Source organism: Streptomyces sp. NPDC030296, from assembly GCF_055572815.1.
On record NZ_JBVICQ010000004.1, the window covers coordinates 677730 to 734796 of the forward strand.

Sequence of the window (57067 nt, forward strand, 5' to 3'; positions counted from 1 at the left end):
CCGCCCGTGTACCCCGCGACCCCTGGGAGACCCATGTCCGCCCTGTCCGTCCACGCCCTGAACGCCGTTCCGACGCAGCGGCCGCAGCCCGTCTTCCGGGGGCGGATCGGCTGTGACGCCCGCAGCGGTCACTACGCCGTCCCGCGCCGGTACCGGCTGCATCTGTCGCTGTCCTGTCCGGGCGCCCTGCGCATCGCCGTCGTGCACGGCCTCCTCGGGCTCGCGGACGTCTGCCCCGTCACCCTCCTGCCCGCCGTCCCCGACGGACCCGACGGCGAACACTCCGAGCTGCGCCCCCTGTACGAGGCCAGCGCCCACCGCTACTCCGGGGCGGCCACCGCGCCGGTCCTCAGCGACGACTGGTCCGGACGCATCGTCAGCACCCACGCCCCGGACATCATGCGCGACCTCGCCCGCCGCTTCGGCGGCGGCCGCCCCGAGCTGTACCCGCGGGACACGGAGGCGGAATTCGAGGGCGTCACCCGGCTCTGCGCACAGGGCATCGACGCCACCGCGCAACGCGCCGGACAGGCCGACACCGACGACGCGGTACGCCGGGACGCGCTCGGCTCCCTGCTGCGCACCCTGCGCTCGCTCGACGCCCGCCTCGCCCGGCAGGAGTACGTCCTCGGCGACCGACTCACCGCCGCCGACATCGAGTTGTGGACCAGCCTGGTGCGCCTCGACACCGTGCACCGCTGGCACCTGGACGCCTCCGCCGTGCACCGCGTCGCCGACCACCCGCACCTGTGGGCGTACGCGCGCCGGCTGACCGCCCACCCCGCCTTCGGCCCCCGTCTCGACCTCGACGGCATCGCCCGCAGGCACCACGCCCAGTGCCAGGGCCTGGAGGCCGCCGGAGCCGCCGTACAGATCCTGGACTGGGCCTCGCACGTCCCCGACCAGCCCGTATCGAGTGACGGACAAGCGTCCCAGGACGTGGACGGACATTGACAGAGCCGTACCGGGCCTGCGTTACTTACGGCCACCCGAAGAGCGCGAGGCCCACCGGGGCCGGAAGAACGATGGTGACGAACATGCACGCAACCCCGAGGCCGGCCGCTTGGCGGCGCCACGGTTGCGTGCCGCTCTGCGCCGACCGCGCCGTCGATCTGCTCCGGGTCAACAGCGCACTGTGTAGCGCACGTCGTACGGCCTAGAGCCGTACCTCCGTCGAGGCTGACGGTTCGTTGAACCCCTGAGGCGCCGCTCCCGCGGTCCGCCTCGCCCTTCCGCCAGCCCCGGTGCCGTGCGCATCCGTGCGTCTTCCTCCTGTTCCCCGCCGAGCGGCTCCCGTCCGTCGCACGGCCCGAAGACGCCTGCGTCGCCCGGGGTTTCCCACACTCCTCCGGAGCTGACGATGAGTGAACCCCCAGGCGCAGCCGTGTCCGTCGCCGAGGCGCCACCGCCCGCCGACACCCCGTCAAAGGGCCTGGCGGCGCAGCGAGTTCTGCCGCTGCGCCGTCCCGGCCGCTGGATCGCGACCGCGGTCGTCCTGGTCCTCGCGGCCCAGTTCGTCCACGGACTGGTGTCCAACCCCTTCTACCAGTGGGACCGCTTCGGCTACTGGTTCTTCCGGCCCACGATCCTCGACGGACTGCTCGTCACCCTCGAAGTCACCGTCTACAGCGCGGTGCTGGGCCTGGTCGGCGGCATCCTGCTCGCCCTCGCCCGCCTCTCGGCGAGCCCCGTCCTGCGCGCCGTCAGCTGGGTCTACATCTGGGCGTTGCGTTCCATCCCGCTGATCGTGGTCCTGCTGTTCCTGTACAACTTCAGCGCCCTCTACAAGACGCTCAGCCTCGGTGTCCCCTTCGGGCCGGCCCTCTTCACCTTCGACGAGTCACGGCTCGCCACCGACATGGTCGTCGCCGTGATCGGCCTGAGCCTCAACGAGGCGGCGTACGCCGCCGAAGTGGTCCGCGGCGGCATCCTCTCCGTCGACCAGGGCCAGCACGAGGCGGCCTCCGCCCTCGGCCTGCCGAAGCGCTACCAGTTCCGCAGGATCGTCTTCCCGCAGGCCCTGCGCTCCATCACCCCCAACTACGTCAACCAGCTGATCAGCCTGGTCAAGAGCACCTCGCTCGTCTTCTACGTCTCCCTGCTCGACCTGTTCGGCACCGCGCAGACCATGGGCGCCACCTACCCCGGCGACATCGTGCCGCTGCTGCTCGTCGTCACCGCCTGGTACCTGATCCTGACCAGCGTCGTCTCCGTCATCCAGTTCTACGTCGAGCGGTACTACGCCCGGGGCGCCACCCGCACCCTGCCGCCGACGCCGTTGCAGAAACTGCGGGCCGGCCTCACCGAGCTGCGCGCCCGCATCCGCAGGGAGGCCGCCGTATGACCGCCGGGTCCACCGAACTCGCCCACGGGACCACCGAACCGGCTCCGGGGGACGCCGAACTCGCCCGGCCCGCGCCCGCCGCCGTGGAGGTGCGCGACGTGCACAAGTGGTACGGCACCCAGCGGGTCCTCAACGGCGTGGACCTGACCGTGCGGCCCGGCGAGGTCACCGTGGTCCTCGGCCCGTCCGGCTCCGGCAAGTCGACGCTGCTGCGGGTCATCAACCACCTGGAGAAGCCGGAGATCGGCCATGTCAGCGTCAACGGCGAACTGATGGGCGTCCGCAGGCACGGCGACCGGCTCAAGGAGCTGAACGAGCGGACCATCCTCGCCCAGCGCAGCCGTATCGGCTTCGTCTTCCAGAACTTCAACCTCTTCCCGCACCTGACCGTCCTCGACAACGTGGCCGCCGCCCCCGTCGCGACCGGGAGGCTCGGCGGGGAACAGGCCAGGGAACTCGCCCGCGAACTGCTGGACCGGGTCGGCCTCGCCGACAAGTCCGGTGCCTACCCCCGGCAGTTGTCCGGCGGTCAGCAGCAGCGTGTGGCCATCGCCCGCGCCCTCGCGCTGCGGCCCGGCGTCATCCTCTTCGACGAACCCACCTCCGCCCTCGACCCCGAACTCGTCGGTGAGGTCCTCGCCGTGATCAAGGACCTGGCGAGGACCGGCACCACACTGGTGATCGTCACCCACGAGATCGGCTTCGCCCGGGAGATCGCCGACCGGGTCGTCTTCATCGACGGCGGGCGCATCGTCGAACAGGGCCCGCCCTCCGAGGTCCTCGACCGGCCGCGCCACGAACGCACCCGGGACTTCCTCGCCAAGGTCCTCTGAGCCGGGCATCGGCACCCGGAGCCCGCGTCCGGACACCACAGCTTCCCCCCACCCGAGTCCCCCACGCCCCGCACCACCCCACACCATCCCTTCCACTCGCGTGGAACCGAACGAAGAGGACAGCCATGCCCACCCAGCTCTCCCGGCGCAGCCTGCTGCGCGGCATCACCGCGACGACCGCCGCCGTCACCCTCGCCGCCGGACTCAGCGCCTGCGGAGGAGACAGTGACGCCGTCGCGAAGACAGGGAAGGACAGCGCTGGCACGCTCACCGTGGGCCGGCTCTCCAACGGCGCCGCCACCGAGACCACCCTGAAGGTCTCCGAGGTGAAATCCATCAGCGACCGCCTGCCCGCCGCCGTCAAGAAGCGCGGCAAGCTCGTCATAGGCTCCGGCACCCTGCCCTCCGGCAGCCCGCCGCTCGGCTTCATCGGCGACGACCAGAAGACGCTCACCGGCTCCGAACCCGACTTCGGCAGACTGGTCGCCGCCGTCCTCGGCCTCGAACCCGAGGTGCGCCAGTCCACCTGGGAGAACCTCTTCATCGGCCTCGACAGCGGCAAGGTCGACGTGGCCTTCTCCAACGTCACCGACACCGAGGAGCGCAAGAAGAAGTACGAGTTCGCCTCCTACCGCAAGGACGACCTCGCCTTCGAGGTGAGGAAGGACAGCGACTGGAACTTCGGCGGCGACTACCGCAAACTCGCCGGGAAGACGGTCTCCGTCGGCAACGGCACCAACCAGGAGAAGATCCTCCTGGAGTGGAAGGCGAAGCTGGCGAAGGAGGGCGCCAAGCCCCTCACCGTCAAGTACTTCCAGGAGAACAACAGCCTCTACCTGGCCCTCGACAGCGGCAAGATCGACGCATACTTCGGCCCCAGCCCGAACCTCTCCTACCACGCCGCCAAGACGGCGAACACACCGCAGGCGACCCGGATCGCGGGCCAGTTCTCCGGCGCCGGGGAGACCCTCCAGGGCCTGATCGCCGCGACCGCCAAGAAGGACAGCGGCCTCGCCGAGCCCCTCGCCGCGGCCATCAACCACCTCATCGAGAACGGCCAGTACGCCAAGTGGCTGAAGGCCTGGAGCCTCTCCAACGAGGCGGTCGAGAAGTCCGAGATCAACCCGCCCGGCCTGCCCCTCACCAATTCCTGACCCTCCGTCACCGACCGACGTTCAGCCGGCCCTGCGAAGGGACTCCGCCCCCGTGGCCCACCACACCGACACCCACGGAGGCGGAGCCCTGCCCACCCTCGCCGGGCCCCGGACCGACGTCCTCGACAACGCTGTCCGGTCCGCTCTCACCGGCCCCCACACCGCCTTCGCCGAACGCGTCGGCGGCGCGGCCCGCTACCCCGAAACCAGGCCCCTTCCTGAAGCGGACCGTCGAACTGGGCACCTATCTCGGCATCCGGGACGGCGGCCGGCTGATCGCCATGGCGGGGGAGAGGATCCGTCCGCCCGGCCGGACCGAGATCAGCGCCGTCTGCACCGACCCGGCGTACCGGGGCCTTGGTCTGGCCACCCGCCTGGTCCGCGCGGTCGCCGTGGGCATCCGCGACCGGGGCGACACCCCGTTCCCGCACGCAGCCGCCGACAACATCTCCGCCGTCCGGCTCTACGAGTCGCTCGGCTTCTCCGTGCGCCGCCGCTCCACGATCCTCAGGGTCCGCAGTCCGGGAACAGCCCCCGAGGCGGCGGTGTTGTGAGGGGAGAGGCGATCCGCGCGGCGCCCTCGCGCGCCCGGACGAAGGAGGTGACGGCCGTGCCCCGTGCGCCGCACGCCGTTCACCTCCACTCCCGGCCGCACATCGACCTCCAGCGCGTGGCCGGCGCGCTCTGTCGCTCCTGACCCGTCGCCCCAGCTCCGCCCTGCCCCGCCGTCCCGCGGGCCGGCGCTCTCCAACGGACCTCCAGGAAGGCACTTCCGTGTCCCCTTCTTCTCCTCTGCACCTCGCCGTCGCCCTGGACGGCGCCGGCTGGCACCCGGCGGCCTGGCGCGAGCCGGTGGCCCGGCCCCGTGACCTGTTCTCCGCGAGCTACTGGGCGGACCTGGTCACCGAGGCCGAGCGCGGACTGCTCGACCTCGTCACGATCGAGGACGGGCTCGGCCCGCAGTCCTCGCACCCCACCGAGCCCGACGACCGCACCGACCAGGTGCGCGGCCGCCTGGACGCCGTCCTCGTCGCCGCCCGCGTCGCCCCGCTCACCCGGCGCATCGGGATCGTCCCGACGGTGGTGGCCACCCACACCGAGCCGTTCCACATCTCCAAGGCCGTCGCCACCCTCGACTACGTGAGCACCGGACGCGCCGGCCTGCGCGTCCAGGTGACGGCCCGTCGGAACGAGGCCGCCCACTTCGGCCGCCGCACCTTCCCCCCGCTGAACCCCGACGACGTCAGGAACCCCACCGACCCGGCCGTCCGGCAGCTCCTCAGCGACCTCTTCGACGAGGCCGCGGACCACGTCGAGGTCGTACGCCGCCTCTGGGACAGCTGGGAGGACGACGCCGAGATCCGGGACGTCGCCACCGGCCGGTTCATCGACCGCGACAAGCTGCACTACATCGACTTCGAGGGCGCCCACTTCAAGGTCAAGGGCCCCTCGATCACACCCCGCCCGCCGCAGGGTCAGCCGATCGTCAGCGCCCTCGCCCACCGCCACCCCACCGGCGCCCCCTTCCGGCTCCTGGCCCGCTCCGCCGACCTCGGCTACCTCACCCCCGAGGACGCCGACGACGCCCGCGCCCAGGTCACCGAGGTCCGCGACGCCCAGGCCGAGGCGGGCCGGGCCGACGAGACCCTGCACCTCTTCGGCGACCTCGTCGTCTTCCTCGACGACACCCCGGAGGCCGCCCGGGCCCGCCGCGCACGCCTCGACGACCTGGACGGCGGCCCCTATGCGAGCGACGCCCGCGTCTTCACCGGAACCCCCGAACAACTCGCCGAGCTCCTCCTGGCGTTGGGGGAGTCCGGGCTCACCGGCTTCCGGCTGCGGCCCGCCGTCGCGGGCCACGACCTCCCCGCCATCACCCGGGGCCTGGTTCCCGAACTCCAGCGCCGGGACGCCTTCCGGCGCGCCTACGAGGCCGACACCCTGCGCGGACTGCTGGGCCTGCCCCGCCCCGCCAACCGCTACTCCCCCCAGCTCTCGACTTCGCGCGAGCCCGGGGCGACCCCCATCGCGACCGCCTGAGCCGGAGGGACCGTACGACATGAGCAAGCCGCTGAAGCAGATCCATCTGGCCGCGCACTTCCCCGGCGTCAACAACACCACCGTGTGGAGCGACCCCGAGGCCGGCAGCCACATCGAGTTCAGCTCCTTCGCGCACTTCGCGCGGACCGCCGAACGCGCCAAGTTCGACTTCCTGTTCCTCGCGGAAGGGCTGCGCCTGCGCGAACAGGGCGGGAAGATCTACGACCTGGACGTCGTCGGCCGCCCCGACACCTTCACCGTCCTCGCCGCGCTCGCCGCGGTCACCGAACGCCTGGGCCTCACCGGCACCATCAACTCCACCTTCAACGAACCGTACGAGGTGGCCCGCCAGTTCGCGAGCCTCGACCACCTCTCCGCCGGGCGCGCCGCCTGGAACGTCGTCACCTCCTGGGACGCCTTCACCGGCGAGAACTTCCGCCGGGGCGGCTTCCTGCCGCAGGAGGAGCGCTACTCACGGGCCAAGGAGTTCCTCGCCACCGCGAACGAACTCTTCGACTCCTGGCAGGGGGACGAGATCGTCGCCGACCAGGAGACCGGGACCTTCCTGAGTGACGCCAAGGCCGGGGCCTTCGTCCACACCGGGCAGCACTTCGACATCGAGGGCCGCTTCAACGTGCCGCGCTCCCCGCAGGGCCGCCCGGTGATCTTCCAGGCCGGCGACTCCGACGAGGGCCGCGAGTTCGCCGCGGCCGGCGCCGACGCCATCTTCAGCCGGCACGCCACCCTCGACGCCGGCCAGGCGTTCTACACCGACGTCAAGAGCCGCCTCGCCGCGTACGGCCGCCGCCCCGACCAGCTGCTCATCCTGCCCGCCGCGAGCTTCGTCCTCGGCGACACCGACGCCGAGGCCGAGGAACTCGCCAAGGAGGTGCGCCGGCAGCAGGTCAGCGGCGCCACCGCCCTCAAGCACCTGGAGTTCGTCTGGAACCGGGACCTGTCCGCCTACGACCCGGAGGGCCCGCTGCCCGACATCGACCCGGACGTCGACGCCACCCACATCTCCCAGGGCCGCGCCCAGGTCCGCATGTACCGCGACCCGCTCGCCACGGCCCGCGCCTGGCGCGAGCTGGCCGCCGCGAACAACTGGTCCATCCGCGATCTCGTCATCGAGACCGGCAACCGCCAGAACTTCGTCGGCTCCCCGGCCACGGTCGCCAGGACCATCAACGACTACGTCCAGTCCGACGCCGCCGACGGCTTCATCCTCGTCCCCCACATCACCCCGACCGGCCTCGACGCCTTCGCCGACCGGGTCGTCCCCCTCCTCCAGGAGCAGGGCGTCTTCCGCGCCGACTACGAGGGCACGACCCTCCGGGACCACCTGGGCCTGGACACCCCCGGGCGCACCGGCCCCTGACCCCGGGCACGCCGAGGCGGCGCCCGCGCTCTCGCGGGCGCCGCCGGTGGGGGACGGGGACGGACGGGGCAGGGACAGCAGCTACGCCCTGAGCGGGTCGTGTCCCAACGTCATCAGCCGGTGGCGGCGGTGCGTCCCGTCCGCGCCCGGCTCGCGCTCCCGTTGCGCGTTCACCGAGTCCACGACCCCGTACATCACCTGGAAGTCGTCCTCGGTGAGGTCCACGCGCCGCTTCTGCAGGATCTCCAGCACCCGCCGGCCGCTGGGGGACCCGGGCTGCTCGGGCAGCGCCTCGCTCTCCTCGTCGGCGTACCGGGTGCGGAGCCAGACCTCCAGCTCCTGCGAGGTCATGTTCACCACGCGGTGGAACTCGTCCCACAGCGCGTCCCGTTCCAGGGCGTCGGTCATCGCAGCCCCCTTAGCTGCTCGTGCTCGCGTACGGCCGCGGGGCGCGTGCTCAGGCGTTCTCGCGCGGCCAGTTCTCCGCCTCGAACATCCAGCGCTGCTTCTCCAGCTCGGCGGTGAGGGAGATCAGCAGATCCTGCGACACCTTGTCCGCCTCCTCGGTCGCCTCGATACGCTCCCGCAGGCGGCCGATCGCGGTCGAAAGCGCCTCCACCAGGAGCCGCACGACGTCGTTGTCCCGGAGCCAGCCCTCCTTGGTGCCCGGCAGGGCGAACCGGGCCGCGACCGTCTCGGGGCGGCCGTCGGGCGCGATACCGAGCGCCGCCGCGCGTTCGGCGACCTGGTCGGAGTACGACCGCGCGGTGGAGACCACCTCGTCGAGCTGGAGGTGGATCGAACGGAACCTCGGGCCCACGATGTTCCAATGGGCCTGCTTGCCGATCAGAGACAGCCCCAGCAGGTCGACCAGGGTCTCCTGCAGCGCGTCCCCGGTCACCCGGAGAGCGGACTCGGGCAGGGTGCTCCTCACTATCGTCATCAGGTGAAACTCCTCATCGCATCAATGGCGCGTCATCGCTTCATGGCGCGTCGCCCCGTGCCGCGCCAACGCTTCGTGCCGGGCCGCCTCGACGCTCCCGGCCGTGCGGAGCAGTTCGGTGCGTTCCGCCTCGCACATGCCGCCCCACACGCCGGACGTCTGCCCGCTGCCGAGCGCCCAAAGCAGACACTCGCGCAGCACGGGGCACCGGGCACAGACGCGCTTGGCGGCCTCGATGTCGTCCAGCGCTGGTCCTGTCGTGCCCACGGGGAAGAACAACTCGGGGTCCTCGCCCACGCAGGCCGCTTGCCGCAACCACTCCATGCGGGGCCGGGTGCCCAGGACGCATGGGGGAAAACGCGGCATGCCACAGCGGTGGACGCGGGCCTTCCACATCCCCCGCGCACCCGCCCACCGGGCCCCGCGCGGGCCTCAGCCGGCGAGTACGCCGTCCACGAACTCCTTGACGTCCGCGAGGACTTCGTCCCGGTTCGTCTCGTTGAACACCTCGTGCCGGGCACCCGGGTACACCCGCTCCACCCACACGGCGCCGCGCAACTCCTCGACGCCGGTGCGGCTGCCGGCCAGCGGCACGATCCGGTCGTCGTCGCCGTGCACCCACAGCAGCGGTAGCGCCCCGACGCTCCCGTTCGCGGAGATGGTCTCCAGGGTGCGCGCGAAGGCCTCCAACGTGGGCCGCTTGAAGGGGCCGTGCCACACCTGCGGATCGTTCGCGTACGCGGCGCCGACCGCCGGATCCCGCGACAACTGCTTCGGGTCGAGCGGCACCTCGGGCACCTCGGGCGGCGCGAGGAGCGCCCACACCGCCTTCCAGTCACCGATCACCGGGCCGGACAGCACGAGCGCGGCCAGCCCGGCGCCGTACCGTTGCGCGTACCGGGCGGCGATCAGACCGCCCATCGAATGGCCGATCAGCACCACCGGCAGTCCCGGGTACGCGGCCCGGGCCAGCTCCTCCACCGCGCGCACATCGGTGACGACGTCCTCGAAGTCCTCGATCAGCACCCGCTCGCCCGCCGACCTGCCGTGTCCCATGTGGTCCGGGCCGAACACGGCCGCGCCATGGGCGACGAGGGCGTCCGCCACATGCTCGTACCGGCCGATGTGCTCGCCGTAGCCGTGGACCAGCAGCGCCACGTACCGCGCCCCCTCGCGCGGCCACTCGCGTACGGTGACACCACCCCGGGTACCGGCGAAGGCGTGCTCCCGCGAGTCGGCCATGACTCCTCCAGCTGCGTCGGTGAAGGTAACCCGGTGGATCTTGCCACCCCACCCGCCACGGGTCCATGGGCCACCCAGCACCCCACCCCCAGCCGGCCGCCCCCAGGCCGACCCGGACGCCCCCTCACCGCCGCAGCCCCGCAACCCTCCACCGGTCTCATCCCGCCCGGCCCGCTCGCCCCCTGCCTCGCACGCCCCTGACCGGCCTGACCGGCTCATCTCGCCCCACCCGCCCGGCCCGTCCCCGTGCCCTGCCGCCTCGTCCCGCCCGGCCCGTACGTCCCCGCCCGGCCGATCTCGCCCCACCCGCCCGCGTCCCGCTCAACTGGGCCCGCGCCCCTCTCCGCTCGCCGCCCGGCCCGCCCCGGCCCCGCTCAGTGCCGACAGGCGAGACGGTCCTGTCCGGGGACCGTTAGGTGCGCATAGCATCGGTCTCCGCATGAACACGATGACTCTCTGGCACCTGGCCCCGGCCGAGTTCGCCGCCCTCGCCTTCGCCGCCCTCCTCGTCGGCTTCTCCAAGACTGCCGTGAGTGGCGCCAACACCGTCAGCCTCGCGATCTTCGCGGCCGTGCTGCCGGCCCGCGCCTCGACCGGTGTCCTTCTGCCGATCCTCATCGTCGGGGACGTCCTCGCCGTGCTGACCTACCGCCGACACGCCCACTGGCCCACCCTGTGGCGGCTCTTCCCCGCGGTCGGCGCGGGCGTCGTGTTCGGCACGCTGTTCCTGATGTGGGCCGACGACCAGGTCGTACGGACCTCGATCGGCGCGATCCTCCTGCTGATGACGGCGGTCACGGTGTGGCGCCGCCGCACCGCCGACCAGGACGACGAACCCGACTCCGTCACTACCCGCGCCGGCCGCGTCAAGGCCCGCTCCTACGGCGTCCTCGGCGGCTTCACCACCATGGTCGCCAACGCCGGCGGCCCCGTGATGTCGATGTACCTGCTCTCGGCCGGCTTCCGCAAGCTCGGCTTCCTGGGCACGTCGGCGTTCTTCTTCCTGATCGTCAACGTCTCCAAGGTCCCCTTCAGCGTGGGCCTCGGCCTCATCGACGGCCCCTCCCTGCTGCTGGACGCGGCGCTCGCCCTGTTCGTCGTGCCGGGCGCCCTGCTCGGCAAGTGGGCGGTGCACCGCATCAACCAGCGGCTGTTCGAGCAACTGGTGATCGCGGCGACGGTACTCGGCGGCCTCCAGCTACTGCTGCGCTGACGGCGTCCCCTTGCCGAGCCCCAGCAGCGCGGGCAGATCCGCGAACGAGTCCACCACGTGGTCGGGGCTCCCGCTCGCGGCGCGATGGGTCTCCGGCAGATACTTCCCGGTCCTGACGAGCACACCGGTGATACCCGCCCGCTGCGCCGCCAGGACGTCCGACTCGATGTCGTCCCCGACCATCAGCGCGTCCCCGGCCGCGACGCCGAGGTGTGCCAGCGCCGCCTCGAAGAACGCGGCGGACGGCTTGCCCGTGATCTCGGCCTCCCTGCGCGCCGCCCGCTCCAGCCCGACGAGGAACGCACCCGAGTCCAGTTGGAGCCCCTCGTCCGTCCGCCAGTACAGATTGCGGTGCATCGCGACCAGCCGGGCCCCGCGCTGGAGCCGACCGAAGGCCCGGTTGAGCGCCACGTAGTCGAAACCGGGCCCCGCCCCGCCGACGATCACCACGTCAACGTCAACGTCAATGTCACATTCCGCCGCCATGTCCACGTCCGTGTCGTCGTCGCCGGTCAGCCGCACCCCGGTGAGGTCCTCCCGGATGTCGTCGCCGCTGTTCAGCAGCGCGCAGCGCGCCCCTGGACAGTGCCGGGCGAGATACGCGGCGGTCACGGTCGGCGCGGTCAGGATGTCGTCGGCGGTCACGGGGAACCCGGCGCCGGTCAGGACCCCGGCGATCGACGCCCGCGTCCGGGACGTCGTGTTGGTCACCAGCGCGACCCCCAGCCCGGCCCCGCGGATCTCCCGCAACGCCCCGACCGCACCCGGCAGCGGCTTCCACGAGACGGTGAGCACACCGTCGATGTCGACCAGAACAGCACGTTTCTCTGACATACCGGGACGATACGCCGGAGGTGGTCGACCGGCAGTCGGCCGGCAGTCCGCCGGTGGCCAGCCGGTGGTCGACCGGAAGTCGGCCGGCCGTCAGCCGGTGGTCGCCGTAGCGCCGGACGGGACCGGCTCGCGTTCCCGGGCCGGCAGACCGTGCGTGAGGTCCTCCCTCAACAGCCGCTTGGCGATGGTGTGACGGCGGCGCGCAGATCCCCGTCGACGGGACGGCCGTAGTCCTCCTCCAGCCGCTGCCGGAGCCAGTCGCCCCCAGGCCGCGCTGCCCACGATGGTCTGGCCGAGGGCCGCGAGCAGCATGGCCGGCATGATCGTCACGAAGACGACGTTGCGCCGGCGCGTGCTCAGCTCGGGCGCCTGCGCGGCGGACGGGGCGGCGGCGTCCTGAGTGGTCGTCACAGGTGCACGATCACACTCTCGCCGTGCCTGCGCGGCAGATACATGTCGATGACCCAGCTCTTGCGCTCCCTGGCCTCGACCCGCAGCCGCTCGATCCGGGGCGCGGCCTCGACGAGCGGACCGGGGACGAGGAGGCCGTTACCGGGGCCCGTCCCCTCCCAGGCGCGGCGCCCAGCTTCCCGCGTCCACCGGACGTGCCTCACCCTCCACGACGCCGGCCAGCTCGCGGGCCCAGGTCGCGACATGCGCCAGGTCGATGCCGTACGGCCGCGCCCGGCCCTCGGTCGCCGCCCACTCCTCGACCGCGCCGGCCCCCCGCCGCAGCAGCCGGGCGCCGCCCGTCGCGTTGCCGCGCGCCGAGTGCGTGAGCCCGACGGCGAGCTGGGCCAGCCCCCGCCACAGGGCGCGTTCCTCCTCCGGCCCCGACTTCCACGCGTCCTCGAAGACCTCGTGCGCGTGGAACGGCTTCCCCGCGTCCAGCAGCGCCTGCGCCTCCGCGACGGTCTCCTCCGGCCGCCGTACGACTCCCTCCGGCTGCCGCTCCACACCGTCCGCCCCGTACGGCAACGGCCGCCCCAGCCCGTCGCGCGGCCGAGCGTTCCGCGCGCGCCCCTCCGTGTCCCGGTCCCTCAGCCGTGCCGTCCCGCCGTCCGATGTCGCGTCCATGCCTTGATTGTCCCTCGCCCCTCACCGGCCGCGGAGCACCGGCCGACGTACGGTAAAGTTCTCTCTGCGCGATCACGCGGTTCCACCGCGGACAGCGCACCGGGACGTGGCGCAGCTTGGTAGCGCACTTGACTGGGGGTCAAGGGGTCGCAGGTTCAAATCCTGTCGTCCCGACTTTACGAAGTCGTGGGTCAGGGGCCGTTTCAGAGGGGATCTGAGACGGCCCCTTGATCATTCCTGGGGACCGCTTGGGGACACATGGGGTCAGCGGCCCCAGCGCAGCGCGGCGGTCTGCACGGGCGCGTCCCACAGCCGCAGCATCTCCGCGTCGGCCCGGCACAGTGTCACCGAGCAGCCCGCCATGTCCAGCGACGTGACGTAGTTGCCCACGAGCGTTCGCGCCACCGGCACGCCCCGGGCCTCCAGCAGCCGGGCCACCTCGGCGTGGAAACCGTACAGCTCCAGCAGCGGCGTCGCTCCCATCCCGTTCACGAGGGCCAGTACCGGCCCGTCGGCCGGAGCCACCTCCACCAGCTCCTCGAGTACGGCGTCCACCGCGACCTCCGCGATCGCTCGGGCCGGCATCATCGCGCGCCGCTCTCGGCCCGGCTCGCCGTGGATCCCGACCCCGAGCTCCATCTCCCCGTCCGGCAGCTGGAAGGTCGGGCCGCCTTTCGCGGGAGTGGTGCAGGCGCTGAGCGCCACGCCGAAGCTGCGCGAGGACTCGTTGACGCGCCGGGCGACCGCGGCCACCTGCTCCAGCGGTGCGCCCTCCTCGGCGGCCGCCCCGGCGATCTTCTCCACGAACAGGGTCGCCCCGGTGCCCCGCCGCCCGGCCGTGTACAGGCTGTCGGTGACGGCGACGTCGTCGTTGACCAGGACCTGCTCGACCCGGACGCCGTCCTCCTCGGCGAGCTCGGCGGCCATCTGGAAGTTCAGCACGTCCCCCGTGTAGTTCTTGACGACGAACAGCACGCCCTGCCCGGCCTCGACGGCGCTCGCCGCGCGCAGCATCTGCTCCGGGACGGGCGAGGTGAACACCTCCCCGGGACACGCGGCCGACAGCATCCCGTACCCGACGAACCCGGCATGCAGCGGCTCGTGCCCGGAGCCGCCGCCGGACACCAGCCCGACCCGCCCGCCCTCCCGCGCGTCTCGCCGTACGACCACCCGCCGCTCCACGTCCACGTCCAGCTCCGGGTGGGCGGCAGCCACCCCCCGCAGGGCATCGGCGACCACGCTCTCCGGACTGTTGATCAGCATCTTCATGGCACCTCCCGGGTGGGACCGGCGGCCGAGCCTCTGCCCCGTGCCCTCACGGGGCAGAGGCTCGCCCGTGACAGGCGGGCGCATTCGGGATCGCACGCCACACGAACAGTGTGCCGCCACGTCGTGGACATTCGCGATGGATGCTCGCTTCGCCCGCCTCCCCGGGCGGGCTTCCGCTCCCTGGCCGGGCCGCGGGCGGCTTCACCTCGCGCGCATGGCTCTGGCCGGTTCTACACTGATCTGCGGAGTACTCGGGGCAGTCGACGGCCGGTCTTTCGACCGGCGGGAAGCGGGCACCCATGGCTGAGCGGCTCAAGAGATCAGGGCTGGTCGGCGAGCTTTCGGCAGAATTCGCCGGCACCATGATCCTCATCCTCTTCGGGTGCGGTGTGGTGGCTCAGGTAGTCGCCGGCGGGGCTCTCACGGACCCGGCGGGCGGCCTGGGAGACCACGACAGCATCGCCTGGGCCTGGGGTCTCGGCGTCACCCTGGGCGTATACGTCGCGGCGAGGCTGAGCGGTGCTCACCTCAATCCCGCGGTGACCGTCGCGTTGGCGGCGTTCAAGGGCTTTCCGTGGAGCAAAGTGGCTCCCTACGCGCTGGCCCAGACGGCCGGAGCCTTCGTGGCAGCCCTGATCGTCCGGTGGAACTACACCGAGGCGCTGGCAAAGGCGGATCCCACCCACACGATCAAGACGCAGGGCGTCTTCTCCACGCTGCCCGCCAACGGCAACCCGAACCTGCCGGTCAGCGACTGGGGCGCATTCCGCGACCAGATCATCGGCACCGCGATCCTGCTGCTGCTGATCCTCGCGGTCACGGACCTGCTCAACACGCCCCCCGGCGCCAACCTGGCGCCGTTCATCGTCGGCCTGATCGTCGTGGCCATCGGCATGGCCTGGGGCACCAACGCGGGTTACGCGATCAACCCGGCACGTGACTTCGGACCCAGGCTGGCCAGTTTCTTCACCGGGTACGGCGGAGCGTGGCGAGATCAGTACGGGCACCTCTACTTCTGGGTGCCGATCCTCGGTCCGCTGATCGGAGGTCTGCTGGGAGCGGGCCTGTACAAGTTCTTCATCGGCCGGTTCCTGCCGACCGCCGAGCCGGAGCCCCCCGGACGGGTGCCGGCTCCGGACGAAAGCTGACACGAGAGCTGACCGTCTCCCGGGGCTGCCGTGTTCCGGCTGCCCCGGGAGAGCCCAAGGAGAGGCGGCATCCCATGGCGGACTTCGTCGGCGCGGTGGACCAGGGGACCACCAGCACCCGTTTCATGATCTTCGACCATGCCGGCAACGAGGTGGCGAGGCACCAACTGGAGCACTCACAGATCCTCCCGCGCTCGGGGTGGGTCGAACACGACCCGGTGGAGATCTGGGAGCGCACCAACTCGGTGATGCAGAACGCGCTCCGGCACGGAAACCTCTCGCCGGAGGACCTGGCGGCCATCGGCATCACCAACCAACGGGAGACGACCGTCGTCTGGGACCCGCGCAACGGCCGTCCCTACTACAACGCCATCGTCTGGCAGGACACCCGTACCGACTCCATCGCGGCAGCGCTGGACCGCTCGGGCCAGGGCGACGTCATCCGCCGCAAGGCGGGGCTGCCGCCGGCCACGTACTTCTCCGGCGGCAAGATCCAGTGGATCCTGGAGAACGTCGACGGAGTCCGCGAGGCGGCCGAGCAGGGCCATGCCCTTTTCGGCAACACCGACTCCTGGGTGCTGTGGAACCTCACCGGCGGCCCCGACGGCGGCGTCCACGCCACCGACGTGACCAATGCCAGCCGCACCATGCTGATGGACCTAGAGACCCTCGACTGGGACGACGAACTGCTGAGCTTCTTCGGCGTTCCCCGGGCGATGCTGCCCACCATCAACCCGTCCTCCCACGCGGAGGCGTTCGGACGGGCCCGTACCTCCCGGCCGCTGCGGGCAGCCATCCCCATCACCGGTGTGCTCGGCGACCAGCAGGCAGCCACCGTCGGGCAGGTCTGCTACGCGCCCGGCGAAGCCAAGAACACCTACGGCACCGGCAACTTCCTGGTGCTCAACACCGGCACGGAACTGGTGCGGTCCCAGCACGGCCTGTTGACCACCGTGGCGTACCAGTTCGGCGACAGCCCGGCGATCTACGCGCTCGAAGGCTCCATCGCCGTCACAGGCTCCGCGGTGCAATGGCTGCGCGACCAGCTGAAGATCATCAATGACGCTGCCGAGAGCGAACGCCTGGCGCGTACCGTCGAGGACAACGGCGGGATCTACTTCGTCCCCGCCTTTTCCGGCCTCTTCGCCCCGTACTGGCGTTCCGACGCCCGCGGCGCGATCGTCGGCCTCGCCCGGTACAACGACGGCGGCCACCTGGCGCGGGCCGCCCTGGAAGCCATCTGCTACCAGAGCCGCGACGTGGTGGAAGCCATGGAGCAGGACTCCGGCGTCCACCTCGACGTGCTCAAGGTCGACGGCGGCGTGACGGCCAACGACCTGTGCATGCAGATCCAGGCCGACGTTCTCGGCGTCCCGGTCAGCCGCCCGGTCGTCGCCGAGACCACCGCGCTGGGCGCCGCCTACGCCGCCGGTCTCGCCACCGGTTTCTGGCGGGACACCGACGAACTGCGCACCCACTGGCAGGAGTCCAAGCGCTGGGAACCCCAGTGGTCCGAGGAACAGCGCGAGGAAGGATACGCGGGCTGGAAGAAGGCGGTGGAGCGCACGCTCGACTGGGCCAAGGTCGAATAGGTTCCGCACGAGGAGGAGACCATGGCGAACCCGGTGGCCCTCTCGCCCGGGGCCCGCGCGGAGGCCCTCGTCCGACTGGGAGAGGGTGAGCTCGACGTCCTCGTCGTCGGGGGCGGTGTCGTCGGCGCCGGAACGGCCCTGGACGCCGCCACCCGGGGCCTGAGAGTCGGCCTGGTCGAAGCCCGGGACTGGGCCTCGGGCACGTCCAGCCGCTCCAGCAAGCTCATCCACGGCGGCCTGCGCTACCTGGAGATGCTGGACTTCCGGCTCGTCGCCGAAGCCCTGAAGGAGCGCGGACTCCTGCTTCAGTTCCTGGCCCCTCACCTGGTGCGTCCGGTGCCGTTCCTGTACCCCCTGCGACACCGGATCCGGGAGCGTCCGTACGTCGGCGCCGGCGTACTGCTGTACGACACCATGGCCGCGGCCGCCGGTACCTCCAGAGGTCTGCCCCGCCACCGCCACCTGCTCAAGCGCCGAGCCCTGCGCGAGGCGCCCGCGCTGCGCTCCGACGCCCTGGTCGGCGCCATCCAGTACTGGGACGCCCAGGTCGACGACGCCCGGCACACCATGTTCCTCGCCCGCACGGCCGTCGCCTACGGAGCGCTGGCCGCCAACCGCACCCGTGTCAGCCGCTTCCTGCGGCAGGGCGAGCGGGTGGTGGGAGCCGTTGTCACGGATCTGGAGACCGGCGACGAGACAGAGGTGCGAGCCAAGCAGGTCATCAACGCGACCGGCGTGTGGACCGACGACACCCAGTCCCTCGCCGGCACGCGCGGCCAGTTCCACGTCCGCGCCTCCAAGGGCGTACACCTGCTGGTCCCCCGTGACCGGATCAACTCCCGCACGGGGCTGATCCTCCGCACCGAGAAGAGCGTGCTGTTCGTCATCCCCTGGGGACGACACTGGATCATCGGGACCACCGACACCGACTGGACACTGGACAAGGCCCATCCCGCCCTCAGCTCCAAGGACGTCACCTACCTGCTGGAACACGTCAACAGCGTCCTGGCCACACCTTTGGTTCCGGAGGACGTCGAAGGCGTCTACGCCGGTCTGCGTCCCCTCCTGTCCGGCGAGGCCGCGGAAACCAGCAAACTGTCACGGGAGCACCTGGTCGCACACCCGGTACCCGGTCTCGTCGTGGTGGCGGGCGGCAAGTACACGACCTATCGGGTGATGGCCAAGGACGCGGTCGACGAGGCGGCCCGCGGTCTGGACGAGAAAGTGCCCGACTGCGTCACACAACGCGTTCCGCTGCTCGGCGCCGACGGCTATCCGGCCCTGTGGAACTCCCGCCACAACCTCGCCGAGCGCTCCGGGCTGCATGTCGCCCGCATCGAGCACCTGTTGAACCGCTACGGCTCCCTGGTGCACGAGCTGCTCGCCATGGTGGCAGCCGACGCCTCGCTCGGCGAGCCGTTGCCGAGCTCCGACGACTACCTGCGGGTCGAGGCCGTCTACGCGGTGACCCATGAGGGTGCCCGCCACCTGGAGGACGTGCTCGCCCGACGTACCCGGATCTCCATCGAGTCCTGGGACCGTGGTGTGGACGCGGCGCGGACCGTCGCGGAACTGATGGCGCCTCACCTGGGATGGGACCAAGCGCACCGGGACCGTGAGGTCAACCACTACCTGAAGCGGGTGGCCGCCGAACGCGAGGCCCAGCAGCAGCCGGACGACCAGACCGCTGACGCGGTACGGCTCGGCGCCCCCGACATCATTCCCGTGCACTGACTTTCACATCCTGTCGTCCCGACGGTGCGGGGCCGGCGGGTCCGCCGAATACGGCGGACCCGCTGCTCGTTTTTTTGCCGCCGCGAACGGTATGGCCGGATTGAATCGCACCCGCGTGCGGCCTGTCGCCGACAGGGGAAAAGGCTTGGACCTCGTGCGTCCCGGCACGGGAGACTTCAGTTCCTGCCCTGTTTGTACGCGTATGGCGCCGCCGTTCAGGCAGGGCATTCCCCCAAGAGGCTCGTGGCGGACCGCCACACGACACACAGGGGCGGGATGGGATCACCTGAATCACGCACAGCGATGCCGGGCAAGGGCCCGGTCCTCCTCGCACTTCGCTATTACGGACGGGAACTGGTCCGGCTGCGGCTGCTGGCCGTCCCCGGCATGCTCCTGCCGGCCGTCGGCAACATCGGTATCTACTACGTCGCGCCGCTCGTCGTCGCGAAACTCGTCGGCCGTATCGCCGAGGACCCCGAGGTCACCGTCGGCACGACGCTGCCCTACATCCTCGGCTTCGCGGGCGTCCTGTTGTTCGCCGAGGCGCTCTGGCGCCTCGGCCTGCACTGTCAGAACCGTCTCGACGCCCTGGGCATCGAGCGCCTGTACGTCATCGGCATGGACGAACTGTTCGCCAAGGACGCCACGTTCTTCCACGACAACTTCGCCGGTTCCCTGACCAAGCGGGTCCTGAGCTTCGCGTCCCGCTTCGAGCAGTTCGTCGACACCCTGACCTTCTCGGTCCTCGGCAACTTCGTTCCGCTGCTGTTCGGGGCGGTGGTCCTCTGGCGGTACGAACCTCTGCTCGTCGTCGGGCTCCTGGTGATGATCGCGCTGACCGCGGTCTGCGTGGTGCCCCTCATCCGCCGCCGCCAGGCACTCGTGGGCCTGCGCGAAGAGGCCATCGCCCGGGTGTCCGGCCATGTCGCCGACAGCCTGACGAACATGGACACGGTCCGCGCCTTCGCCGCCGAGGAGCGGGAGGCCGCGGAGCACCGGTCCCGGGTCGCCGAGTCCCGCCGGCTCTCCCTGCGGTCGTGGGACTACGGCAACCTCCGCATCGACACCCTGGTCGCCCCGCTGTCCGTGCTGACCAACGTGCTGGGCCTGGTGCTCGCCATTACCCTCGGCGCGCGCGGGAACGGCGTCGAGGCGGTCGTCGTCGCCTTCACCTACTACACCAACGCGACGCGGATCATGTTCGAGTTCAACCAGATCTACCGTCGTATGGAGAGCGCGATGACGGAGGCCGCGCAATTCACCGACCTGCTGCGCGACCCGCCGACCGTGCTCGACCCGGTGGAGCCGGAGCCCCTGCGGCCCGGCCCCGCCGATGTGCGCTTCGAGAAGGTGACCTTCGCCCACGCGGGCGCCGAACCACTCTTCCGGGGCCTCGACCTGACGGTGCCCAGCGGGACCAAGGTCGGTCTCGTGGGCCGGTCCGGCGGCGGCAAGACGACGCTCTCCCGGCTGCTGCTGCGCATGAATGACATCGATGCCGGGCGCATCCTCATCGGCGGCCAGGACATCAGCCGGTTACGCCAGGCCGACCTGCGCAGCCTCATCGCGTATGTGCCGCAGGACCCGGCGATGTTCCACCGCACCCTGCGGGACAACATCGCGTTCGCCCGGCCGGACGCCACCGACGCCGAGATCCGGCGGGCGGCGGAGGCCGCCCACGTCACGGAGTTCGCAGACGTCCTGCCGGACGGCTTCGACACGCTGGTGGGGGAGCGCGGCATCAAACTGTCCGGCGGGCAGCGCCAGCGGGTCGCGCTCGCCAGGGCGATCCTGCGCGACGCCCCGATCCTGCTGCTCGACGAGGCGACCAGCGCCCTCGACTCCGAGAGCGAACTCCTCGTGCAGGAGGCGCTGTGGCGGCTGATGGAGGGCCGTACGGCGCTCGTGGTCGCCCACCGGCTGAGCACGGTCGCCGGCATGGACCAACTCGTCGTCCTCGACCACGGCCGGATCATCGAACAGGGCACACACCAGGAACTGCTCACCCGCGAAGGCGCCTACGCCAAGCTGTGGCAGCACCAGTCGGGCGGCTTCCTCGACGACGGCGCCACGGACGACGGCGCCACGGACGCCCTCGTGGACGACAGTTCGACCGACAACAAGCCCACGGACATCTACATCGAGCCCACCGACATCGAGCCCACCGACAACAACATCCCTGGTCAGCCGTCCGCCGACGAGTCCTCCGCCCGCGACCGGCCCGCCGATCCGCTGGGCGTTCAGCCTCGGTAGCCCCGTAGCTTCCGGTACAGCGTGGCGCGGGCGATGCCCAGCGCCATGGCCGTACGGGCCTTGTTGCCGCCGTGGCGGTGCAGGGCGTCCAGGATGGCGGCGCGCTCCGCCCGCTCCATCGGGCTGAGCTGCCGGGCGGCGGGGCCCTCCCGCACCGGATCCGGCAGCTCGGCCCGCCGGACCGGCCCCGTCGCCCGGCGCTGCTCGGTCAACCCCCGCACCAGGTGCACCAGTTCGGTGACGTTGCCGGGCCACGGGTGCTGCTCCAGAGCGCGCAGCGCGTCCAGCGACCAGGTGAGCGGCGGGTCGCCCGGTGCCGGGCTGGGGGTGAGGGAGTGGAGCAAGTCCTTGATGTCCTCGGGGCGTTCGCGCAGCGCGGGCAGGGTGACCGAGCGCGCTGCCAGGCTGTCCAGCAGGCGTTGGAGGCAGGGGCCGGGCGGGGGACCCGGGGTGTACGTCACCAGCAGGGGCGCGACGGGAGGCGCTTCGAGGAGCGAGTTGAGGGCCGCCACATCGCGCTGGGCCAGACGCTCGGCGTGCCGGACGAGGACCGCCCGCCCACCAGCCCACGCGTCCAACGCCGCGTGGATCTCACCCTCCGCCGCGTCCGCCGTCAGCAGCGGCTGCCCGGCAAGTCCCCCGGCCGGTTCCCGGGCCAGTTCCCCGGCGAGCTCCGTGGCCAGTTCCCGGGCCAGGGACGCCTTCCCGGTGCCGCGTTCCCCGACGAGCAGCAGTGGCTCCGACGACGATCGCGCCAGGTCCGTCGCCCGGTCGACCGCGTGCCGCCAGGCCACCGAACGCCCGGCCATCGAACTCCCGGCCGCCCCCACGTCGACACCGCCACCACTGTGCCCGTCCGCCGCCGCACCGCCCCACGAGTCCACCCCGGCGGCCGGCCGCCCCACCGGCTCCAACACGGCGACCACTCCGATCACCGAGCCCAGATGCGTCACCGGGGTGAGGGTCGCCCGACACCTGGCCCCCTCCGGCAACGGCACGGCCGCGACGGCCGCCCCTTCCACCGCGGCGACCGCACCGCGCTCCAGCGCCTCCAGCCCCTCCGGTGACAGCAGCCGTCCCGCGGCCTCGCTGACCAGCCGGTTGCGTCCGTCCAGGGCGACGACCGCCCGCCCCGCCTCCGGACGCCCGCGACCACCGCGCTCCCGACCCGCCTCACCGTTCCGGCCGTGACGCCCCGCTCCCCGCACCGCCGCCAAGTACGCGTCGAGCAGCACCCGTTCCGCCCCCTGCGACCGCGCGAGGAGTTCCGCCTCGACGGCGTCGGCGGCGGCCTCGGCGAGGGCGGCTCCCGGGTGCGGGCCGCACTCCGCGCAGAGCGTGGAGGCCACGGTCACCGTGCCCAGCGCTCGCCCGGTGTCGGGGGCGAGCACCGGCACGCTGACCGCGGAGACGTCCTGCCAGAGGTCGAGGAAGTGTTCGGGCCCGTGCACCTCGGCCCGCCGGCGCGTGCTGAGCGCGCGGGCCGCGCTGTTGACGCCGACCGTCTGCTCGGAGAGGTCGAAGCGGCAGAGGTCGTCCCGTCCGCCGCCGGTCGCCCACAGCACCCGCAGCCGCTCGTCGGTGAGGAGGAGGGCCGCCTGTTCCGCGCCGAGCGCGGGGGCGATCCGTTCCAGGACCGGTCGGGCCGCCGCCAGCAGGGGTGAATCGTCCGGTCGTACGGGAGGCCGCTCCGCGTCGGGAAAGGGGTCCCGCACGTCGTGTCGTACGCCGAAGAACCGGGCACGCTTCCAGGCGGCGACGACCTCTTCCGGTACGTCGTCCGGCACTTCCCGCCCCAGCAGGAACAACTCCCGGGCCCTGCGCAGCGAGGTGAGGGTGGGGCGGACGGAGACGGAGGGCTGCTCTGTGGTGGTCACGACACCACTCACCGTACCGGCACAGGTTGAATGAACAACAAGCGCCCCGTTTCCGTACTCCGTGCCATGGGCAGCCCGATACGGGCGCCCACCTGTCCTGTGTGCCGAACTGTCTCGTATTGAGACACCCACGCTCCCGCGCACCCGTCCATGATCTTCGACGGTCGGTGCCTGTTCTCATGCCCCTGGAGCGTTCCCGTGCACACCGTCGAGCCCGATGTCGTGACCGACGTACTGATCGTGGGCAGTGGCCCCGCCGGCGCCTCCGCCGCGCTCGCGCTGAGCACGTACGGCGTGCCGAACATCGTCGTCACCCGTTACTCCCGCCTCGCAGACACGCCCCGCGCGCACATCACCAACCAGCGCACCATGGAGGTCCTGCGGGACCTCGGGGTCGAGGACGAGGTCGTCGCGAAGGCCACCCCGCAGCACCTGATGGGTGACACGACCTTCTGCACCAGCCTCGCGGGCGAGGAACTGGGCCGGGTCCGCTCCTGGGGCAACGACCCGCTCGTGCAGGCCGCGCACGAACTCGCCAGCCCCACCCGTATGTGCGACATGCCGCAGCACCTGATGGAGCCCGTCCTGATCGACGCCGCGGTCGCCCGCGGCACCAACCTGCGGTTCAGCACCGTCTACAAGTCCTTCGTCCAGGACGCCGACGGCGTCACCGTCACCGTCGAGGACCGGCTGCGCGGCGACGCGTACACGATCCGCGCGAAGTACCTGATCGGCGCCGACGGCGGCCGCTCCCAGGTCGCCGAGGACGCGGGGCTGCCCATGGGCGGCCAGATGGGCGTGGCCGGTAGCATCAACATCGTCTTCGACGCGGACCTCACGAAGTACACCGCGCACCGGCCGTCCACCCTGTACTGGGTGCTCGCCCCGGGCGCCACCGTCGGCGGCATCGGCGCGGGCCTCGTGCGCTGCGTCCGCCCCTGGAACGAGTGGCTGATCGTGTGGGGGTACGACGTCACCGCGGGCGCCCCCGACCTCACCACCGAGTACGCCGAGAGCATCGTCCGCAAGCTGATCGGCGACGACGAGATCCCGGTGACCGTCAAGTCGTCCTCGGCCTGGACGGTCAACGAGATGTACGCCGAGACGTACTCCAACGGCCGGGTCTTCTGCGCCGGCGACGCCACGCACCGCCACCCGCCGTCCAACGGCCTCGGCTCCAACACCTCCATCCAGGACTCCTACAACCTGGCCTGGAAGCTCAAGCTCGTCCTCGACGGCACGGCCTCCCCGAAGCTGCTGGACACCTACACCGCCGAGCGCGCCCCGATCGGCCGGCAGATCGTCACCCGCGCCAACAAGTCCATCGGCGAGACCGCGCCCGTCTTCGAGGCACTCGACGGGCTCTCCCCGCAGACCCCCGAGCAGCTGTGGGCCAACATCGCCGCCCGCAAGGACGCCACCGAGGCCGCCGAGAAGCAGCGGGCACGGCTGCGCGAGGCCATCGCGTTCAAGGTGTACGAGTTCAACGCGCACGGCGTCGACCTCAACCAGCGCTACACCTCGGAGGCGATCGTCCCCGACGGCACCCCCGACCCCGGCTTCGACCGCGACCCCGAGCTGCACCACCAGCCCACCACCCGCCCCGGCGCCAGGCTCCCGCACGCCTGGCTCACCTCCGGCACCCGCACCCTCTCCACGCTGGACACCGTCGGGCAGGGCCGCTTCACCCTGATCACCGGCATCGGCGGCGACCACTGGACCCGGGCGGCAGAGGCCCAGGACCCGGCGATCACCACCGTCGTCATCGGCCCCGGCCGACAGTACGAGGACCCGTACGGCGACTGGGCCCGGCTGAGCGAGATGGCCGACGGAGGAGCCCTGCTCGTCCGCCCCGACGGGTACATCGCCTTCCGGCACGCCTCGGCCGCCGCGTCGGCCGAGGACGCGGAGCGTTTGCTGACAGCGGCGTTGCGACGGATCCTCGGACATGCCTGACGGGAAGGATGCCCGGACATGAGCACCGACACGAGTAGCGACAAGAGCGCCGACACGGGTACCGGCAGGAGCACCGACACGGGTACCGGCACGAGCGAGGCGTTCACGACCCGGATCACCGAAGCGGTCGTCGACAGCATGGACGGCACGCCCGACCCCCGGCTGCGCGAGCTGCTCGCCGCCCTCACCCGCCACCTGCACGCCTTCGTCCGCGAGACCGAGCCGACCATGGCCGAGTGGGAGCGGGCCATCGCCTTCCTCACCGCGACCGGCCAGGCCTGCACCGCCATCCGGCAGGAGTTCGTGCTGCTCTCGGACGTGCTCGGCGTCTCCATGCTCGTGGAGACGATCAACAGCGAGCGGGGCGCGGGGGACCGGGACGGCGCGGACGGGAGTCCCGACCGAAGCGCCGAGGCCGGTGCCGTGACCGAGTCGACCGTCCTCGGCCCCTTCCACATGACCGAGTCCCCGGCCCGTGCGCTCGGCGCGGACATCGACCTCGTCGGCGGCGGCGAGCCGTGCGTGGTCAGCGGGCGTGTGCTGTCCCGCGACGGCACCCCGCTGCCCGGCGCGGTCCTCGACGTCTGGCAGGCGAACGCCGAGGGCTTCTACGACGTGCAGCAGCCGGACGTGCAGCCACCCGGCAACGGGCGCGGACTGTTCACGACGGACGACGCGGGCCGCTTCTGGTTCCGCACCTGCGTGCCGAGCCCGTACCCGATCCCGACGGACGGCCCGGTCGGCGCGCTCCTGAAGGCCACGGCCCGCCACCCCTACCGCCCGGCCCACATCCACTTCATCGGCTCGGCCGAGGGGCACCGGACGGTCACCACGCACATCTTCGTGGCGGGCAGCGACCACCTAGACTCGGACGCGGTGTTCGCCGTCAAGGAGAGCCTCGTCCAGGACTTCGCCGAGACCGACGACCCGGAGCTCGCGCGGGAGTTCGGCATCCCGAACCCGTTCCGGCACGCCCGCTTCGACCTCGTGCTCGACACGCTCGACTCGCCCGACACGCTCGACACGTTCGACCGGGAGGAAGCGTGAGGGAGTTCGTCCACGAGTCGCCGCCCATGCGGGTGGTGCTCCGCGCCGGCGCCTCGGTGACCGCCGTACGGGGCGAGGCCGAACGCCTGGGCCTGCGACGGCTGTTGGTGGTGTCCGGCCCCCGGGGCACGGAGACCGCCCGGGCCGTCGCGGACTCCCTGGGCGACGCCTGCGCCGGGCTGCACACCGAGGCCCGTATGCACGTGCCCGTCGAGGTCGCCGAACGGGCCGTCGAGGTGGCGCGCGCCGCCGGGGCCGACGGATGTGTCGCCGTCGGCGGGGGCTCCGCGATCGGCCTGGGCAAGGCCATCGCGCTGCGCACCGGCCTGCCGCTGATCGCGGTGCCGTCGACGTACTCGGGCTCGGAGATGACCCCCGTCTGGGGACTGACCGAGCACGGCGCCAAACGCACCGGCCGGGACCCGTCCGTCCTGCCCCGCAGCGTCGTCTACGACCCCGAACTGACCCTTTCCCTCCCCCTGCCGCTGACCGTGACCAGCGGCATCAACGCGGTCGCCCACGCGGCGGAGGCCCTCTACGCGCCGGACGCCACCCCTCTGGTGTCGCTGACGGCGGCGGAGGGCGCCCGGGCCATGACCCGCGCGCTGCCCGAACTGGCGGCCGATCCGCAGGACCTCGACGCCCGGGGCCGCGCGCTCTACGGCGCCTGGCTGTGCGGTGCCGCGCTCGGCGCGACCACCATGGGTCTGCACCACAAGCTCTGCCACGTCCTCGGCGGCACCTTCGGCCTGCCGCACGCCGAGACCCACACGGTCGTCCTCCCGTACGCGCTGGCCCACAACGCCCCCGCGGCCCCCGAGGCCCTCGCGGCACTCGGCCGGGCCCTGGACACCGACGACGCCCCGTACGCCCTGTGGGAGCTGTCCGGCCGCCTGGGCGCCCCACGCTCCCTCGCCGAACTCGGCTTGAAACAGGCCGACTTGGCGGTGGCCGCCCCCCAGGTCGCCGGGCAGGCGTACTCCAACCCGCGCGAGGTCACCGAGACGGGCGTCCTCGACGTACTACGAGCGGCGTACGCGGGGGACCGGCCGTCACCCACCTGACCCGACCGACCGCCCATCGAGAACTGAAAGGTGAACAGCATGCCCCTCGGACTGCTCCGGCGGCGCTCCTCCCAAGCCACCCGGGGAGCCGCGGGCCTGACGCTTCCGGTCCCGCCCGGCGCGGGTGCCCTCGTCCGTGAGGTCCTGGACCCGGTGAACCAGCCCATGGGCGCGGCCGAGGTGACGGTGACGGAACTCCGCAGCCACCGGGTCGCGACCCGCGGCACCACCGACCCGTACGGCTACTTCATGGCCGTCCTGCCGCCGGGCGCGTACAGCCTGCTGATCGTGGCCGAGGGGCTCGAACCACACCGGGAGTCCGTGGAGATCGTCCCGGACGCCGGCCCGACCCCGGAACGCGTCTGGCTGCGCTCGGCCCGCCAGTTGGAACTCCCCGTCCCCGGCACCTGGCTCTTCGACCCGCCGCACACCGCGATCCGCTTCATCGCCAAGCACGTCGGCATGGCACACGTCCATGGCCGCTTCGAACGCTTCGAGGGCGGAATGCAGGTCGCCCAGGACGTCACCGAGTCCCGCGTCCACGTCCGCATCGACGCGTCCAGCATCAACACGGGCAACAACACGCGTGACGCGCACCTGCGTTCGGCCGACTTCCTCGACGTCGAGCGCTTCCCCCACATCGACTTCACCAGCCACCGCTTCGCCTACCGGGGCGGCAGCAAGTGGACGCTCCAGGGCACCCTCACGATGCACGGCGTCAGCCGTTCCGTCGCCCTCGACACGACCTACCTGGGCACCGTCAACGGCGGCTACGGCGAGGAACTCCGCTGCGCCGCCCTGGCCAAGGCCGAACTCCACCGCGAGGACTACACCCTCAACTGGCGCACGATGCTCGCCCGAGGCATAGCCGTCGTCGGCCCCACGGTCCAACTGGAACTCGACGTCCAGGCGATGTACCGCACCCACGACACCCCCACGCCGCCGGAGTGACGAGCGGAACCGTGACCGGGAACTCCCGCGAGACGCAAGACGCAGGCGGTTCAGGTTGCTCGTTCAGCCTGCGTCAGGCAGTTCCCTCTCTGCCGGAACCTGAACCGGTTCACCGGCCGCAAGCCGCTCCGCCCGCCGCCGGTTCTCCTGCCGCAACACCGACAACCAGGGCCAGAGATCCGGCAACCGCTGTCCGGAACAGGCCAGACGGTGCTCGATCCGACAACGCTGCGACGGATCCGGCGGCCACACCCCGTACACCGTCACCCGGCCGTCCGACAGAGTGATCCACCGATGGTCCGCAGGTACCAGATGCGCCAGCACATGAAGGTCCGGCTCCAACATCACCCAGTCGTGATCAAGAGTCGGCACGCGTTCCTGCGGCAGCCCGCACACCGGGCACATGTGAACGTTCCCGCTGCCCAACTGCGGCACCCTGTCCACCCCCATACCGTGAGCGTGCGGCCGAACACTCGGCCGCACACCGCGGTAATCGGACGGGAACCGTGAGGTGGCAGAGGCACGGGGCGACAGGCGAGAGCACACCGGTCGCGGGCCGGACCAATGGGCACGGCAGCAGCGGCCGAGGAGGCCATCTGGACAACTCCACCCATGGCTCCGCGCACGAGTCGGCGGCGGGATCGCTCACCATTCCCCGCCGTCGGTCGGTTGCGGTGCGGAAGCGGAATCACGGGCGAAATACAGAAATCCCGCTCACATCGGCTTGGTGGCCGTATTCCGGATTTCCCTGTGCGCACGCCAAGCTTTGGCGGCTCCCCGGCCCGGTTGACGCCAACTGTCTTGTGGACGTGCGAACAGCACTGACAGAGCATGGACAGGGAATGTATCCGGGCGGGGCACCTTCTCCGCACCCAAGCGGCTCTCAGGGAGGCAGCAAGGCATGGACGCGCCTCAGAACAGCCACGACAGCACACGACTGGTCGACATCTCCACCGTGCCGACCTGTCGGCTGAAGGTGGTGGCCCGGAAGAACACGGCGTTGGGTCACGCCGTGCGACGCCACCTCCAGGAGCGAGACGGCTCGTCGAGGACGATCGACGTCGTCTTCGACAGTGCGCTGTGACGACGACGGAGGCCGGTTCGGGGGACGCGCCCGTGGTTCCCTTCCGGCAGTTCTTGCTGAAAGTGCATAGTTTATGCAACTTGTCGTGTGACTACTGTTATGTGTATTTCGCCGCCGACCAGAGCTGGCGCAGACGGCCCGGAGCGATGTCCCTCGACATCGTCCGGCAGGCCGCCGACCGGATCGCCGAGCACGCCCGGCAACACCGGCTCCCCGCGGTCCGTGTCATCCTCCACGGCGGGGAACCCCTCCTGGTGGGCAAGGCCCACCTGGGCGAACTCCTCACCGTCCTCACCGAACGCCTCGCCTCCTCCGAGGTCGAGGTCCACTGCTCGATGCAGTCGAACGGCATCCTCCTCGACGAGGAGTTCCTCACCCTGCTGCACCGCCACCGCGTGGGTGTGGCCGTCAGCCTGGACGGGACCCCGGCGGCACACGACCGGCACCGCCGGTTCGCCAACGGCCGCCCCAGCCACGCCCGTGTCGCCGAAGGACTGCGCCTGCTCGACGACCCCCGCCACAGAGACCTCTACGTGGGGCTCCTCTGCACACTGGACCTCGCCAACGACCCCGTCGAGACCTACGAGGCCCTGCTGGACTTCGCCCCGCCCCGCGTCGACTTCCTGCTGCCGCACGGCACGTGGCGACGCCCTCCGCCCGGTCTGGAGCACCGGACGACCCCTCCGGAGCGCCCCCCGGCCGGTGTGTCGCCACCGGACGAGCTGACGCCGTACGCGCGCTGGCTCGGCGCTGCGTTCGACCGGTGGTTCGACGCGCCGCGCATGGAGACCCGAGTCCGCATGTTCGAGGAGGTGATGTCCGGGGTGCTCGGCGGAGCGGTCAACACCGAGGCGTTCGGACTCACCCCGGTCGACCTCGTGGTCATCGAGACCGACGGGACCATGGAACACTCCGACTCGCTGAAGGTCGTCGCACCGGGCGCACCCGAGACCGGCTTCGATGTCTTCCGCCACTCCTTCACCGAGGCGCTGGCGACGGAGACGGTACGCCGCAGACAGTCCGGCCTCCACGGCCTCGCCCCGGTCTGCCGGGACTGCGCACTGGCCCAGGTCTGCGGCGGCGGTCTCTACACCCATCGCCACCACCCGGCCACCGACTTCGACAATCCTTCGGTCTACTGCCACGACCTCGCCGCATTCATCACTCACGTCAACTCCCGTATCCATACGGAACTGGCGCAGGTCACCGAGACCCCACCGGAACAGCCGTCAACCCTTCCCTGAGCCCGGAGCGCGACCAGGGCGCACGCGTGAGCTCTGTGCAGCCTCCCGATAACAAGCACGCTGAGAAGGGGAGTTGGAGGCGGAGATCAGGGGAATGCATGCATCGGGTCCTGCCGAAAAGGGGCCCGTCAGGCCGGACAGGGGTACAGTTCTCTGTCTCGGCACGACTCAACCAAGGCAATGGCTGAGGGGTACCGGTTGGGGGGTGAGGAGGTGTGGGAGGCAACCGAACCGCGTGCACTTCCGCCGGTGTCGGTCACCTTCCGAAGCGAGAGAATCCGTCCACCCCACGGTAGGGACCCCGCGATCGCGGCACGTCGGGGGCTCGTTGGAACCGTACTTCTTCCTGAGCTATGCGCGCAGGCGCGGACCGCGGGTCCTCGTCAAGCGGTTTTACGACGACCTGTGCGCAGAATTGCGCCAAGAGCTGCGGCGATTACGCAAGGGCAAACCCGTGCCCTTCGACCGTCCTTTTCTGGACGTCCAGTCCATTCAAATCGGCCAGGACTGGAACGCGGCACTCGGGGATGCCCTGGGCCACTGCCGCACCATGCTGGCGCTTTACACTCCGGACTACTTCAGAAGCGACTTCTGTGGCCGCGAATGGAAGGCCTTCGAGGACCGGCAGCGCAGCCACCGGGAACTGGCCGGAGTGGATGCCAAGGCGCTCATCCCCGTTCTGTGGGAGCCCGTACAGAGCATTCCGGCAGGTGCCGCCCACATCCAGTACGACAACCTCGAATTCGGCGAGAACTACGCGCAGTGGGGACTGCGCCGCATCCTGGTGGCCGACCCGGGCGGCGAGGAGTACCGCCGCATCGTGAACCTCCTCGCGCGGCAGATCCTCGTGGCCGCCGAACACTTCCGCATACCGGCGGCCGAGGGCCTGGACCTCACCGCACCGGAATCCGCCGGACCCTTCCCGTCCGCCGCCCAGCGCGCGGAGCCGGGCAGCCACGCCCTGCTGCTCGTCGCCGCCCGAACCTCCGAGACCGCCCACCACCAAAGGTCCACGGACCCGGGGTGCCACGGGGAGAGCCCGACCGACTGGAACCCCTACCACACCGAATCCCCGGAGCCCCTGGCCAGGAGAGCGAGCCAACTCCTGGAGGAGCGGGGCTTCACGGTGCGCACCGACGTCGTCTCGGACGTCCTCGGCGCCACCCTGGACGAGGCCCGTGGGCAGGGGCAGGTCGCGGTCCTCCTGGTGGAGGCGCGGGCCGCCGCGGACGAACCGTACGGAAGCGCCCTGCGCGCCTACGACCGGAGCAACCATCCGGGCAGCGCGGCCATCGTTCCCTGCGGTCCCGACGAGGCGGGTGACGGACCCCAGAGCAAGCCCTACTGGGAGGCGGTCCGCAGCGTCCTACCGCTGAACTGGGCGAAAGGAGCGGGGGATCCCCTGCCGCTGCTCCAATCCGGAATCGGCTCGGACGAATTCGACGGGGCTCTCCACGCCGTCGTGGCCAAGGTGCAGAACCATTTGTTCTCCTTCCTGGAGACGATCAAGCTCGACTCCCCGGAGAGGTCACGGATCACCTCCGCGTCGCTCCCCGTCCTGAGCACCGTGGCCGTCGCCCGGCCCGAGCCGAACGGCCCCGCGCGCCCGCAGCCTGCCCGCCCCTCCTCCGATCCCCTTCCCTTAGAGCAGGAGCAGGACAGATGACCCATGACGACCGCGGCCGTGGCACCATCATCACCTTCTACTCCTTCAAGGGCGGCACGGGGCGCACCATGGCGCTGGTCAACACCGCCTGGATCCTCGCGAGCAACGGTCTGCGCGTCCTCGTCGTGGACTGGGATCTCGAAGCCCCCGGACTGCACACCTACCTCCAACCCCTGCTGGCCGACCCCGATCTCACCGAGAGCGCCGGCGTCATCGAGATGGTCAGCGACTTCGCCCGCCGCTCCGTGGCGCAACGGGTCGCCTCCGGCGCGGAGAACGCCGGAGCCGCCGGGCCACCCCCTCGTGGCGGCGGCCACCCCGACGGCCCCGACCCCCGTGAACTAGCCCGAGTCGACCGCTACACCGTCGGCACCGAACTGAGGCTGCCCCCCGGCGGCAAACTCGATCTGCTCCCCGCCGGCGTCCAGGACCCCGACACCTACGCCGTCACCGTCAGCACCTTCGACTGGGGCACCTTCTACCGCATGGGCGGCGCCGACTTCCTCACCGCGCTGCGCGACGACATGGCCGCACGGTACGACTACGTCCTGATCGACAGCCGCACCGGCCTCAGCGACACCGCGAGCATCTGCACGGTCGTCATGCCCGACATCGTCGTCGACTGCTTCACCCTGAGCCGGCAGGGCGTCAACGGCGCGGCCCACGTGGCACGTTCCGTCCGCCGCAACTCCCACGCCCAGCGCGACATCCGCATCGTCCCCGTCCCTATGCGCGTCGAGGACGCAGGCCGCGACCGTCTGGAGGCCGGCCGCCACCAGGCCCGCAGCCTCTTCGCGCCCTTCCTGGACTGGGTACCGGCCGACGAGCAGGACCAGTACTGGAGCAGTGTCGAGATCCCGTACAAGCCCAGCTACGCGTACGAGGAGATCCCCGCGACGGTGGGAGAACGGCGCCAGGACGGCACCCTCCTCGCCGCTTTCGAACGCCTCACCGCCCGGCTCACCGACAACCGGGTGACCCGGCTGAACAACATGCCCGAGCCGTACCGCCGGACACTCCGCGCCGAGTACGAACGCACTGCGCCGACGCTGCGCAAGGACTTCTACGTCAACTACGCCGCCACCGACCGACTGTGGGCGGACTGGACCGTCAGCGTCCTGCGGGCCGCCGGGTACGAGGCGACGCTCGCCCCCATCGAGGTGGACGACCCGGCCGCCGCCCTCGCGCCACCGGCCGGAGTGGACCGCACCCTGGCGGGCGAAGGACGCATGATCGTGCTGCTCTCCCCGCAGTACACCGCCCTGCCGCAGGCGCGTGAGATCTGGCACCAGATCCGGCGCCGCGACCCGTCGGGCCAGATAGGCATGGTCGTCCCCCTGCGGGTCGACGACTCCCCGCCCCCGCCGGAGTTCGCGCCCTCCGCGACGGTCAGCCTCGCCGGGGTCTCCGCCGAGGAGGCCGTGGTCCGACTGCTGACCGTCGTCGACCGCGGCAGCCCCACCGAACCGGGACCCCGCGCCACCGCCGTGAGCCTCGCCGCCGCCACCCGGCTCCCCGGCACCCCGCCCCAGGTCATAGGGGGACGCCCCCAACGGAACGTCGCCTTCACGGGCCGCCGGACACTCATCGAACGACTGCGCGACAGCCTGCTCGCCGGCACCACCGCCGTACTTCCCCAGGCCCTCTACGGACTCGGTGGCGTGGGCAAGACACAGGTGGCACTTGAGTACGCGTACCGCTTCGAATCCGATTACGATCTGGTGTGGTGGATCAACGCAGCGGAATCGACGCAGATCCGCCAGGACCTGAACTCGCTGGCCGGGCATCTCGGTGTGCCCCTCGGTGGCAAGGATTTGGCGGCCATATGCAACGAGGTGCTGGACAAGCTGCGCCGCGGCACCCCCCACGCGCGCTGGCTGCTCGTCTACGACAACGCCGAGAAACCGGCCGACCTGGACGGTCTGGTTCCGGTCAGTGGGCCAGGTCACCACATCCTCATCACCTCGCGGAATCCGGCATGGGCCGAACGCGCGGCACGCATCGAGGTCGACCTCTTCACCCGTGAGGAGAGCGTCGCGCTGCTGCGCCGCTACAACCAGGCCCTGGAGCCCGCCGAGGCGGCTCGGGTGGCCGAGGAACTCGGGGACTTCCCACTGGCCGTGAGCCTGGCCGCCGCCTCATTGCAGGAGTCGGCGATGCCCGTGGCCACCTATGTGGAGATGCTCCGAACTCAGATGACCGACATCCTGCGCAACCAGTCAGCCCCCGATTACCCGACATCGGCAGCGGCCAGCTGGTCACTCGATCGGCTGAAGTCGCGCACGCCCGCCGCGGCCGTCCTCCTCCAGCTCTGCGCGTTCTTCGGCCCGGATCCGATCCCCCGGGACATGCTCAGCAGCCGTCCCGCCCTCGAACTGCTGGAACGCCACGACCCGAGCCTCTCCGACCCGCTGATGATGAGCAGGCTCTACGGGGAGATCGTCCGCAACGGACTCGCCCAGGTGGACGAGCGGACCGACACCCTGACCCTGCACCGCCTGATCCAGCGGGTCCTGCGCGACCAGCTCAGCCCGGAGGACCAGACCGCCATGCGGGCGCGGGCCCACGCAGTCCTCGGCCAGGCCAACCCCAAGAGCCCGGACGAGTCCGATAGCTGGCGCCGGTACAGCGCGCTGCTGCCGCACCTGTGGCCGACCCGGGCCCAGGAGAGCGACGCCCTGCCCGTCCGGCAGTGGATCTGCGACACCGTGCGCTACCTGTGGCGCAGCGGCGACGCCGACACCGCCAACCGGACCGCCGAACGGGTCCTCACCAGCTGGCAACCCCGCTTCGGTGAGGACGACGCGCTCGTGCTGCGCCTGCGCACCGAACTCGGCAACGCCTTGCGCGACCAGGGACGCCTGCCCGAGGCGTACGAAGTGACACGCGACGTGTACGAGCGGGGCAGCCGGATCCTCGGCGACGACCACCCCTACACCCTCGGCGCGGCCATGAGTCTCGGCGCCGACCTGCGCGGTGTCGGCAGGTACGCCGACGCGATGGAGAGCGACCGGGCCACGCTGCGGCGGACCCGCAGGGTCTTCGGCGACGGCCACCCGCGCACGTTGGCGGCGGCCAACAACCTCGCGGTGTCCGAGTTCCTGTCCGGCGACCGGCAGGCGGCCCGCGACACCAACCGGGACATCCTCAAGCAGCGCAGGGAGATCTCCGGGCCCGACGAGCGATCCACGCTCAACTCCGCCAACAACTTCAACCGCGACCTCCGGGCCGCCGGGCGCTTCCAGGAAGCCCGGAAACTCGTCGAGGACACGCTGAAGCGCAGCCGGCGGGCGCTCGGCCCCGAACACCTGGTCACCTTCCGGGCCTCCCTCGGCGCGGCGATCATCTACCGCCGACTGGGCGCCTACGAGGCGGCCCACAAGCTCACGAACGACACCTACGAGCAGGCCCTGAAAGAGCTCGGCCCGGACCACCCCGACACGCTGGCCATCGCCAGCAACCTCGCCGCCGACCTCTACGACCGGGGCGAGTCGGTACGGGGCCGTGAACTCGCCAAGGAAACGCTCGACCGGTACGAGCGCAAGTTCGGCCCGGACCATGTCTTCACCCTGGCCTGCGCCAACAACCTGTCCGTCCTGCTCCGGCTGACCGGAGAGCGGGAAGCCGCACGGGAACTGTCGACCCGCACGTTCGACCGCTTCCGACGCCTGCTGGGCCCCCGCCACCCCTACACCCTCACCTGCATGCTCAACCACGCGACGGACCTCTCCGAGAGCGGGGACCACGAACGGGCCCTGGCGGTGGGCCGCGAGGCGTACGAGGGGCTCACGGAGGTGCTCGGCCCCGACCACTATCTCGCCATCGCCGGCGCCTCGAACCTCGCGGTCGAACTGCGCCGCGACGACTCCGACGACGCCGAGGCACGGCACGAGGAGGCCGCCGGGCTCCACGCCGAAGCGGAACGCCGTGCCACCGACAGCCCGGAACTCGGCGGCGACCACCCTCTGACCCGAGCGGTCACCCGCTGGCAGCCCATCGACGCGGACATCGAGCCCCCGGTGACCTGACACCACCGCATCACACGCACCAACGGGAGGCCTTGCGGACGACGTCGTCCGCAAGGCCTCCCGTTTCAGGCCGTCCTCGGTGCGGCCCTGCGTAACCCCGCCGTCTGCTGCGGGCTATGTAGGGTAGGGTTTACCTGCGCGTTCACACGGAGCACGAGTCGGTAGTGCGGGCACCGTGGAGATCGCGACGGGACGTGGCGCAGCTTGGTAGCGCACTTGACTGGGGGTCAAGGGGTCGCAGGTTCAAATCCTGTCGTCCCGACTCGAAAGAGTCGCACATGAGGGCCGGTTTCGGATGTTTCCGAGACCGGCCTTTTCGTTTCTCCCCGCCCGCTCGTCCCTCGGCCCACCACCCCTCCTCCGCGCCAGCGGGTTCGTCGAATGGGTGGCCTGACAAACCGCAGGGCGATTTGCGGCTATATGTGCTTGATCTCATTTTTTGTGGTCTTTAGTGTGCGCAGGAGGAAACACCGCGAGGCCCGAGTCCCCTGTCACCGTCCGGAAGCGAGGTGGGGAGCCCATGCACACGAGGCGCTGGCTCCGGGCGTTCGCCGTGCTGCCGTTGCTGGCGTCGGTGCTCACCGCATGCGGCGACGACGAGGGTTCCGGTACGCCCACCCTCAACTGGTACAACTTCCCCGACGACTCCGGTGCCCTCCAGAAGGCCGCCGACGGGTGCAGCCGGGCGTCGGGCGGGCGTTACCGGATCAGCTACAACAGGCTCCCGCGCGCCGCGGACGGCCAGCGCCAGCAGCTCGTCCGCAGACTCGCCGCCGAGGACGAATCGCTCGACATCCTGGGCCTGGACGTCACCTGGGCGGCGGAGTTCGCCGAGGCGCGCTGGATCCGGGAATGGACGGGCGCGGCCAAGCGGCAGGCCACCGAGGGCACCCTGCGCGTACCGCTGCAGACCTCGACCTGGAAGGGCAAGCTGTACGCCGTCCCGTACAACGCCAACACCCAGCTCCTGTGGTACCGCAAGGACCTCGTACCCAGGCCGCCCACGACCTGGGCCGAGATGCTCGACATGGCCGAGGCCCTCGCCCGACAGGGCAAACCGCACTTCGTGGAGATCCAGGGCGCCCAGTACGAGGGCCTGACCGTCTGGTTCAACACGCTGATCAACAGTGCGGGCGGCACCATCCTCAACGCGAGCGCGACCGCGCCCTCCCTCGGCCCCCCTGCCGTCCGGGCCGCGCAGGTCATGCGTGATCTCGCGGACTCCTCCGCCGCGGACCCCTCCCTCCCCAACCAGATGGAGGACCAGAACCGGCTCGCCATGGAGTCGGGAACGGCGGCGTTCGAGCTCAACTACCCGTTCGTCTATCCGTCGATGAAGACGAACAACCCCGAGCTGTTCAAGAACTTCCGCTGGGCGCCGTACCCCCGGGTCGACGCGAACCGCCCCGCACGGCCCACCATCGGAGGCATCGACCTGGCGGTGAGCGCTTACTCACGCCACCCCGACCTGGCCTTCGAGGCGGCACTGTGCCTGCGCAACCGGGAGAACCAACTCGCCGCAGCGCTCGAGGGCGGTCTGCCCCCCACGCTGCGCGCCCTGTACGACGAGCCCGCGTTCATGAAGGAGTACCCCTTCTCCCGGGACGTGCTGGCCGCCCTGGAAGCGGGAAGCGTGCGCCCGATCACCCCGGTCTACCAGAACGTGTCGATCGCGGTCTCCCACACCCTGTCCCCGCCGTCCGGGATCGAACCCGTGAGCTCGGTCGACACCATCAAGGAACAGATCGACGATGCCCTGCGATCCGAGGGTGTGATCCCGTGAACCACCTCCTCCCGCCCCCCTCTGTCGGTCGGCTCTCCCGTGCGCGGGTCGCGTCCTCGGACGGCCCGAGATGAGCACGCGGGCGGAACCGGCCGGAGCCCCGCCACCCCCCGGGACGCAGACGGGCAGGGCGGAACCGGACCGCTCGGCACTCTCGGCGGGCGCCAGACAGGAGCGCCGACTCGGCTGGCTGCTCTGCGCGCCGGCTGTCGTCGTCATGATCGCCGTGACCGCCTACCCCGTCGGATACGCCGTCTACCTGTCCCTCCAGCGCTATGACCTGCGCTTTCCCGGACGGGCGGAGTTCGTGGGACTGAGCAACTACGGGGCGGTGCTGACCTCTCCGTTCTGGTGGGACGCCTTCTGGGTCACGTTGTTCATCACCGCCGTGTCCGTGGCGATCGAACTGGTCCTCGGAATGGGGCTCGCCCTCGTGATGCACCGCACGATCTTCTGGCGAGGCGTCGTCCGCACGTCGGTCCTCATCCCGTACGGGATCGTCACCGTGGTGGCCGCCTTCTCCTGGCAGTACGCGTGGACCCCGGACCTCGGATATCTGGCCGAGTTGCTGCCCCAGGGGGACGCTCCCCTGACCGAACAGTGGCCCGCCCTCTGGCTGATCATCCTCGCCGAGGTGTGGAAGACGACGCCGTTCATGGCTCTGCTGCTGCTCGCGGGCCTCGCGCTGGTCCCCGAGGAGACCCTGAGAGCGGCCATGGTGGACGGTGCCACCGCCTGGCAGCGCTTCACCAAGGTGATGCTGCCGCTGATGAAACCGGCCATCCTCGTGGCACTGCTCTTTCGTACCCTGGACGCGTTCCGGATCTTCGACAACATCTACATCCTGACCGCGGGCGCCCAGGGAACCGGCTCGGTGTCGATCCTCGGGTACGACAACCTGTTCACCGCGCTGAACCTGGGCATCGGCTCGGCGATCTCGGTCCTGATCTTCATCTGCGTCGGGATCATCTCCTTCACCTTCGTCAAACTGTTCGGCGCTGCCGCACCCGGCGCGGAGGTGAAGCGCTGATGGCCGCAGTCGGAAAGACACATGCCGCCCGATGGGGTCTCCTGAACGTTCTGGTCGTGCTGTACGCACTGTTCCCCGTGGGATGGATCGCCGCACTGTCGTTCAAGAACCCCAGCACCCTGACGGACGGCAACTACATCCCCACGGACTGGACCTGGGACAACTACCGGGGCATCTTCGAGACCTCCGAGTTCACCCGGGCGCTGATCAACTCGATCGGTATCGCCCTGATCGCCACGGCGATCGCGGTGGCGCTGGGCACCATGGCCGCCTACGCGGTGGCGCGGTTGCGCTTCCCCGGCAAGCGGGTCCTCATCGGCATGTCGTTGCTGATCGCCATGTTCCCGCCGATCTCCCTGGTGTCGCCGCTGTTCAACATCGAGCGGATCATCGGGATCTTCGACACCTGGATCGGGCTGATCATCCCGTACATGACGTTCTCCCTGCCGCTCGCCATCTACACCCTGTCCGCCTTCTTCCGGGAGATCCCCTGGGACCTCGAGAAGGCCGCCAAGGTCGACGGGGCGACGCCCGCGCAGGCCTTCCGCATGGTCATCGTGCCGCTGGCCGCGCCGGGCGTGTTCACCACGGCCATCCTCGTGTTCATCTTCTGCTGGAACGACTTCCTGTTCGCGATCTCGCTGACCTCCACCGAGTCCGCGCGCACCGTGCCCGCCGCGATCGCGTTCTTCACCGGGAGCTCCCAGTTCCAGCAGCCCACGGGGTCGATCGCCGCCGCCGCCGTGGTCATCACCATCCCCATCATCGTCTTCGTCCTGCTCTTCCAGCGGCGGATCGTCGCCGGACTGACCTCAGGGGCGGTCAAGGGGTGAACTCCCCGACCGTGGCAGGCAGCACGCGTCCTAAGGCAAGGAGGCACCACCCATGGCCGAGATCATCCTCGAGGGAGTCACCAAGCGCTTTCCCGACGGGTCCCTCGCCGTCAAGGACGTGGACCTCGAGATCGCCGACGGCGAGTTCGTGATCCTGGTCGGTCCGTCGGGTTGCGGCAAGTCCACCACACTGAACATGATCGCCGGCCTGGAGGACATCACCGAGGGCACCCTCCGCATCGGAGACCGCGTCGTCAACGACCTCGCTCCCAAGGAACGCGACGTCGCCATGGTCTTCCAGAGCTACGCCCTCTACCCGCACATGAGCGTCCGGGAGAACATGGGCTTCCCGCTGCGTCTGGCCAAGGTGGACAAGGCCACCATCGACGCCAAGGTCACGGAGGCCGCACGGATCCTCGATCTGACCGAACACCTGGACCGCAAGCCCGCCAATCTCTCGGGCGGTCAGCGTCAGCGGGTGGCCATGGGACGGGCGATCGTCCGTGATCCCAAGGCGTTCCTGATGGACGAGCCGCTGTCCAACCTGGATGCCAAGCTCCGGGTGCAGATGCGCACCCAGATCTCCCGGCTGCAACGGCGCCTCGGTACGACCACCGTGTACGTCACCCACGACCAGACCGAGGCGATGACGCTCGGCGACCGGGTCGTGGTCATGCGACAGGGCCTTGTCCAGCAGATCGGGACACCTGCCGAGCTGTACGACCTGCCGCGCAACATCTTCGTCGCCGGCTTCATCGGTTCCCCGGCCATGAACTTCCTGAACGCCACCCTCGAGGGCGCTGCCCTGCGCTCACCCGTGGGCGACCTGCCCCTCGACGACCGTACGAGACGGTCGTTGGAGGAGCAGAACGCGCCACGCGAGGTCATCATCGGGCTGCGGCCGGAGGCGTTCGAGGACGCGGCCCTCTCCCACGAGCGGGACCGTACGAGCCCGGTCTTCACCGCCACCGTGGAGGTACTGGAGTCGCTGGGCTCCGATGTGTACGTCTACTTCACCGCGGAGGGCGGACGCGCGACGACCACCGAGTTGGAGGAGCTCGCCAAGGACTCGGGTCTGCGCGACACGGGGGCCGACACCCATCAGATCGTGGCCCGTCTGGACGCCGCCACACGTGCGCGCGAGGGTGAGCCCATGGAGCTGCGGGTGGACATGGCCAAGGCCCATGTGTTCGACCCGGCGAGCGGAGCGAACCTCACGCATCCGGAACGGGTGGACTGACGGCGGCCGATGTCGGACGTCGGGTCGGAGGCCGTTGCCCCATCGGTGGGAGAACGGCCTTCCCTCGGCCCGGCCCTGCTCCGTCCCTCCCGCGGGCTCGGCCAGACCTCGACCAGCACCTTGCCCGGTTCCCCTCCCGGTTCACGCAGAGGCTGCGGTACGCGTGCGGGATCGCGTCGAAGCCCTGGTGGACGGTCTGGTGGTACCGGATCTCACCGGCGCGGACGAGACCCCCCACCTCCTGGTGCATCCGCGTCCGCAGCGGCTCGTGGAACCATTCCCGGGCGAGGATGCCGCGGATCGAGGTGCGCGGGAACATGATGTACGGGCAGCAGCCGCGGCCTGGTCAGTTCGCCGTTCACCGTGGTGGCCCACTGCCAGCACACGGAAACCTGTACCTTCTGCGCGTCGTCGGCCTGCGTACAGCACCACCTCGTCGAAGCCGAGCCGCGCAGGTACTCGACCTTGCCCGGTGAGGCGGTGGTGCCCACCACCCGGGCGGCGCCCGGCTGGTGGGCCAACGGGCCCACCAGCGTGCCGGCCGAGCCGGACGCGCCGCCGACCACCACCGTGTCGCCCGGGCGTACGGTCATGAACCGGGTGAGGGTGCCCCACGCGGTCATCCCCGGCGCGCCCATCACGCCGAGCGCGGTGGACGATGTGGGCCACTTGGCTGCCCCGGGCGCCGAAGCCCTGCGCCAGGTCACCGACTTTCAACGCGGCCTCCGGCCCCGCCTCCAGCACCTCCATGATCGAGTCCGCGCCCATGTGGTGGCCGATCGGCGTCACGCGATGTGCGAGGTCGTACGGTCCGGTGCAGGCTGGGGATCATGTCAGGCAATCGGGTGAGGCGCCGGGCGGCCGAAGGGTCCGACGGGCCCGACCGGCCGGACGGCCCCGACGTCGAGACGGTGCTCGACGAGCTGTACGTGACCCCGCCGTCGGACTTCGTCGGCCGCCGGGAGGTATGGGCGGCGGCCGCCAGGACGTCCGGTCGCGGCGACGACGCGCGGGTCATCCGGAGCGCGCGTCGGCCCACCCTGGCGGCGTGGGCGGCCAATCTGCTGCTGCGCTCCCGTCCGGAGGAGAGCCGGCAGTTCCTCGAGCTGGGGGAGTCGCTGCGCGAGGCGTACCGCACGCTGGACCCCGGCGGTCTCAAGGAGCTGTCCGACCAGCGGCGCCGTGTCGTCGCCGCCCTGTCCCGGGAGGCCGCGGGGCTCGCCCGGACGGCCGGGCAGCCGCTGTCCGGCTCGGTGCTGCAGGAGGTCGAGTCCACGCTGCGCGCCGTGCTGGCCGACGCGGACGCCGCCCGACGCTGGTCCGGAGGTCGGCTGGAAACAGCCCTTGCCCCGCCGTCGACCTTCTCCTCCGGCACCGGACCATCCGCCACGGCCCCCACGACGGCGAAGCGGCCCACCCGTGCGACGGCGAAGCGACCGGCCCCCGCGAAGGGGAAGCGGTCCACCCCCGCCGAGCCGCCGGCGGCATCGACGCGCGGCCGCGAGGGGAAGGACGAGCTCGCCGAGCGCCGCCGTGAACGGCAACTGCGGCTGGAGCGGGAACAGCGGCTCGCTCAGGCCCGGGAGGATGCCGAGGCCGCCGAACGGCGGCTCGGCGACCGGCGCGCGGAGGCGGAGGACGCCGACGCGTCGCTACGGCGGACCCGCGACCACCGCGACCGGGCGCGGCGCCAGGTGTCCGCCGCCGAGCAGCAGCTCCGCAAGGCACGGGAAGCCCTCGAACGAGCCCAGGAGCAGGCCCGCCGAGCCCAGGAGCAGGTCGGTCGCGCCGAGGAGCACGCGGGCCGTGCCGAAGAGGACCTCGACCGTGCCGAACGGGAGCAGCGACAGGCCGAGGAGAGGCGGCGGACGGCCGCCGCCGCCCTGGCCGAGGCCGAGCGGGAGGCCCGCGACACCGCCCGAGCCGTCGACCGCCTGAACCGCTCGCACGGTGACTAGGACATGCCCGCAGGCGGCCGACAGGGCCGGCCGGACAGGTCCTGGCCGGCCTCGCCCCCCACGGCCCCGACCTCAGCGCAGGTGCCCCGCTAGCCGCTAGCCGCTCGCCCCACCTCCGGCCCGGCCCCGCCTCCGGCCCGGCCCGCCCGCGCGCCCGGCCCCGCCCGCGCGCCTGGCTGTCGCGCACGCTTGACTTAGCGCGCGCTCCAACCTGAAGACTCCCTCCCGAGGCCCCACGAACGGGCCGAACGGGCTGAACGGGAGGTATCGGTATGAAATACCGCACGATCGGCAGCGACCCGAAGACCCGTCGTGAGGTGAGCGTGCTGTCGCTCGGCGCGATGCTCTTCGGTTCACGGACGGACGAGAAGACGTCGTTCGCCGTGCTCGACCGCTACGTCGAAGCCGGCGGCAACTTCATCGACACGTCCGACAACTACGCCTTCTGGATCGACGGCGGCCAGGGCGGCCAGAGCGAGGAACTGCTCGGACGGTGGCGCCGCAGCCGGGGGACAGGCGCAGAGATCGTCATCGCCACCAAGCTCGGCGCCCGGCCCCTCGCCCCCGGCACCAGTTACGTCGACAACGCCGAGGGACTGTCGGCGAAGGTGATCCGGGAGTCGGCTGAACGCAGCCGGGAACGCCTGGGGGTGGAGCGGCTCGACCTGCTCTACGCGCACATCGAGGACCGCACGGTTCCGCCGGGGGAGACCGTCGAGGCGTTCGGGGAACTCGTCGCCGAGGGCACGGTCGGGCTGCTCGGCGTGAGCAACCACGCCATGTGGCGCGTGGAGCGGGCCCGCGCCCTCGCCGCCGCGGCGGGACTGCCGGGCTACGAGGTGCTCCAGTACCACCACAGCTATCTGCGGCCGCGGACCGACGTTCCCAACGCCCTCTGGGCGCACGGCACACTCGGCGCGGCCACCGCCGAACTGCTGAGCTACCTGGAGGCCGAGCCGGACCTCACCCTCGTCGCGTACTCGCCGCTGCTCACCGGCGGCTACGTACGCCCCGAGAAGCTTCAGCGCGAGTACGACCACCCGGGCACGCCGGCCCGGATGAAGGCGCTGCGGGAGGTGGCGCGGGAGACCGGGGCGACCGTCAACCAGGTCGTGCTGGCCTGGCAGCTGGGCGGCCCGCTCCCGATCGTGCCGCTCGCGGGGGTCTCCTCGGTGGCCCAGCTGGAGGAGAACCTCGCCGCCGTGGACCTGGACCTGACCGCCGAACAGCGACACCGGCTCGACGCGGCGCACTGAACCGGCGCGCGGCACGCGATGACCGTGCGCGCCGATGTCCACGGCGACGGAACACTCGCCGGCCGGGCGGCGTTCGCGGCGGAGCGGGCCTTCGGCCTCCAGGCGCTGACAGCACGCCGCCCCGGCCGGGAAGGAACCCGGCCGGGGCGGCGGAGTGTGGCCTCACGGGGGGCCGACCCGGGGACCACGGGCGAGCCGGGGTGCCGTCAGGTCGGCCGGACCGAGCGGGGCGTCAGGCGAAGTTCGCCAGGGCCTCGTTCCACGTGGCCGAGGGGCGCATGACCGCGGCGGCCTTGGCCGGGTCGGGCTGGTAGTAGCCGCCGATCTCGGCCGGCCGGCCCTGGACGGCGATCAGCTCGTCGACGATCTTCTGCTCGTTCGCGGAGAGCGTCTCGGCGAGCGGGGCGAACGCCTTCGCCAGGTCGGCGTCGTCGGTCTGCGCGGCCAGCTCCTGCGCCCAGTACAGGGACAGGAAGAAGTGGCTGCCGCGGTTGTCGATGCCGCCGAGGCGACGCGAGGGGGACTTGTCCTCGTTGAGGAAGGTCGCCGTCGCGCGGTCCAGGGTGTCGGCCAGCACCTTGGCGCGGGTGTTGCCGGTGGCCTCGGCGTACTGCTCCAGCGACGGGACCAGGGCGAAGAACTCGCCGAGGGAGTCCCAACGCAGGTAGTTCTCCTTGACCAGCTGCTGGACGTGCTTCGGGGCGGAGCCGCCGGCGCCCGTCTCGAACAGGCCGCCGCCCGCCATCAGCGGGACGACCGACAGCATCTTGGCGCTGGTGCCCAGCTCCAGGATCGGGAACAGGTCGGTGAGGTAGTCGCGCAGGACGTTGCCGGTGACGGAGATGGTGTTCTCGCCGCGGCGGATGCGCTCCACCGACAGCTTGGTCGCCTCGACGGGGGCGAGGATCCGGATGTCCAGACCCTCGGTGTCGTGGTCCGCCAGGTAGGTGTTGACCTTGGCGATCAGGTTGGCGTCGTGGGCGCGGGTCTCGTCCAGCCAGAACACCGCCGGGTCACCGGTGGCGCGGGCGCGGGTGACGGCCAGCTTCACCCAGTCCTTGATCGGGGCGTCCTTGGTCTGGCAGGCGCGGAAGATGTCACCGGCGGAGACGCTCTGCTCGATGACGGCGACGCCGTTGCCGTCGACCAGACGGACCGTGCCCGTGGTCGCGATCTCGAAGGTCTTGTCGTGGGAGCCGTACTCCTCGGCCTTCTGCGCCATCAGACCGACGTTCGGGACGGAGCCCATCGTCGACGGGTCGTAGGCGCCGTGGGCGCGGCAGTCGTCGATCACGGCCTGGTAGACACCGGCGTACGAGGAGTCCGGGAGCACCGCGAGGGTGTCGGCCTCCTGGCCGTCGGGGCCCCACATGTGGCCGGAGGTGCGGATCATGGCCGGCATCGAGGCGTCGACGATGACGTCGGACGGCACGTGCAGGTTGGTGATGCCCTTGTCGGAGTCGACCATCGCCAGCTCCGGGCCCTCGGCGAGCTCGGCGTCGAAGGACGCCTTGATCTCGGCGCCCTCCGGCAGAGCCTCCAGACCCTTGAAGATCCCGCCCAGGCCGTCGTTCGGGGAGAGGCCGGCCGCGGCCAGCGCCTCGCCGTACTGCGCGAACGTCTTCGGGAAGAAGGCGCGCACCACGTGACCGAAGACGATCGGGTCGGAGACCTTCATCATCGTGGCCTTCAGGTGCACGGAGAACAGCACGCCCTCAGCCTTCGCCCTGGCGACCTGGGCGGTGAGAAACTCGCGCAGCGCGGCGACCCGCATCACGGAGGCGTCGACGACCTCGCCCGCGAGGACCGGTACGGACTCGCGCAGCACGGTGGTGGTGCCGTCGTCGCCGACCAGCTCGATCCTCAGCGCGCCGTCCTCGGCGATCACCACGGACTTCTCGGTGGAGCGGAAGTCGTTCTCGCCCATCGTCGCCACGTTGGTCTTGGACTCGGAGGTCCAGGCGCCCATGCGGTGCGGGTGGGTCTTGGCGTAGTTCTTGACGGAGGCGGGGGCGCGGCGGTCGGAGTTGCCCTCACGCAGGACCGGGTTCACGGCGGAACCCTTGACCTTGTCGTAGCGGGCGCGGATCTCGCGCTCCTCGTCGGTCTTCGGGTCGTCCGGGTAGTCCGGAAGCGCGTAGCCCTGGCTCTGCAGCTCGGCGACCGCGGCCTTCAGCTGCGGGATCGACGCCGAGATGTTCGGCAGCTTGATGATGTTCGCCGCGGGGGTCTTGGCCAGCTCGCCCAGCTCGGAGAGGGCGTCCGGGATGCGCTGACCCTCCTGGAGGTACTCCGGGAAGACGGCGATGATGCGCCCGGCCAGCGAGATGTCACGGGTCTCGACGGAGACACCGGCCTGCGAGGCGTACGCCTTGATCACCGGCAGGAACGAATACGTCGCCAGGGCCGGGGCCTCGTCAGTGTGTGTGTAGATGATGGTCGAGTCAGTCACCGGGTGCTCCGCTCCACGTCTGCAACATTGCTCGACATCAAGATATCTCGTGCCGGGACGCGATGGCGCAGGGGGCCGGGCGCGTTCGGGGGTGGGGCCGTGGGGTGTGTAGGCGGGTGCGGGTGGTTCGTGGTTTCTCGCGTAGTTCCCCGCGCCCCTGAAGGGTCGGGCCTGCGGCCCGCCCTTCATCAGGTGTGGCCGTTGAAAAGCACGGGGCCGCAGCCCCGGGCGCTTTTCAGGGGCGCGGGGAACTGCGCGACAAACCCCCGCTCACCCGCACGTACGCTCCCCGCGGCAATCCCTACCGCGACTCGACGGAGTCGATCGACCCCTCGCGCTGGTGCGGGATCTCGAGACCCGCACCCGCACCCGCACCCGGCTGGAGCGTGACCGTCCGGCGGGGTGCCGGGATGTGGATGCCCTCGGCCCGGTAGCGCCGGTGCAGGCGCTTGATGAACTCGTGCTTGATCCGGTACTGGTCGCTGAACTCCCCGACCCCGAGGATCACGGTCATGCCGATCCGAGAGTCGCCGAACGTGTGGAAGCGCACGGCCGGCTCATGATCCGGCTTGGCGCCCTCGACATCCTTCATGGTCTCGGCGATGACCTCGTTGGTGACCCGCTCCACGTGCTCCAGGTCGCTGTCGTAGGCGACGCCCACCTGCACGAGCAGGGTCATCTCCTGCTCGGGCTGGTTGTAGTTGGTCATGTTCGTGCCGGCGAGCTGCCCGTTCGGGATGATCACCAGGTTGTTGGAGAGCGACTTGATCGTCGTCTGTCGCCAGTTGATGTCGACGACATAACCCTCCTCGCCGCTGCTCAGCCGGATGTAGTCGCCCGGCTGGACCGTCTTCGACGCGAGGATGTGGATGCCCGCGAAGAGGTTGGCCAGCGTGTCCTGAAGGGCCAGCGCCACCGCGAGGCCGCCGACGCCGAGGGCGGTGACCAGCGGCGCGACCGGGATGCCCAGGGTCTGCAGGATCACCAGGCAGCCGAGCGCGAGGACCGCGACCCGGGTGATGTTCACGAAGATGGTCACCGAGCCGGCGACCCCGGCCCGCGACTGGGTCACCGTACGGACCAGACCGGCGATCACCCGGGCCGCGGTGATCGTCGCGACCAGGATCAGCAGCACGGTCAGCGACTGGTTCACGTTGTGGTGGACCGTCCGCGTGAGCGGCAGCGCCGCGGCCGCGGCCGCCGCGCCGCCGACGAACGCGCCCCAGGGGACGAGGGAGCGCAGCGCGTCGACGATGACGTCGTCACCGCTCCAGCGGGTCTTCGTCGCGTGTCCGCCGAGCCAGCGCAGCAGCAGGCGCAGCAGGAACGCGGCCGCCAGGCCCGCGACCAGGATGATTCCGGCCACGAGGCAGTCGTCGACGGTGAGGGTCCGGGTCATCGGTCGCCTCCCGTGGGGCGGGGGGAGCGGTCGACGGGCCGTATGTCATGTCCCGCGGACCGTATGTGATGTGTCGTCACCTTGCCACCTGCTCGAATCCGGAATGCACGATCACGCTTGCCCGGACGCGTGTGCGACGCCGGGCGCGACCGCTCATCCTGCCGCACTCGCCCTGCTGATCGGCACCGGACCTGCGTGGATCGGCCATTGACGACCCGTCGAACGCGGCGGAATGTCTGATACGCGCCACAGGGTCACAGCGCCACAGAGTCACAGCGCTGCAGAGTCACAGCGCTGCAGAGTCACAGTGTGGCGGCCGTGCCCGCTCAGAGCACCTTCAGCCGCACCAGCGCCCCCAGCGTCAACGCCCCCGGCAGCAGCGGCAGCCAGAGCGTGATGACCCGGTACGCCAGCACCACCGCCGTGGCCACGGCGGCCGGGGCGCCCACCGCGATCAGGGCGACCACGAGCGCCGCGTCCACGGACCCGAGGCCGCCCGGTGTCGGGACCAGGGCGACCGCGACGGTGGCCGCGAGGTACGCGACCGCCATGTGGAGCACGGGTATCCGCAGGCCCAACGCCAGCCCGACGGCGGCCAGTCCGGCCGCCTGGAGCGCGGGGAAGGCCAGCGAACCGCCCCACAGGGCGAGCACCCGGACCGGCCGTGTGTGCACCGAGCGGGCCTCGCTCAACGCGGTGCGCACGAAACCGGACACGGCCGTGCGCAGTCGCCGTACGAGCAGCAGGCCGAGCGCTGCCGCGCAGACCACTCCGGCGAGGGCGGCCAGCAGGGGAGCGGTCGACCCCTCCGGGAGGAGCGGGCCGAGGCGCAGCGCGCCCGGGAACGCCAGCAGCAGGGCCAGCAGCAGCCCTAGCCGGGCGACGGACTCGGCCAGCAGATACAGGGCGAGCGCCGCCGACGAACGGGCCGGCGGCACCCCGCACACCGTCATGAACCGCAGGTTCACCGCGCTCGCCCCGAGGCCGCTGGGCAGCAGATGGTTCGCCGCGCCGGCCGCGAACTGGGTGGCCAGCAACCGCCGGGCGGGCAGTCGCTCGACCAGGGCGCCCTGCCGGGTCACGGCCGCCGCCACCCAGGTCAGGCAGGTCGCGCAGACCGCCGCCGCCAGCCAGGGCCACCGCGCGGTCGCCAACTGCCCGAACCCCTCGACGAGGACGGAACGATGGCGCACGGCGAGGACCAGGACCAGGGCGAGGGGGAGCAGGCACAGGATCCGGCGGACCGGGAGGATCCGGCGGACGGGGACACGCCTGGGGAGCCCCTCTGGGTGCCGTTTCGCTGTCACACCGGGAGAGGTTTTCCGCCACGCCCCAACGCCGGGTTGCGGGCGCACGGACGGGCGGTGACCGGCGCGGGACTTCACCGCACGCGGGTACTCCCGGAGAACCAGTTGACCTCAAGATTGGTTGAGGTTCTAGCGTCCTTCCCATGAGTATGGAGATGACCGCCTGGAGCCAGCTGCAGGGCATGTCGAACGCCCGGCGGCCGAGCCGCCCCTTCGCCCGGACGACGCTACGGCGCGTCGGGGCCTTCGCCCGTCCACATCGTCGCCGTATCGCGTGGTTCGTCGCGGTCAGTGTGGTGACCGCCCTTCTCGCCGTCGCGACACCGGTGCTCGCGGGGAACGTCGTAGACGTGATCGTGTCGGACGGGGACGAGGCGCTCGTCGTCCGCCTTGCCGTGCTCATCGCCCTCATCGCGGTCGCCGAGGCGGCCCTCGGGCTGCTGGGCCGATGGCTGTCGGCGAAGCTCGGCGAGGGACTCATCCTCGATCTGCGGACCGCCGTCTTCGATCATGTGCAGCGCATGCCGGTCGCGTTCTTCACACGTACTCGTACGGGAGCGCTCGTCAGTCGTCTCAACAACGACGTCATCGGCGCCCAACGGGCGTTCAGCAACACCCTGTCCGGGGTGGTCGGCAACCTGGTCACCCTGGTCCTCACCCTCACCGTGATGCTCACCCTCTCCTGGCAGATCACCCTGCTGTCACTGGTCCTGCTGCCGGTGTTCGTGATCCCCGCCCGCCGTACGGGCACCCGGATGGCCCGGCTCCAGCGGGAGGCCGCCGACCTCAACGCGGCCATGGGCACCCGGATGACCGAACGCTTCTCGGCGCCCGGTGCCACCCTCGTCAAACTCTTCGGACGCCCGGCCGACGAGTCCGCGGAGTTCGCCGAACGGGCCCGCCGCGTGCGCGACATCGGCGTCCGCACGGCGATGGCGCAGTCGGTGTTCATCACCGCCCTCACCCTCGTCTCCGCCCTGGCGCTCGCCCTGGTGTACGGCCTCGGCGGCTGGTTCGCGCTGCGCGGCACCCTCGAAGCGGGCGCGATCGTCTCCCTCGCCCTCCTGCTGACCCGCCTCTACGCCCCGCTGACCGCCCTCGCAGGCGCCCGCGTCGAGATCATGAGCGCCCTCGTCAGCTTCGAGCGGGTCTTCGAGGTGCTCGACCTGAAACCGCTGATCGCCGAGAAACCCGACGCCCGCGAGGTGCCCGAGGGACCCGTGTCCGTGGAGTTCGAGGACGTCCGCTTCGGCTACCCGTCCGCCGACAAGGTCTCCCTCGCCTCCCTGGAGGAGGTGGCCGCACTCGACACCCGGGGCGGCAGCGAGGTCCTGCACGGGATCTCCTTCCGCGCCGAACCAGGCCGCACGATCGCCCTCGTCGGCTCCTCCGGCGCCGGCAAGTCGACCGTCGCCCAGCTCCTGCCCCGCCTGTACGACACCGACGCCGGCACCGTCCGCATCGGCGGCGTCGACGTACGGGACCTGAGCGCCGAGTCGCTGCGCGGCACCGTCGGCATGGTCACCCAGGACGGGCACCTCTTCCACGACACCGTCCGCGCCAACCTGCTGCTCGCCCGCCCCGGTGCCACCGACGACGACCTGTGGGAGGTCCTGCGCCGCTCCCGCCTCGACGACCTCGTACGGTCCCTGCCCGACGGCCTCGACACCGTGGTCGGCGAACGCGGCTACCGGCTCTCCGGCGGCGAACGCCAGCGCATGACCATCGCCCGGCTGCTGCTGGCCCGCCAGCGCGTCGTCATCCTCGACGAAGCCACCGCCCACCTCGACAACACCTCCGAGGCCGCCGTCCAGGAGGCCCTCACGGAGGCGCTGGAGGGCCGCACCGCCGTGGTCATCGCCCACCGCCTGTCGACCGTACGCGCCGCCGACCAGATCCTCGTCGTCGAGGCCGGCCGGATCGTGGAACGCGGCACCCACGAGGAACTCCTCGCGGCGGACGGCCGGTACGCGCAGCTGTACCGCACGCAGTTCACGAAGGACAAGCGGCCGGTGACGGTCGCCTGAAAGCCCCGTGAGCCCCGGGCCGGCCCCCGACCGGTCCGGGGCTCAGCCCTCCACGCCGGTCGAGGTGTGGGCGGAACCGACCGGCTTCGACTCCGGGGAACCGCGCTGGCGCAGATAGATCGAGAGGATCGCCATGGAGGCGATGGCGAGGAACTCCGACTGCCAGTTCTGCAGCGTACGGTTCCAGAAGTCGGCCGCGAGGACGTACTGACCCCACGTCAGGGGCGCCTGGAGCCGCCGCAGCTGCTCCTCGTTGTACGCGGCCACGCCCGCGATCGACTGGGCGAGCCAGGACAGCACGAAGATCGCCCCCATGACGTACCCCAGCGAACTGGCGTAGAGCTTGAGGCGCACACCCCCGGCCGCGGCCCACCGCGGTGACTCGGGCCCGGCGTGCGGCCCCACCCGCTGCTCCTCGTCCGACTCCACACCGATCCTGTCCAGGCTCTTGGACTCCGGCGAACCGCGCTGGACCAGCCACACCGTGAGGAAGAGGAACAGGAAGAACTGCAGGTACTCGGACTGCCAGTTCTCCATGAGGTCGACGGCGAAGTCCGAGGACGTCACGTACTCGCCGAGGGAGATCTCCTGGAGGTCCTCCGCCGCGAGCTGGTTGTCGAAGTCGGCGTGACCGGCGAACGCCTGCCCGACCACGGCGAAGGCGAACAGCGTCAGGAAGGTCAGCCCCAGCCCGTTGTCGCGCAGGAACCGCCGCACGGATCCGCTCACCGGTGCAGCACCCCCAGCGTGACGCAGTAGGCCAGACCGGTGGCGATCACCAGCAGGCACAGCACGAACATGGTGCGCACCGGACCCTCACCCGCCCTTCAGAAGGCACTGGTAGGGCCGCTGCGGACGCGGCGTGCAACCGGCGGCCACGACCTTCCAGCCACCGGAGAACCGCGACAGGAACAGGGTGTCCCCCGGTAACTCCACGCGGGCCTGCCGCCCGTACACGTCGACGCCCGCGCCCCGCCCACCGGCTCCCTCGACGGACGGCATGTCCTCCTCCAGGACGCCCTCCTCGCACGCCGCACCGGCGGACTGCTCGACCTCCTCACGGACGGCCGGCGCCAGCACCCCGCACAGGGCCGTGCCGTCCCGCGCGCTCACGGCGCGTTCGAAGTCGAGGGCCGCGTCCAGGGCGGCCGTACGCCGCTCGTCCACCGAACCACAGCCGGTGGTCAGCACGAGGGGCACCAGCACGGCCCCCCTCACCACCACCGTCCGCCACCGCCGCCAGGGCATTGCCGCCTCCCGTTCGACCGTTCAGGGACGTGTCGAGGGAAGGTAACCCCGCCCCACAGCCCGACACGGGGTGCCGCGCGACGGGCACGGGCCCGTCGTCCCCCGGCTGGGGCAACCGGCGCTACGCCGCGCTGGTCGCCGTGGTGGGGGAGCCGTCCACCGGCAACCCGTACACGGCGAAGGCGCGCCGGATGACCGGCTGGGCGACATTGCGCACCCGTACCCCGCCGCTGGTGATGCCGTGCTCGGTGCCCAGATGGGCGTGGCCGTGGACGGCGAGGTCGGCGCCCGACTCGTCCACCGCCTCCGCCAGCAGATAGCTGCCGAGGAACGGATAGATCTCCAGCGGCTCACCGACCAGCGTGTCCGGCACGGGCGAGAAGTGGGTGAGCGCGATACGCACCGCGCAGCCGTCCGCCGCCAGACCGTCGAGGGCCCCGCGCAGCCCGTCCGCGAGCCCCCGGGTGTGCCGGACGAAGGCCTTCATCTCGGGTTCGCCGAACTCGCTGCCGCTGCGCCCGGCGAAGCCACCGCCGAACCCCTTCGTCCCGGCGACACCCACCCGGACCCCGTCGACCTCGACGACGGTCCCCTCGCCCTCCAGCACCGTCACGCCCGCCGAACGGAGGACGTCCGTGACGTCGTCGGGCCGCTCGGCGTGGTGGTCGTGGTTGCCGAGGACGGCGATCACGGGCACCGGCAGACCCGCCACCTCGTCGGCGACGACCCGCGCCTCCTCCGGAGTGCCGTGCCGGGTGAGGTCACCGGCCAGCAGCAACAGGTCGGCCTGCCGGTGGAGCGTCTCGAACGCGGGCCGGAGCAGACCACGGCTGTCCGGCCCCAGATGGATGTCCCCGACGGCGGCGACCCGGATCACGACAGGTCCTCAGGGTGGTCGGGCGCGGTCACGTCGGCCAGCGCGATGTCGGCCCGGACGGCGATGCCCGGCAGCTCCTCCGCCGCCAGACGCAGGATGGCCTCACGGTCGTGGGCGGTGGACGCGGTGCCGGTGATGTGCACGGAGTCGCCCCGTGACTCGATCCGCATCCCCAGCTCGGCGAGATCACCGCCGGCGAGCCGTTCGCCCAGGTGGGCGATGCGGTACTCGGTGTTCGAGGTGGGGTGCGCGGACTGCCCGGACTGCGCGGGGGTGGTGTCGGGGTCCGTGTCGTCGTCAGGTTGTTTCGCCATGGCCGGTCTCCTCCGGCTCGATCACATGGAGGCGCTCCAGCAGATACAGGAAGGCCGCGGGCATCGGTACGGCACCGCACTCCCGCCGGACCCGGGCCCAGTCGATCTTCTCCCGCAGGGTCCGGGCGATCGGCAGCGCGGAACCGAAGTCGCAGTAGTGCTCCGAGAACGACATCAGCCGCCCGATGAGCAGATCCGTCGCCGACAGCACCGGCATCCACACGGACTGGACCGACAGCACCTCCGCCCGGTCCAGCAGCTCCCGGCTCACCGGCACCCGGGCCGGCCGGAAGATCAGATCGACCTCCTGGCCGTGGCTCCGGGTCTTCAGCAGCCAGTCCTCCGGGGGCTGGACCACCGCGAGGCCCGCCGACTCCAGGGTCGCGGTGACGGCGTCGATGTCCTCGGGCAGGACACAGAAGTCCACGTCGTGCTGGAGGGTGCCGGGGCCGCCGTGGGCGTACACGGCGACACCGCCTGCCAACGCGAAGGGGTGCCCGCCGGCCTTGAGCAGCGAAGCGACCTCCTTGGCCGCTTCGAGGATCGCCTGGGTGCGGTCCGGTGGGAGCCCGTCGTCGTTCGGGTCGGCGAGATCGCCCGCCGACCGGACACCGCCGTCCCGCGTCTTCACGTGCGCCCTCCGGCCGCCACGAAGAGTGCGGGGCACCGCTGGAGCACGTACGGGTTCTCCATGCCATCCACGATAGTGCGGCTGCGGGCGATGGCGAGGCGGGCGACGGGGCGACGCGATGGGGGCGACGGGGATGGCCGCGGATGGAATGGGGAGCTCGCCAGCCGAGCGCCCGCCGGCGGGCGGGGCACGGGTGGGGGATGGCGGCGGCCCGGGCGGTCGAGAGCCGTCGGCGGACTGTCACGTCACGTCGCCGCTCCCGTACAGTCCGTGTTGTTCCGTGTGGCGGCCGTGTCCGGCGGTCCGCCAGGGGAGGAGACATGGATACCGCAGCCGGTTCAGGCCCACTGCCATACGCCCCCGGAGTCGGCCCTCGGCCCGTTCCCGAAGCAGAGCCCGAGGTCGTCGAGCGGTGGCGGTCCGGGGGAGGCGAGCTCGTCGAGCTGTTGACGGAGGTGCGCGCACGGCTCGGCGGTGTCGCGGCCTTCCGTCTCGGACCGTCGCCCACCGTCCTCGTCACCGACCCGCATGCGGTCCAGCACGTCCTCGCCCTGCACCCCGAGCGGTACGTCAAACGTTCCCACCGCGCGCGTCTGCTGGTCGGCGACGGTGTCCTCGCCGCCACCGGCGCGGCCTGGAAGAGCCAACGCCGTCTGTTGCAGTCCCAGTTCACCGGCACCGGCATGCGCCGACACGAGCACCGGATCACCGCCGCCGCGCGGACCACCACCGAACGCTGGACCGCGTACGCCCGTGACGGCCGGACCCTGGACGTCGGGCGTGAGATGCGCCGCTACGCCCTGGACGCCATCTGGCGCACACTCACCGGACATCCCCTCGACGACGAGACCGAGCGGGAACTGGGCGCTGTCGCCGGCGTCGGGGCCGCCCTTCCCACGCTGCCCGCCGATGCCACCGCCGCGCGGGACGCCGTCGCCGCCGATCTGGCCCGGATCGACGCGGTCGCCCGGCACGCCATCGAGGCCGCCCGGAAGGGAGAGGCCGGTCCCGACGGTCCCGGAGTGCTGCACGTCCTGCTCGACGCCGCCCGCGAACGCCCGGAGTACACCGACCAGTTGATCCGCGACGAGCTGGTCACCCTGCTCGCCGCCGGGCACGAGACCACCGCCACGACCCTGACCTGGCTGTACCTGCTCCTCGACCGGTACCCCGGTGCCCGTGCACAGGCGCTCGCCGCAGGCGGCGACGGCTCACCGCAGCGTCGCCAGGCCCTCCAGGCCCTGGTGCACGAGACGCTCCGGCTCTACCCGTCCGCGTGGATCCTGCCCCGCCACGCCGCCGAGGCCGACACCCTGGCCGGCCACACCGTCGAGGCGGGCACCGACATCCTGGTCTGCCCGTACCTCACCCACCGGGACCCCGAACTCTGGCCCGATCCGGAGGAGTTCGACCCCCGACGCTTCACCACCGCGGACGGACGCCCCACCCACCCCGGCGCCTACTACCCCTTCGGAGTCGGCCCCCGAGCCTGCCTCGGCCTCCAGTTCGCCCTCCGCGAGTCCACCGTCCTCCTCGAACACCTCCTGCCCACCCACACCTTGACGTTCTTCTCCACCCCCACGAGAACCGCGTACGGCATCACGATCCGCCCCGACGGCCCCACCCCGGCTTCGCTCAGCGCAACCACCGGACCATGAAGAGCGCCTGCTCGCCGGCACGACTCGGCGCCGTCGTACAGAGAGGTGTCCCAGCCGCAGAAGACCAAGCCCAGCCGGAGGTAGGCGCGAATGGCGGGAGCGTTGACGTTGCTGACCTCCAGCCATACGTGCCCTGCCCCGCACCCGCTGGCGAAGTCGAGGGCATGCCGCATCAAAGTCCGACCGATGCCCCTGGCCGCGCCAGGCCGGTGCGACCTCGATGTCGCGGATGGTCAGCCGACCGTTCCAGTCGTCGTAGGACGCCTCCACGAACCCGCACAACTCGTCGCCGTCGTGGGCGACCACCCCGCCCTGCCGTCCGCCGTGGTGTCGTCCGCGGTTGTCTCCATGGCTCGACCGTACGAGGTGCGTCGGCGGTCCGCTTCAGGTCCGCACGCGCTCGACCGTACGTCCGTCCCGCCAGGGGCGATCGCGGAGGATGCCCGGCCGTCATGCGACTGCTCGGGGAGCGGGCCTGGTGGATGCCCGCCCCGCTCGCCCGACGACTGCCGAGGGTGGCACTCGAACGCCCCGCTGACGGGTGAGCCGCTACTCCGCCCCCACCGGCGGCAGGGGTTCGAGCGCCGTGTGCCAGGGGGAGGGGAGCGCGGTGACACCGGTGCGCGCGGCGATCACACCGCCCGTGATGGCGCAGGTGGTGTCGATGTCCCCGAGGCCGGCGACCGTGGTCCACAGGCCCTCCTGAAGGTCGTCGAGGTGGCTCGCCGCGCACCACAGGGCGTACGGGACGGTGTCGGGTCCGGACATCCGGTAGCCGGACCCCAGGACCTTCGCGGCGTGCCGGACCGAGGTGTGGTCCGGCATGCGGGCCGCGACCAGCACCCCTGACCGGACGTCGCTGTCGGGCGTCCGGTCGGCGACCGCCCTGAGGAAGTCCGGTCGCGCCGGGCGGGGCCCGCCCCGGCTGCGTGTCGCGTACGCGGCGGCGAGGGCGACCGCCACCGCTCCGGCGGCGGCCTCCGGGTGGTGGTGGGAGACCACGCCCTGCCGGGCGGCCTGCTCGGCGACCGCGTCGAGGTCGGCGGCGTGCCAGGCGCCGAGCGGGGCGACACGCATGGCCGC

The 57067-nt window shown here is 71.3% G+C and carries 48 protein-coding genes, 2 tRNA genes and 3 pseudogenes (1 of these 53 running past the window's edge); 31 read left to right on the forward strand and 22 right to left on the reverse strand.

The annotated features are described in order from the left end of the window. The first annotated feature begins 33 nt into the window (after nt 1-33). The 8 genes from ACZ4Z3_RS14915 to ACZ4Z3_RS14950 all read left to right on the forward strand — a co-directional run bounded on the left by ACZ4Z3_RS14915 (nt 34) and on the right by ACZ4Z3_RS14950 (nt 7749). Complete coding sequence (locus tag ACZ4Z3_RS14915; RefSeq protein WP_468501324.1) at nt 34-954, forward strand: glutathione S-transferase C-terminal domain-containing protein; 921 nt, start codon at nt 34-36, stop codon at nt 952-954. 406 nt (nt 955-1360) lie between these two features. Further along, nucleotides 1361-2344, forward strand: a complete 984-nt coding sequence (locus ACZ4Z3_RS14920; protein WP_468501325.1) for an amino acid ABC transporter permease — start codon at nt 1361-1363, stop codon at nt 2342-2344. Further along, nucleotides 2341-3177, forward strand: coding sequence for an amino acid ABC transporter ATP-binding protein (locus tag ACZ4Z3_RS14925; protein WP_468501326.1), 837 nt, complete (start codon nt 2341-2343; stop codon nt 3175-3177). The genes ACZ4Z3_RS14920 and ACZ4Z3_RS14925 overlap by 4 nt, the downstream gene beginning before the upstream one ends. Before the next feature lie 125 nt (nt 3178-3302). Continuing rightward, nucleotides 3303-4331, forward strand: coding sequence for an ABC transporter substrate-binding protein (locus ACZ4Z3_RS14930; protein ID WP_468501327.1), 1029 nt, complete (start codon nt 3303-3305; stop codon nt 4329-4331). 281 nt (nt 4332-4612) lie between these two features. Beyond that, nucleotides 4613-4885 (forward strand): GNAT family N-acetyltransferase, encoded by a 273-nt coding sequence (locus ACZ4Z3_RS14935; RefSeq protein WP_468501328.1) that lies wholly within the window; start codon nt 4613-4615, stop codon nt 4883-4885. 56 nt (nt 4886-4941) lie between these two features. Further along, on the forward strand, nt 4942-5028 hold the full coding sequence (locus tag ACZ4Z3_RS14940; RefSeq protein ID WP_468501453.1) for a putative leader peptide: 87 nt from the start codon (nt 4942-4944) through the stop codon (nt 5026-5028). Between the two features lie 77 nt (nt 5029-5105). Next, entirely contained in the window at nt 5106-6371 is a 1266-nt protein-coding gene (locus ACZ4Z3_RS14945; RefSeq protein ID WP_468501329.1) for an LLM class flavin-dependent oxidoreductase, read from the forward strand. A 19-nt stretch (nt 6372-6390) separates the two neighbouring features. Beyond that, nucleotides 6391-7749, forward strand: coding sequence for an NtaA/DmoA family FMN-dependent monooxygenase (locus tag ACZ4Z3_RS14950; protein WP_468501330.1), 1359 nt, complete (start codon nt 6391-6393; stop codon nt 7747-7749). Between the two features lie 81 nt (nt 7750-7830). Here the strand turns inward: ACZ4Z3_RS14950 and ACZ4Z3_RS14955 are convergent, their stop codons facing one another. The 4 genes from ACZ4Z3_RS14955 to ACZ4Z3_RS14970 form a co-directional block, all read right to left on the reverse strand. After that, a complete protein-coding gene (locus ACZ4Z3_RS14955; protein ID WP_468501331.1) occupies nt 7831-8157 on the reverse strand; it encodes a DUF3140 domain-containing protein in 327 nt (108 codons plus the stop codon). A gap of 49 nt (nt 8158-8206) precedes the next feature. Beyond that, nucleotides 8207-8692 (reverse strand): Dps family protein, encoded by a 486-nt coding sequence (locus ACZ4Z3_RS14960; RefSeq protein WP_468501332.1) that lies wholly within the window; start codon nt 8690-8692, stop codon nt 8207-8209. A 21-nt stretch (nt 8693-8713) separates the two neighbouring features. Further along, nucleotides 8714-9016 carry a WhiB family transcriptional regulator gene (locus ACZ4Z3_RS14965; protein ID WP_468501333.1) on the reverse strand — a complete coding sequence of 101 codons (303 nt, stop codon included), beginning with the start codon at nt 9014-9016 and terminating at the stop codon, nt 8714-8716. 108 nt (nt 9017-9124) lie between these two features. Continuing rightward, nucleotides 9125-9934, reverse strand: a complete 810-nt coding sequence (locus tag ACZ4Z3_RS14970) for an alpha/beta hydrolase (RefSeq protein WP_468501334.1) — start codon at nt 9932-9934, stop codon at nt 9125-9127. A gap of 439 nt (nt 9935-10373) precedes the next feature. Here ACZ4Z3_RS14970 and ACZ4Z3_RS14975 point away from each other — a divergent pair, with 439 nt between their 5' ends. Next, nucleotides 10374-11147 carry a sulfite exporter TauE/SafE family protein gene (locus ACZ4Z3_RS14975; RefSeq protein ID WP_468501335.1) on the forward strand — a complete coding sequence of 258 codons (774 nt, stop codon included), beginning with the start codon at nt 10374-10376 and terminating at the stop codon, nt 11145-11147. On the opposite strand, the gene ACZ4Z3_RS14980 is transcribed toward ACZ4Z3_RS14975, so the two are convergent. From ACZ4Z3_RS14980 to ACZ4Z3_RS14990, 3 genes are all read right to left on the reverse strand, one after another. After that, nucleotides 11133-11981 carry an HAD-IIA family hydrolase gene (locus tag ACZ4Z3_RS14980; RefSeq protein WP_468501336.1) on the reverse strand — a complete coding sequence of 283 codons (849 nt, stop codon included), beginning with the start codon at nt 11979-11981 and terminating at the stop codon, nt 11133-11135. The two genes, ACZ4Z3_RS14975 and ACZ4Z3_RS14980, sit on opposite strands and share 15 nt — an antisense overlap. 90 nt (nt 11982-12071) lie before the next feature. Then, nucleotides 12072-12392, reverse strand: a complete 321-nt coding sequence (locus ACZ4Z3_RS14985) for a hypothetical protein (RefSeq protein ID WP_468501464.1) — start codon at nt 12390-12392, stop codon at nt 12072-12074. A gap of 138 nt (nt 12393-12530) precedes the next feature. Next, nucleotides 12531-13058, reverse strand: coding sequence for a DUF309 domain-containing protein (locus ACZ4Z3_RS14990; RefSeq protein ID WP_468501337.1), 528 nt, complete (start codon nt 13056-13058; stop codon nt 12531-12533). A 100-nt stretch (nt 13059-13158) separates the two neighbouring features. Here ACZ4Z3_RS14990 and ACZ4Z3_RS14995 point away from each other — a divergent pair. Beyond that, nucleotides 13159-13232, forward strand: a tRNA-Pro gene (locus ACZ4Z3_RS14995). A gap of 90 nt (nt 13233-13322) precedes the next feature. Here the strand turns inward: ACZ4Z3_RS14995 and dhaK are convergent. After that, complete coding sequence (dhaK, locus tag ACZ4Z3_RS15000; RefSeq protein ID WP_468501338.1) at nt 13323-14327, reverse strand: dihydroxyacetone kinase subunit DhaK; 1005 nt, start codon at nt 14325-14327, stop codon at nt 13323-13325. A gap of 299 nt (nt 14328-14626) precedes the next feature. On the opposite strand from dhaK, the gene ACZ4Z3_RS15005 reads away from it, so the two are divergent. The 4 genes from ACZ4Z3_RS15005 to ACZ4Z3_RS15020 all read left to right on the forward strand — a co-directional run bounded on the left by ACZ4Z3_RS15005 (nt 14627) and on the right by ACZ4Z3_RS15020 (nt 21054). Next, nucleotides 14627-15475 (forward strand): MIP/aquaporin family protein, encoded by an 849-nt coding sequence (locus ACZ4Z3_RS15005; RefSeq protein ID WP_468501339.1) that lies wholly within the window; start codon nt 14627-14629, stop codon nt 15473-15475. Nucleotides 15476-15549: 74 nt separating this feature from the next. Next, nucleotides 15550-17067, forward strand: a complete 1518-nt coding sequence (glpK, locus tag ACZ4Z3_RS15010; RefSeq protein WP_468501340.1) for a glycerol kinase GlpK — start codon at nt 15550-15552, stop codon at nt 17065-17067. A 21-nt stretch (nt 17068-17088) separates the two neighbouring features. Then, nucleotides 17089-18801: a glycerol-3-phosphate dehydrogenase/oxidase gene (locus ACZ4Z3_RS15015; RefSeq protein WP_468501341.1), complete on the forward strand. Its 1713-nt coding sequence runs from the start codon at nt 17089-17091 to the stop codon at nt 18799-18801. Between the two features lie 276 nt (nt 18802-19077). Beyond that, nucleotides 19078-21054, forward strand: a complete 1977-nt coding sequence (locus ACZ4Z3_RS15020; RefSeq protein ID WP_468501342.1) for an ABC transporter ATP-binding protein — start codon at nt 19078-19080, stop codon at nt 21052-21054. On the opposite strand, the gene ACZ4Z3_RS15025 is transcribed toward ACZ4Z3_RS15020, so the two are convergent. Then, nucleotides 21042-22931, reverse strand: a complete 1890-nt coding sequence (locus tag ACZ4Z3_RS15025; RefSeq protein ID WP_468501343.1) for a helix-turn-helix domain-containing protein — start codon at nt 22929-22931, stop codon at nt 21042-21044. The genes ACZ4Z3_RS15020 and ACZ4Z3_RS15025 overlap by 13 nt on opposite strands. Before the next feature lie 198 nt (nt 22932-23129). Between ACZ4Z3_RS15025 and ACZ4Z3_RS15030 the strand changes: the two genes are divergently transcribed. The 4 genes from ACZ4Z3_RS15030 to ACZ4Z3_RS15045 all read left to right on the forward strand — a co-directional run bounded on the left by ACZ4Z3_RS15030 (nt 23130) and on the right by ACZ4Z3_RS15045 (nt 27949). After that, complete coding sequence (locus tag ACZ4Z3_RS15030) at nt 23130-24887, forward strand: FAD-dependent oxidoreductase (RefSeq protein WP_468501344.1); 1758 nt, start codon at nt 23130-23132, stop codon at nt 24885-24887. Nucleotides 24888-25025: 138 nt separating this feature from the next. Continuing rightward, nucleotides 25026-25934: a dioxygenase family protein gene (locus ACZ4Z3_RS15035; protein ID WP_468501454.1), complete on the forward strand. Its 909-nt coding sequence runs from the start codon at nt 25026-25028 to the stop codon at nt 25932-25934. A gap of 26 nt (nt 25935-25960) precedes the next feature. After that, nucleotides 25961-26998 (forward strand): maleylacetate reductase, encoded by a 1038-nt coding sequence (locus ACZ4Z3_RS15040; protein WP_468501455.1) that lies wholly within the window; start codon nt 25961-25963, stop codon nt 26996-26998. A 39-nt stretch (nt 26999-27037) separates the two neighbouring features. Continuing rightward, complete coding sequence (locus tag ACZ4Z3_RS15045) at nt 27038-27949, forward strand: YceI family protein (RefSeq protein ID WP_468501345.1); 912 nt, start codon at nt 27038-27040, stop codon at nt 27947-27949. A 63-nt stretch (nt 27950-28012) separates the two neighbouring features. On the opposite strand, the gene ACZ4Z3_RS15050 is transcribed toward ACZ4Z3_RS15045, so the two are convergent. Further along, nucleotides 28013-28399, reverse strand: coding sequence for a DUF6083 domain-containing protein (locus ACZ4Z3_RS15050; RefSeq protein WP_468501346.1), 387 nt, complete (start codon nt 28397-28399; stop codon nt 28013-28015). Nucleotides 28400-28850: 451 nt separating this feature from the next. Here ACZ4Z3_RS15050 and fxsA point away from each other — a divergent pair, with 451 nt between their 5' ends. From fxsA to ACZ4Z3_RS15095, 9 genes are all read left to right on the forward strand, one after another. Next, complete coding sequence (gene fxsA, locus ACZ4Z3_RS15055) at nt 28851-29033, forward strand: FxSxx-COOH cyclophane-containing RiPP peptide (RefSeq protein ID WP_468501347.1); 183 nt, start codon at nt 28851-28853, stop codon at nt 29031-29033. A gap of 32 nt (nt 29034-29065) precedes the next feature. Then, a complete protein-coding gene (locus ACZ4Z3_RS15060) occupies nt 29066-30277 on the forward strand; it encodes an FxsB family cyclophane-forming radical SAM/SPASM peptide maturase (RefSeq protein ID WP_468501456.1) in 1212 nt (403 codons plus the stop codon). Between the two features lie 328 nt (nt 30278-30605). Next, nucleotides 30606-31943, forward strand: a complete 1338-nt coding sequence (locus ACZ4Z3_RS15065; protein ID WP_468501348.1) for a TIR-like protein FxsC — start codon at nt 30606-30608, stop codon at nt 31941-31943. After that, on the forward strand, nt 31940-35971 hold the full coding sequence (fxsT, locus tag ACZ4Z3_RS15070; RefSeq protein ID WP_468501349.1) for an FxSxx-COOH system tetratricopeptide repeat protein: 4032 nt from the start codon (nt 31940-31942) through the stop codon (nt 35969-35971). Before ACZ4Z3_RS15065 ends, fxsT begins: the two co-directional genes overlap by 4 nt. Nucleotides 35972-36159: 188 nt before the next feature. Then, nucleotides 36160-36233, forward strand: a tRNA-Pro gene (locus tag ACZ4Z3_RS15075). A 258-nt stretch (nt 36234-36491) separates the two neighbouring features. Beyond that, nucleotides 36492-37754, forward strand: a complete 1263-nt coding sequence (locus tag ACZ4Z3_RS15080; RefSeq protein ID WP_468501350.1) for an ABC transporter substrate-binding protein — start codon at nt 36492-36494, stop codon at nt 37752-37754. Between the two features lie 70 nt (nt 37755-37824). Beyond that, the gene (locus ACZ4Z3_RS15085; RefSeq protein WP_468501351.1) at nt 37825-38784 is read left to right on the forward strand and encodes a carbohydrate ABC transporter permease; all 960 of its coding nucleotides are present in this window, start codon (nt 37825-37827) and stop codon (nt 38782-38784) included. Beyond that, on the forward strand, nt 38784-39617 hold the full coding sequence (locus ACZ4Z3_RS15090) for a carbohydrate ABC transporter permease (protein ID WP_468501352.1): 834 nt from the start codon (nt 38784-38786) through the stop codon (nt 39615-39617). The genes ACZ4Z3_RS15085 and ACZ4Z3_RS15090 overlap by 1 nt, the downstream gene beginning before the upstream one ends. Nucleotides 39618-39669: 52 nt before the next feature. Further along, nucleotides 39670-40857 carry an ABC transporter ATP-binding protein gene (locus ACZ4Z3_RS15095; RefSeq protein ID WP_468501353.1) on the forward strand — a complete coding sequence of 396 codons (1188 nt, stop codon included), beginning with the start codon at nt 39670-39672 and terminating at the stop codon, nt 40855-40857. 460 nt (nt 40858-41317) lie between these two features. On the opposite strand, the pseudogene ACZ4Z3_RS15100 reads toward ACZ4Z3_RS15095, so the two are convergent. Beyond that, nucleotides 41318-41643, reverse strand: a pseudogene (locus ACZ4Z3_RS15100) (MDR family NADP-dependent oxidoreductase); the annotation flags it as partial. A 44-nt stretch (nt 41644-41687) separates the two neighbouring features. Here ACZ4Z3_RS15100 and ACZ4Z3_RS15105 point away from each other — a divergent pair. After that, nucleotides 41688-42815 carry a hypothetical protein gene (locus ACZ4Z3_RS15105; RefSeq protein WP_468501354.1) on the forward strand — a complete coding sequence of 376 codons (1128 nt, stop codon included), beginning with the start codon at nt 41688-41690 and terminating at the stop codon, nt 42813-42815. Nucleotides 42816-43087: 272 nt separating this feature from the next. Continuing rightward, nucleotides 43088-44071, forward strand: coding sequence for an aldo/keto reductase (locus tag ACZ4Z3_RS15110; protein WP_468501355.1), 984 nt, complete (start codon nt 43088-43090; stop codon nt 44069-44071). Between the two features lie 232 nt (nt 44072-44303). Here the strand turns inward: ACZ4Z3_RS15110 and ACZ4Z3_RS15115 are convergent, their stop codons facing one another. The 3 genes from ACZ4Z3_RS15115 to ACZ4Z3_RS15125 all read right to left on the reverse strand — a co-directional run bounded on the left by ACZ4Z3_RS15115 (nt 44304) and on the right by ACZ4Z3_RS15125 (nt 49229). Then, nucleotides 44304-46523 (reverse strand): NADP-dependent isocitrate dehydrogenase, encoded by a 2220-nt coding sequence (locus ACZ4Z3_RS15115; protein WP_468501356.1) that lies wholly within the window; start codon nt 46521-46523, stop codon nt 44304-44306. A 301-nt stretch (nt 46524-46824) separates the two neighbouring features. Beyond that, on the reverse strand, nt 46825-47922 hold the full coding sequence (locus ACZ4Z3_RS15120; RefSeq protein WP_468501357.1) for a mechanosensitive ion channel family protein: 1098 nt from the start codon (nt 47920-47922) through the stop codon (nt 46825-46827). Between the two features lie 326 nt (nt 47923-48248). Beyond that, nucleotides 48249-49229, reverse strand: a complete 981-nt coding sequence (locus ACZ4Z3_RS15125) for a lysylphosphatidylglycerol synthase transmembrane domain-containing protein (protein ID WP_468501358.1) — start codon at nt 49227-49229, stop codon at nt 48249-48251. Between the two features lie 149 nt (nt 49230-49378). Here ACZ4Z3_RS15125 and ACZ4Z3_RS15130 point away from each other — a divergent pair, with 149 nt between their 5' ends. Next, nucleotides 49379-51256 carry an ABC transporter ATP-binding protein gene (locus ACZ4Z3_RS15130; RefSeq protein WP_468501457.1) on the forward strand — a complete coding sequence of 626 codons (1878 nt, stop codon included), beginning with the start codon at nt 49379-49381 and terminating at the stop codon, nt 51254-51256. A gap of 42 nt (nt 51257-51298) precedes the next feature. Here the strand turns inward: ACZ4Z3_RS15130 and ACZ4Z3_RS15135 are convergent, their stop codons facing one another. The 5 genes from ACZ4Z3_RS15135 to ACZ4Z3_RS15155 all read right to left on the reverse strand — a co-directional run bounded on the left by ACZ4Z3_RS15135 (nt 51299) and on the right by ACZ4Z3_RS15155 (nt 54326). Beyond that, nucleotides 51299-51985, reverse strand: a complete 687-nt coding sequence (locus ACZ4Z3_RS15135) for a DUF6766 family protein (RefSeq protein ID WP_468501359.1) — start codon at nt 51983-51985, stop codon at nt 51299-51301. A gap of 87 nt (nt 51986-52072) precedes the next feature. Continuing rightward, nucleotides 52073-52504: a hypothetical protein gene (locus ACZ4Z3_RS15140; protein ID WP_468501360.1), complete on the reverse strand. Its 432-nt coding sequence runs from the start codon at nt 52502-52504 to the stop codon at nt 52073-52075. Nucleotides 52505-52625: 121 nt separating this feature from the next. Next, nucleotides 52626-53381, reverse strand: a complete 756-nt coding sequence (locus ACZ4Z3_RS15145; protein WP_055541981.1) for a metallophosphoesterase family protein — start codon at nt 53379-53381, stop codon at nt 52626-52628. Continuing rightward, nucleotides 53378-53695: a hypothetical protein gene (locus ACZ4Z3_RS15150; protein ID WP_468501361.1), complete on the reverse strand. Its 318-nt coding sequence runs from the start codon at nt 53693-53695 to the stop codon at nt 53378-53380. The genes ACZ4Z3_RS15145 and ACZ4Z3_RS15150 overlap by 4 nt, the downstream gene beginning before the upstream one ends. After that, entirely contained in the window at nt 53679-54326 is a 648-nt protein-coding gene (locus ACZ4Z3_RS15155) for a nucleotidyltransferase family protein (protein ID WP_468501362.1), read from the reverse strand. Before ACZ4Z3_RS15155 ends, ACZ4Z3_RS15150 begins: the two co-directional genes overlap by 17 nt. A 320-nt stretch (nt 54327-54646) precedes the next feature. Here ACZ4Z3_RS15155 and ACZ4Z3_RS15160 point away from each other — a divergent pair, with 320 nt between their 5' ends. Further along, nucleotides 54647-55984, forward strand: coding sequence for a cytochrome P450 (locus ACZ4Z3_RS15160; RefSeq protein WP_468501363.1), 1338 nt, complete (start codon nt 54647-54649; stop codon nt 55982-55984). A 125-nt stretch (nt 55985-56109) separates the two neighbouring features. Here the strand turns inward: ACZ4Z3_RS15160 and ACZ4Z3_RS15165 are convergent. The 3 genes and pseudogenes from ACZ4Z3_RS15165 to ACZ4Z3_RS15175 all read right to left on the reverse strand — a co-directional run. Then, nucleotides 56110-56157, reverse strand: a pseudogene (locus ACZ4Z3_RS15165) (hypothetical protein); the annotation flags it as partial. 76 nt (nt 56158-56233) lie between these two features. Next, nucleotides 56234-56290: pseudogene (locus tag ACZ4Z3_RS15170) on the reverse strand (hypothetical protein); the annotation flags it as partial. A gap of 243 nt (nt 56291-56533) precedes the next feature. Then, on the reverse strand, nt 56534-57067 hold the 3' portion of the coding sequence (locus ACZ4Z3_RS15175) for an ADP-ribosylglycohydrolase family protein (RefSeq protein ID WP_468501364.1). 378 nt of this gene lie beyond the right edge of the window; only the last 534 of its 912 coding nucleotides appear in the window; its start codon lies off the right edge, out of view; it ends in the stop codon at nt 56534-56536.

What these genes read in the sequence shown, in the direction of transcription:
- ACZ4Z3_RS14915 (WP_468501324.1), top strand. Translation starts at nt 34, where the DNA reads ATGTCCGCCCTGTCCGTCCACGCCCTGAACGCCGTTCCGACGCAGCGG.
- ACZ4Z3_RS14920 (WP_468501325.1), top strand. Translation starts at nt 1,361, where the DNA reads ATGAGTGAACCCCCAGGCGCAGCCGTGTCCGTCGCCGAGGCGCCACCG.
- ACZ4Z3_RS14925 (WP_468501326.1), top strand. Translation starts at nt 2,341, where the DNA reads ATGACCGCCGGGTCCACCGAACTCGCCCACGGGACCACCGAACCGGCT.
- ACZ4Z3_RS14930 (WP_468501327.1), top strand. Translation starts at nt 3,303, where the DNA reads ATGCCCACCCAGCTCTCCCGGCGCAGCCTGCTGCGCGGCATCACCGCG.
- ACZ4Z3_RS14935 (WP_468501328.1), top strand. Translation starts at nt 4,613, where the DNA reads ATGGCGGGGGAGAGGATCCGTCCGCCCGGCCGGACCGAGATCAGCGCC.
- ACZ4Z3_RS14950 (WP_468501330.1), top strand. Translation starts at nt 6,391, where the DNA reads ATGAGCAAGCCGCTGAAGCAGATCCATCTGGCCGCGCACTTCCCCGGC.
- ACZ4Z3_RS14955 (WP_468501331.1), bottom strand. Translation starts at nt 8,157, where the DNA reads ATGACCGACGCCCTGGAACGGGACGCGCTGTGGGACGAGTTCCACCGC.
- ACZ4Z3_RS14960 (WP_468501332.1), bottom strand. Translation starts at nt 8,692, where the DNA reads ATGACGATAGTGAGGAGCACCCTGCCCGAGTCCGCTCTCCGGGTGACC.
- ACZ4Z3_RS14965 (WP_468501333.1), bottom strand. Translation starts at nt 9,016, where the DNA reads ATGGAGTGGTTGCGGCAAGCGGCCTGCGTGGGCGAGGACCCCGAGTTG.
- ACZ4Z3_RS14970 (WP_468501334.1), bottom strand. Translation starts at nt 9,934, where the DNA reads ATGGCCGACTCGCGGGAGCACGCCTTCGCCGGTACCCGGGGTGGTGTC.
- ACZ4Z3_RS14975 (WP_468501335.1), top strand. Translation starts at nt 10,374, where the DNA reads ATGAACACGATGACTCTCTGGCACCTGGCCCCGGCCGAGTTCGCCGCC.
- ACZ4Z3_RS14980 (WP_468501336.1), bottom strand. Translation starts at nt 11,981, where the DNA reads ATGTCAGAGAAACGTGCTGTTCTGGTCGACATCGACGGTGTGCTCACC.
- ACZ4Z3_RS14990 (WP_468501337.1), bottom strand. Translation starts at nt 13,058, where the DNA reads ATGGACGCGACATCGGACGGCGGGACGGCACGGCTGAGGGACCGGGAC.
- dhaK (WP_468501338.1), bottom strand. Translation starts at nt 14,327, where the DNA reads ATGAAGATGCTGATCAACAGTCCGGAGAGCGTGGTCGCCGATGCCCTG.
- ACZ4Z3_RS15005 (WP_468501339.1), top strand. Translation starts at nt 14,627, where the DNA reads ATGGCTGAGCGGCTCAAGAGATCAGGGCTGGTCGGCGAGCTTTCGGCA.
- glpK (WP_468501340.1), top strand. Translation starts at nt 15,550, where the DNA reads ATGGCGGACTTCGTCGGCGCGGTGGACCAGGGGACCACCAGCACCCGT.
- ACZ4Z3_RS15015 (WP_468501341.1), top strand. Translation starts at nt 17,089, where the DNA reads ATGGCGAACCCGGTGGCCCTCTCGCCCGGGGCCCGCGCGGAGGCCCTC.
- ACZ4Z3_RS15020 (WP_468501342.1), top strand. Translation starts at nt 19,078, where the DNA reads ATGGGATCACCTGAATCACGCACAGCGATGCCGGGCAAGGGCCCGGTC.
- ACZ4Z3_RS15035 (WP_468501454.1), top strand. Translation starts at nt 25,026, where the DNA reads ATGGACGGCACGCCCGACCCCCGGCTGCGCGAGCTGCTCGCCGCCCTC.
- ACZ4Z3_RS15040 (WP_468501455.1), top strand. Translation starts at nt 25,961, where the DNA reads ATGCGGGTGGTGCTCCGCGCCGGCGCCTCGGTGACCGCCGTACGGGGC.
- ACZ4Z3_RS15045 (WP_468501345.1), top strand. Translation starts at nt 27,038, where the DNA reads ATGCCCCTCGGACTGCTCCGGCGGCGCTCCTCCCAAGCCACCCGGGGA.
- ACZ4Z3_RS15050 (WP_468501346.1), bottom strand. Translation starts at nt 28,399, where the DNA reads ATGGGGGTGGACAGGGTGCCGCAGTTGGGCAGCGGGAACGTTCACATG.
- fxsA (WP_468501347.1), top strand. Translation starts at nt 28,851, where the DNA reads ATGGACGCGCCTCAGAACAGCCACGACAGCACACGACTGGTCGACATC.
- fxsT (WP_468501349.1), top strand. Translation starts at nt 31,940, where the DNA reads ATGACCCATGACGACCGCGGCCGTGGCACCATCATCACCTTCTACTCC.
- ACZ4Z3_RS15080 (WP_468501350.1), top strand. Translation starts at nt 36,492, where the DNA reads ATGCACACGAGGCGCTGGCTCCGGGCGTTCGCCGTGCTGCCGTTGCTG.
- ACZ4Z3_RS15085 (WP_468501351.1), top strand. Translation starts at nt 37,825, where the DNA reads ATGAGCACGCGGGCGGAACCGGCCGGAGCCCCGCCACCCCCCGGGACG.
- ACZ4Z3_RS15090 (WP_468501352.1), top strand. Translation starts at nt 38,784, where the DNA reads ATGGCCGCAGTCGGAAAGACACATGCCGCCCGATGGGGTCTCCTGAAC.
- ACZ4Z3_RS15095 (WP_468501353.1), top strand. Translation starts at nt 39,670, where the DNA reads ATGGCCGAGATCATCCTCGAGGGAGTCACCAAGCGCTTTCCCGACGGG.
- ACZ4Z3_RS15105 (WP_468501354.1), top strand. Translation starts at nt 41,688, where the DNA reads ATGTCAGGCAATCGGGTGAGGCGCCGGGCGGCCGAAGGGTCCGACGGG.
- ACZ4Z3_RS15110 (WP_468501355.1), top strand. Translation starts at nt 43,088, where the DNA reads ATGAAATACCGCACGATCGGCAGCGACCCGAAGACCCGTCGTGAGGTG.
- ACZ4Z3_RS15120 (WP_468501357.1), bottom strand. Translation starts at nt 47,922, where the DNA reads ATGACCCGGACCCTCACCGTCGACGACTGCCTCGTGGCCGGAATCATC.
- ACZ4Z3_RS15130 (WP_468501457.1), top strand. Translation starts at nt 49,379, where the DNA reads ATGGAGATGACCGCCTGGAGCCAGCTGCAGGGCATGTCGAACGCCCGG.
- ACZ4Z3_RS15140 (WP_468501360.1), bottom strand. Translation starts at nt 52,504, where the DNA reads ATGCCCTGGCGGCGGTGGCGGACGGTGGTGGTGAGGGGGGCCGTGCTG.
- ACZ4Z3_RS15150 (WP_468501361.1), bottom strand. Translation starts at nt 53,695, where the DNA reads ATGGCGAAACAACCTGACGACGACACGGACCCCGACACCACCCCCGCG.
- ACZ4Z3_RS15160 (WP_468501363.1), top strand. Translation starts at nt 54,647, where the DNA reads ATGGATACCGCAGCCGGTTCAGGCCCACTGCCATACGCCCCCGGAGTC.